We start from the raw sequence: 55151 nt of genomic DNA, 5'->3' as shown, positions 1-55151 counted from the left end.
CACACTGCACCAGCAGTTTCCGGTCGCTGTCCCGGGGGTCCATCGGCTCGATGTCCGTCTGGTGCCGGTAGACGAGCTCGGGATCGACGTAGTAGTTCGCGACGTATTTGATGTCCCCCACCGCCGTCTCAGTGCCGTCGGCGTCCGTCGTGAACATGACCTGGACGTTGCTCGATGCCACGTACCCGTCCCCCGCCTCGGAGCCTTCGAACCCGCCCTGTATCTCGACGTCGACACTCGTACTCACCAACTCGTCGATGGCTCGGTTCCGTCCGAACGTCGTTTCGAACTCGGAGAGGTACGTAGCCACGGAATCGGCTGAGAGCGTGCCCGGTTTCTTCGGATATTCGCTCGGCTCCGGGTCCGTCCCTTCCGGCGGAGACGGTCGGAAGACGGCCCCCGGTTCACAGGTCGCCCCTGACGACGAGGACGTGACCCGTGAGGCCTCGTCCGTGGAGGACACGGTCGACGGCGCTCCGACGTCCGAACAGCCGGGGAGGGCGAGGACGCCGACCATCGCCAGGAGACGTCGTCGGTTCATGCAACGAATCGAGATATCCCGACGATAGGTTTTGTGGCACTCCACGAACACGGTGGCTCGGTTACGCTCGCGTTCGGGGAGCGTTTCACACCACGCGCAGGGGTACAGTCGAAGCGTGCACCCCCGGTCGGGGAACGAATCCGAAACCTGCACCTACTCCGAATCCACCACGCGGATCGTATCGTCGCCGTTCGGGACGACGCAGATGAACGACGCCTCCTCGCCGGAGTCGTTCTCGTACCAGTGGTGGATTCCCGCCGGGATGAGCATCGAGTCGCCTGCGGACACTTCGTACGTCTCGTCCTCCAGACCCACCGTGTATCGACCGGACAGCACGTACTGCTCGTGTTCGACCTCGTTCGTGTGCTCGGGCACCGACGCGCCCGCGTCGAGGACGAACCGGCGCATCGCGAAGTGGGGGGCGCCGTCCGACTCGTCGACGAGGACGCCCTTGGACATCCCCTCCCCCGCGTCGACCGCCGCGTACTCTATCTCCGATCCCCGCTTCACGACCGGTTCGGGTGTGGGCTTCGAATCCGCCATACGCGCCCTTGGCGCCGCCCCCACATCAACGCCCGGCTTTATACGCGGTCGACTGCTACGATTTCGCATGCGAGGAATCACGTTGGGCCGGGTCGCGGGCATCCCCATCCAGTTGAACTGGACGTTCCTGCTCGTCCTCCCGCTGTTCGCGTGGCTCATCGGGACCCAGGTCGGGGAGTTCGTCGAGCTCATCAACGGGGTCCTGAACGCGTCGCTCGACGCCGCGGCGCTGACCGGCGGGCAGCTCCCCTACGTCCTCGGAACCGCCGCGGCCGTGGGCCTGTTCGTCTCGGTGTTGCTCCACGAGTTCGGCCACTCACTGACCGCGATGCGGTTCGGCTACGAGATCGACTCCATCACCCTCTGGCTGTTCGGCGGCGTCGCGAGCTTCAAGGAGATGCCGGAGGACTGGAAGCAGGAGCTGCTGATCGCCGTCGCGGGACCCGTCGTGAGCGTCCTCATCGGCGTCGTCTCATGGATCGCCTTCCAGAACCTGGCGCTCCCGCCCGAGGTCGCGTTCGTCGTGGGCTACCTCGCGCTGATGAACGTCGTGCTCGCGGCGTTCAACATGCTCCCGGGGTTCCCGATGGACGGCGGACGCGTCCTGCGGGCGCTGCTGGCGCGGAACCGACCCCACGCACAGGCGACCAAGATCGCCGCCGAGGTCGGCAAGGTGTTCGCGTTCCTGCTCGGCCTCTGGGGGCTGTTCAACGGCAACCTCATCACCGTCGGGCTGGCGTTCTTCATCTACATCGCCGGCGCGGGCGAGGCCCAGCAGACGGTGCTCCGGGCCGCCTTCGAGAACGTCGTTGTCGACGACATCATGACCCCCCGCGAGGAGCTGAAGACGGTGACGCCGCACACCTCCGTCGCCGAACTGCTCGAACGGATGTTCTCCGAGCGACACACCGGCTACCCGGTGCTGAAGAACGGCCGCCTCGCCGGGATGGTGACCCTCGAGGACGCCCAGAGCGTCCGGGAGGTCGAGCGCGACGCCTACACCGTGGAGGACGTGATGGAGACCGACATCGCGAGCGTCACGCCGGACGCGGACGCGCTCGACGCGCTCGACGAGATGCAGGAGCGCGGCGTCGGCCGGCTGGCCGTCATCGACGTGAACGGCGACCTCGTCGGGCTCATCTCGCGGACCGACCTGATGACCGCGTTCAACGTCATCCAGTCGGGCGGCAGCGCGCTCACGGGCGGCCTCCGCGGCAGCGGGAACCTCCCAGACGTGGGCGGCCCCCGGGTCTGAGTCGGCGCCGGGGCTCGAATCGACCCCGAACGGTCGCCCGGATCGCCGTCCAACCCGTCCACCGTCCGCCGGTCGCGGACTTCCGGGGCCGTCAGTCCGACACCGCCCCCTCCCGGAGCGCCACGCGGCGGACCTTGCCGTTGTAGGTCCGGGGCAGTCGCTCGACGAACCGAATCTCGCGGGGGTGTTTGTACGGCGCCACGTGCTCCAGGCAGTACGCCTTCAGTTCCCCCTCGGTCACCGTCGCGTCGTCCTCGACCACGACGTACGCCTCGATCGTCGTCGTCCGGCGCTCGTCCGGGACGCCGACGACGGCCGCGTCGACGACGGCGTCGTGCTCGTGGAGGACGTCCTCGACCTCCCGCGGGTAGACGGTGTAGCCGGCGGTGACGATGACGTCGGACTTCCGGTCGACGACCTCGTAGTAGTTGTCCGCATCCCGGCGGGCGACGTCGCCGGTTCGGAAGTAGCCGTCCTCGGTGAACGCCTCGGCGGTCTCGGCCGGCCGTTCGTGGTAGCCGGGGGTCACGTGCGGCCCGCGCACGAGGAGTTCGCCGGTCTCCCCGGGCGCGACCTCGCGGCCGACCTCGTCGACGATCTTGCAGTCCGTCGCGCGGAGGGGCTGTCCGATCGTGCCGGGACGTGGCCCGAACGTCGACCCGAAGCCGACGTGCGTCCCGCCGCCGGTCTCGGTGAGCCCGTACGCCTCGAACAGTTCGACGCCGGCGACCTCCTCGAACCGCTTCTGGACGGCGGTCGGCATCCTGTCGCCCCCCTCCATCACCTCGCGGAGGCTCGACAGGTCGTACTCGCCGAAGCGGTCGTGGTTGACGATGTCGACGTACATCGCCGTCACGGCCCCGAACTTCGTGATCCGCTCGGCCTCGATGGTCTCCATGGTGGTCACGGGGTCCCACTCGGTTGGGTCCCGGAGGAAGACGGTCCCGCCCCGAACCAGCGGCTGCCACGTCCGGTTGATGAACCCCGCGATGTGCGCGAGCGGTAGCACGGAGAGGAACCGCTCCTCCTCGGGGGGGAGCGCCGTCCGTTCGAACCCGATGAGCGACTGCGCGCGGACGTTCCGGTGGGTGAGGAGGACGCCCTTCGGCTCCCCCGTCGTCCCGCTCGTGTAGGGTTGCATCGCGACGTCGTCGTCCTCGCGCTCGACGAGCACCGGGTCCCCGTCGAGCGACTCGAAGGCGACCGTGTCCGGACGGCGGTCCACGAGGTCGTCGGATCGGTCCTCATCGACGAGGATGATCGTCGGGGTACCGTCGACCAGTTCGAGCGCGTCCGCGACGCGGTCCAGCAACGACGGCTCGGTGACGACGGCGGCGGCCCCGCTGTCGCCGACCTGGCCGGCGATCTCCCGCGGGGTGAACTGGGGGTTCATCGGTACGAACGGCGTCCCGGCCCTGAACGCGGCGAGCGCGACGAGGACGACCTCCGGCCGGTTGTGCAGGAAGATCGCGATCCTGTCGTCGAGACGAAGCCCGACGTCCCGGAGGCCGCCGGCGATGCGCGCGGACCGGTCCCGGAGCGCCGCGTGGCTGTACTCGTCGCCGTACATCTCGAGCGCGAGGGCGTCGCCACGGTTCTCGGCCGACTCGTCGTACAGACGGGCAACGTTACCGGCGGTCGCCTCGGCGGGGAACGACTGTCGCGTCATGTGGTACCATTCGTCCCGGGGCTGAAAGTTCGTCAGAGAGTATCGTTCGGAAAGCCGGTCTTTCAACGAGTTCGCTCAGGATACCCTCGAGGGCAGTCACGCGCTCGCACCAAGTAGGAGACCGCGCCGGCGAGTAATCCGCCGTTTGTCGGCGGTAAACCCGACCTTCCAGGTGGTTCCCCGGTGAACGATTACACCCACTTTTACGCCGCTTCCATGAACGTAGGAGGGAGTTCGAATGGTCACGACCGAAGACGGCCGGTCCGAATACGCCGTACGACAGTACGAGCCCAGCGACCGCGAGGAGGTGCTCTCGCTGTACGGGACGGTGTTCGGGCGGGACGACGAGTCCTGGTTCGACTGGCGATACGTCGACAACCCCTACCTGTCGGAGGTTCCCATCTGCGTCGCGGACCGCGACGGCGAGGTGGTCGGCGCGCGGCCGAGCCTTCCGTTCCCGCTGCGCGTCGGCGGCGAGCGCGTGCTCGCCATCGCGCAGGTCGACCCGATGGTCGCCCCCGAGCACCGCCGTCGCGGCCTGTTCTCCAGGATGGTGACCCACGTCTACGGGTACTACGCCGACCGGGAGCCGTCGGTGTCCATCGGGTTCCCGAACGAGGCGGTAATGGGGGCGCTCTCGAACCTCGACGAGGAACTCTCGCTCCACAGGGGCGTGACCCGGGAGTTCCCCGTCCACTATCGGCTTCAGGACCCCGGCGCGCTCCTGTCCTCGAAGGTGGACGACGGGGCGCTCGGGCGTCTCGTCGGCGGCCTGGCGGGGGCGGCCGGGCGGGGGGTCCTTTCGGTTCGAACCGGCTCGCCGGGCGGGTCGGCCACGGTGACGGTGACGCCGTACGACGGCGTCCCCGCGGCGGAACTGGCGAACCTCGCCGAGCGTTCCGTCACGCCGCGGGCGCACGCTTACCGCGACGAGACGTTCTACCGCTGGCGGTACGCTAACCCGCGGTTCGACTACGTGACCTACGTGGCGGACGTCGACGGGCGCCGCGAGGCCGCCCTCATGGTCGGACGCAAACGGGCGGGGGACGTCGACGTGGTTCACGTCTCCGACGTCGCTCCGCTCGGAGGCCGGGAGCCCTGGCGGACGGCGCTCGACCACCTGTTCTCCCGCGTCGTGGCCGACTTCGACGACGCGGACCTCCTCGCCGTCGCCGGCGAGGTCGTCCCAGCCGGGATCCTCGACAGGTATCGGTTCCGCCCAGCGACGGCGTTCCCGCTCTCGCGCCTGACGGCGACGACCTACCTCGTCGCCCGCCCGTTGACGAACCGCGACGTCGACGAGTGGCGAGTCGGGGGACAGGTACTCTCCGAGGACGACCGGTGGCGATTCACCTTTTGCGAGCGCGAGATCGGGTGAGTAGTCGTTCGCGGTCGAAGCGGTCGCTCGGAGTGGTTCCCGACCAGGGGTCGGGGCGCGGGGATCGAACCCGCGGCCGGTCGTTCGGCCAACGCCCCGTTGGCCGACACTCGGTCGACGGCCCGTCAGTCCGTCGACTCCTCCAGTTTCACGAGCCCCTGGTACCGTCCGGCGTCCGGGTTGTACGGCCTGGCCAAGTACATCGCGCCGCCCGCGAGCACCGGGGCGTGGCGGGGATCGATCCCCAACTGCCAGAGCCGTTCACCGTCCTCGACGTCGAGCGCGTTGAGGCCGGCCGGCGCCGCGCCGCTGAGTGACGTGTACACCGCGCCGTTGCCGACTGACGGTTCGGACCATCTGCTCGACGAGAGATCGCAATCCATGCCGCCGGGGATCGACTCCGGCCCGCACGACGCGGGTGCTTCCCTGCGCCACAGTTCCGTTCCAGTCTCGGGGTCGAGCGCCGCGACGATGGCGCCGTACGCCGGATCCATCGTCGTGCCTCCTTCCACGTTCGTGACGGCGTAAACCGCGTCTTCCGTGACCGCGGGCTGTTCGTGTACCCTGTCCCAACCGCGGTACTGCCACTGCTCCGTGCCATCGTCCGCGTCGAGCGCCAAGAGGATCCCCCTGTCCGTCAGCGCGTAGACGGTGCCGTCGGCGGCGATCGGTGAGTACTGCCAGTTGTCCCCGCCTTCCCGCTGGAGTTCCCACTCCGTCTCCCCGGTCGCCGCCGAGATCGCGCGGAGGAATCCAGTGTCGTCGACCCACCCGACGACGAAGACCTTCCCGTCGCTCACCGCCGGCGTCGACACCCTCGCGTCGTGCTCCTCGGTCCCCTCGATCGTCACCGTCCACGATCCACCACAACTGTCGAGGGGAATTGCGGCGACGACCGCGTTCCTCGACGGGTGGCTGCGCGAGGTCGGGGAGACGGCCGCGTAGAGGGTTCCTCCGACGATCCGCGGCGGAGCGGGGTTGTACCTGTCCCTGGTCGTCTCGCCGAACGGCGTGGTGGACCGGATCGACCCGTCGGCGGCGTCGAGCGCGTAGACGGTCGAGTCCCCGCCGACGACGTAGACGGCGTCCCCGACCGCCGCCGGGACGGAGAGGTTCGACGTGTCCTCCACCGCCGTCCGCCAGCGGACCGACGCGTCGGCGGAATCGAGTGCGACCACCTCGACGGTCGAATCCCCTTCCAGGGTGACGTAGACGGTCCCGTCGGCCACCACCGGGATGGTCATCGACGCGTCCGCGTCGTCGGGGTTCCACTCCCACGCCTCCTGCGCACCCGTGGTCGGACTCCCCGCTCCCGGGTTGGATGCCGTGCTCCCGGCCGCCGCCCTGTAGGCCGGCCAGTCCGTTCCTTCGGCCTCCGATTGCGTCGATGTCCGGTCGGAGGTAGTAGTCTCCCCACCCAACCGTGCGTTCTCGCCCGTCGCGAGACCCGCCGCGCCGATGATCCCGCCGACTGCCGCTCCGAACGTTCGCCTCGTGTAACGGTGGCTCACGTAGGTGGATTCCAGCGACGAGAGATTACTATCGTCCTGATAATGTCTGCAGGCGGTACTCTTCCATAGAAACGCTCGATCCGCCGGCACGCGTCGGGCGACGGACAGGCAGCCGCATCCACCGCGTTGAACAATCTCCCTGTTGCGGACGACGGCGCGACGTCGTCAAACGGTTTCCGTCACCGAAACGCTGGACTGGGACGGTTGCAACCGCGGGAAACGAAGCGGAAAAACGAGGTCCAGGTGCGAGAATCGAACCCGCGTCTCAGCCTCCACAAGGCTGAAGGATGGTCCACTACCCCAACCCGGACACGCACACGAACGTACTGCGCTCCGATTCAAATACGTTACGAACGCCGGCGGGTGGTGCGATGAACACCCACACGCCGGTCGAGGTGCGGGTTCTGATGGGAACGGAGGTGACGGACCGTCGGGCTTTTGGCCCGCTCGCGCCTTTCTCCGGGTAACAGTGGCCATCACGGACAAGATCTACCTCAAGAACCACCGGCAGATCGCCTCCCAGATCGGGACGAGCATCCCGAAGGGGGCGTTCAAGGGCGCCACGCTGGACATCGTGTTCACCGGCGACGGTCTCGCCGAGGTGGACGAGGCGACCCGCGACCGCCTGCTGGAGTTCGTCGAGGACTTCATGGACTGCGACTGCGACAACGCGCCGTACTGCGGGCACCCGGAGCGGAAGTTCATCCAGTACCTGCTGGAGCTCCGGGCGCAGGGGATGGGGCCGGACGCCATCGTCGACATCATGGGCGACGACTACATGCTGTACGCCTACCCGGGCGACGTGCTCTCCTTCCTCGACTCGGCGGTGCGGACGCTGGAGGCGGTGGAGTCGCTCGCCGAGGTCGAGGGCGACCGGGAGATGGAGGGCGAGGCGCGGGACGCGAAGCGAACGCTGGCGCGGTGAGCGGCCGGCGGCTCAGCCGAGTTTGTACGGCTCGTCGGACTCGAGGTCGAGGTCCGGCGCGCCGCGCTCCTCGTCGAGGTCCTCGAGGTTCACCACGTCCTCGCCGTCGTCGTCGTCGGACTCGAGGCGGTCGTGGAGGTACGTCGCGTACTGCTTGTACTCGTCGAGCTGTTCGCGCAGGTGCTCGGCCTCGAGTTCCAGTCGCTCGTGCTCGCGGACGAAGCTCCGCGGGACCGACACGGTCGGCGGGAACGGCGCGTCGTCGTCGCCGTTCGCCTCGTACTCGTGCTCCGGGACGACCTCGATCTGGCCGTCGTGGGCGACGAGCGCCTCGACGTAGTCGCGGAACACCGCCGACAGCGAGAGGTCCCGCTCGTCCGCGATCTCCCGGAGCGCGTCGAAGGCGTCCTCGTTGACGCGGAAGGAGACCGTCTTGTTCTTGTTACTCATTGGTCGTGTTTGGGGTGTTCGTTCACTTAACGGTTCGTCAGACGGTTGTATGCTATTTCCGGTGATCTTGGAGGTTCGTCGACGGTGAAGCCGTTTGGTTCGGTTGGTCAGTTGTGATGCTCATTGGAGTCGGCTGGCCGGAGAAGCGGACCACTACCCCTGAGCGTGATGAGAGCCACACCCTCCCCAACCGATTGCGCCCCTCGCTCCTGTCGGTCGCTTCGGTGCTCATCCCTCGCGCGCGTCCGGCGCGGACGGAGCCGCGCCGCCACGCGCCAACCGCAGCCGGCAGACGAGCGTCGCCACTCGCCGATCGGTTCTCGAAAAAGCCGCGTGGGGGAATGCGAATCGAGGGTCGCGCGACCCGGACGGGCCTACGCGGGCGCCTCGTTCTCCTCGAGTTCGTCGCCGTCGTCGAGCGATTCGAGCGCGGCGACGGCCGCGTCGGTGTACTCCTCCACCGGGAGGTCGTACTCCTCGCGGGCCATCAGCGCGTACTCGTTGCCCTCGTCGTCGAACCGGTCGACGCGTTCGAGGGTCCGCCGGGCCGTCTCGACGACCCAGCGGTCGCGCGTGGCGGCGTCGACCGAGGTGATGGACTCGGGGCGGACCGAGACGTTGACGGTTCCGTCGTCGGTCTCGTAGGTCCGCGGCTTGCCGACCACCGCGACGTAGGCGGGCGGCTCCAGTTCGCGGAGCGCGCTCGCGGCCTCGGGCTGGTACTGTCCGGCGTACGCGAAGAACGTGCCCGTCGGGTCGACGATGCGGCCGCGCCAGTACTCGCTGTCCTCGCCGACGTCCTCCTTCTCGGTGAGGGTGCCGACGAGGAACACGCGGTTCGCGCGCTCCCCGGTGGGGAGCAGCAGGTAGAGCGGCGCCCGCTCGTCCTCGGACTCCTTGAACGTGTAGCTGGCGTCGTTGTACTCGCGGGCGAACACCCGCCGGGCGACCTCTCGGGTCGGGACGTTTCCACTCATTTACATCGACCTCGCTTTGATCAGCACGTCCTCGGCATCCGCCGGCCCGGACAGCTCCTCGAACTCGTCGACGAGCACGTACCGGCCGAACGTCGGCCCGCGGACGCGGTAGTAGTGCCCGACGATCCCGTCGGCCATCTCCTCGCCGACCACCGTGGTGTCGAGCGCGTCCTGTGCCATGCTCTTGGCGTCCTCGAGGGAGATGCCCGTCAGTTCGGTGGTCGCCTCCTCGTTGAAGATGACCTCCTGGACGGTCTCGCCGTCGTCGAGGACGGCCTTGATCCGCAGGTCGAACTCGCCGTCGACCTGGCCGTGCTCGTTACAGCGACCGTTCTGCAGCACTCGGGTGCAGCCCTCCTCGGGGCAGCGCTTGATGAGCCCGGAACCGGACTGGATGTCCACCAGCGCGCCCTCGACCTCCGAGGAGTCGTCGCCGACCTCCACGTCCTCGTCGAGTTCCTCGATGGTGGTCGTCCGGTTGAGCTTCACCGAGTAGCTGCCCTGGTACTCGTCGGTGACGACATTGCCCAGCGCGTAGCTCGCGCCCTCCTCCAGTTCCGGGAGGTCGCTGGTGTCGAAGGCGACGAACTTGATGGTACCCGACTCGTCGCCGAGCAGGCCAACCTGCGCGATGGACTCGTGTCCGGGGTCCCAGAGGTCGGCCACCTTCACCCGCAGGTCGACCCACTGCTCGTCCTGCTCGATGTCACCGACGAGCGCCTGCTCGGCGCCGCCGGGCGCGAGTTCGTCACGGTCCATCCCCGCCTCGTCGAGGTAGGAGTTGACGACGCTCCGCCGCGCCTCGTCGACCGGGACGCTGTACTCGGTGACGAGCGCGTCGAGCTTCTCCTCGACGTCGTCGACCGTGAGGTCTAGATGGTCTGAAAACTGCTCGTGTATCTCTTCCGCGTGGGTTCGCAAATCTGCCATGGTTCTCCTGCCTCCGCTCAGTTTTCCGGTGGGAGGCATACGTCGGTTGGTGCCTCATCGTATTTAAGTCTCCGGTGCCGGGGTGGAAGTGAAAACTGCCCGGAGGGAGCCCGAGAAGCGCGGATTCCGAACCGGGTTCGCTCCGTCTCGCGGTCCCCGTGGCAACGGACCTATGTCGCTGCCGGTCGCAGGGTCGTGCATGACGCTGACCGACCGCTTCCGTCGCGTCCTGCGCCAGCAGGCGCGAAAGGCCGGCCGGGAGTACACCCGGAGCAGGGACGCGTACCGCGAGGGACGGATGGAGGGAGCCGACCCCGGGCGGGACGAACCGACCGACCCGGCGACGTTCGACCTCCCGGACGACGGCGACGGGAGCGCCAGGATCGTCTGCCGACGGTACGCGGAGAAGCGGGCCGTCGTCGTCGACCGCGGCGGCCGGCCGGAGTGCTTCACGGCCGACCACGTGGACTGCGAGGGCTGCGCCGAGGACGTCCGCGAGGGTCGGGTCCAGACGTGGTGAGCGGCTCACCCGCGGATGAGCGTCGACCAGTTAGCGAGTCGACGCTCGACCGGCCAGTCGTCGCCGTCGTCCTCGCCGGCGGCGTCGGGTCGCGGCTCTACCCCGCCTCTCGGGGCGACCGGCCAAAGCAGTTCCTCCCCCTGGGCACGGACTCCGACGAGAGCCTCCTCTCCCGAACCGTCGCGAGGCTCGACTTCGCCGACGAGGTGCTCGTCTCGACGCGCCCGGCGTTCGCCGACGAGGTCCCCGAGCACGCCCCCGACACCGAGGTCGTCGTCGAACCGGCCGGCAAGGACACCGGGCCGGCGCTCCTGTACGCGACGTGGGAGGCCCGGAGGCGGGTCACGGGCGACGCCGATACCGCCGCGGACCCGGTCGTCGTGTGCCTGCCGTCGGACCACCACGTGCCCGACGCCGAGGCGTTCGCGGCGGCGATGAGCCGCGGCGCCCGCGTCGCCGCCGACACCGGCGCGCTGGTCGCCTTCGGGGTCGAACCGACGCGACCCGACACCGGGTACGGGTACATCGAACCCGGCGCGCAACACGGGGGCTATGCCGACCTCGCCGCCTTCCACGAGAAGCCTGACGCCGAGACCGCCCGGGAGTACCTGGCGGCGGGATACCGCTGGAACGCCGGTATCTTCGCGTGGACGCCGGCGGCGCTGTTCGCGGCCGCCCACGACACCCCGCTCGCGCCGCTCGCCGACGCGCTCGAGGCGGGGGAACCGAAGCGGGGGTTCGACGCCGTGGAGCCGATAAGCATCGACTACGCGGTGATGGAACGGGCCGACGAGGCGGCGGTCGTGCCCGTCGACTTCGTCTGGGACGACCTCGGGTCGTGGGACGCGCTCGAACGCGTGCTCGGGGGCGACGCGCACGGCAACACCCTCGACTCTGACGCGCTCGCACTCGACGCCTCGGGGAACGTCGTCGTCAGCGACGACAAGCACGTCTCGGTCGTCGGCGTCGACGACCTCTGCGTGGTCGCCTACGACGACCGCGTGCTGGTGGTGCCGAAGGCGGAGGCACAGCGGGTGCGCGAGGTCGTCGCGCGGCTGAAAGGTGACGGATCGTTCTGAGGACGCGAATCACCGATTACCGGACGACGCGACCGCATCAAGCCCACGAGAGAACGGAGCGACGCGGGTCGAACGTGACGGGATAGGACCGGATTTCGGGGGTCGGCCCGATTCATAACGAAGGTTTCCGGAAGCGTTTGCCGCCACCACCCGTCGGCGGTGACGGGACGAACATCATGACGACATCCGAAGAAAACGAGGAAGTGGTACGGCGGCTCACCGAGGAGGTCTGGGGGAACGAGAACTTCGACGTCATCGACGAACTCGTCGACGAGGACTACGTCCTCCACGACTCGTCCATGCCCGAGGAGATCCGCGGCCCCGACGGCTACCGCGAGATGGCCGAGATGGGGGCAGGCATCGTCGACGGGTCGATCTCGATCGACCAGATGATCTCGACGGACGACATGGTCGTGTCACGGTGGACGCAGCAGGGAACCCACACCGGGGAGATAGCGGGGGTCGAGCCGACGAACGAGGAGGTCACGATCACGGGGATCGACATCAGCCGAATCGAGGACGGTAAACTCGCCGAGTCGTGGCAGGAGGTCAACATGCTGAACATGCTGATGACGATCGGCGCGGTCCCGGAGGACCTCTTCTCGGAGGAGATGCCGGCGAGCGACTGAGGAGGGCCCGACAGGCCAAGAGGGGCTACTCCGATCGTCGAACGCGGACGGCGCCGGCGCTGGTGACGCCGACGAGGATGGGCGCGACGACCTTCCGGCCCTGTACGGCGTCGCCGGCCTCGTCGCTCACGAGTTTCATCAGGTCGGGGGCGGTGTGGTTCACCTTCACACCCGCCGCGTCGCAGGCGTCGTAGACTCGCTGCGGGACGTCGTAGAGGTCCTCGCCGGCCTCCACCTCGACCTGGACGGGGGCGGCGAGCGCCTCGGCGAACGCGACCGTCTCGCGCGCCTTGGCGATGTTCTCGCGGGCGCTCGCCTCGACGCTGGAGACGTTCGCCCGGGAGGTGCCGAGCAGCGCCGCGATGTCGGCCTGGCGGGTGCCGCGCTCGCGGAGGGCGAGCACCTCGGCCTGACGGCGGGTGAGCACGCTCGCTTCGGGGTCGAATCCGACGCCATCGAGCAACTCCTCGACGTCGACCTCGACGGCGCCGGCGTCCCCGTCCGGATCTGCCATACCGGTTCTCCGGCCGCCTGCCACAAAAAGGAATAGTTCGGACTGTCCGTGCGCGGCTTCCGGGGTGATCGTGCCCTACGAGCCCCAGAAGTTGTCGCGCGAGCCGAGCCGCTGGGCCTCCTTCTCCCTGCTCGTCTTCTCGCCGTCGCTCGCGGGGTCGGCCTCGTCGAGGTCGGAGTCACCCTCCTCTCCCTCTTCGCCCTCCATCGGCAATTTCTCGACGATCTCCTTGGCCGTCGCGTGGTTCTGCTTCACGCGGTCGATGCGGACGCGGACCCGTGACGGCGGGAGCGCCCCGTCGATCATGACGATGAAGCCGTCCTCCGTGCGCCCGACGCCGGCGCCGCTCTCGTGGATGTCCTCCACGTCGAGGACGACCTCCTCGCCGGGTTTGACGGGCTGCTGTTTGAGGTCCGAGATCGGCATGTCGTAGCTGTTGCACCACTCCGCGCCGCCGCGGTCGCCGTAGTGCTGACAGCCCATCCCGTTGATGCGTTCGGAGAACCGTGGGCATTCGTCCGCCAGTGGACAGTCCGGCATACTGCAGGGTAGCCGGCGGGCCGTCTAAACGCTTCCGTCTGGCCCACTCGTGGCCTCCGAACGGCTCTCGTCCCCACGAGACGACCACCGGGGATTCTTCTCTCCCCACCGCGTACGGCGGTCGTGAACCGTCGCGCCCCCGAACTCGCGCTGCTCGCCGGCCTGGTGCTCGCGCTCTCCATCGGCGGGTTCGCGCTCTGGGCCACGGGCGATCTCACCCCGTCGCTGCTCACCGGTGCGGCGCTCCTCTACCCCTTCGCCTGCTACGCGGTCGTCCACGACGACGACCCGACGACGGTGCTCCCGGCCCACGCCGTCGGTCTGCTCGGCGCACTCGCCGGCGCACTGCTCGTGCTCGACGCGCTCGTGGCCGGGCCGTCCTCGGCGACGAACCCCGTGGCCGCCCTCCTCCGCGGCCTGTTCCTCGGGTCGCTGGTCGCGCTGCCGCCCGCGGCCTACGCGGTCGCCTACGGCGACTCCGAGCCCCGGGTTCCCCCTCGGCGGGCGTTCGCCGCGGCGCTCGCGCTCGGCCTCCTGCTCGTAGTGGCAGGTACCCTCGCCGGGACCGCCTTCGGCGCCGCCGCGGGTGGGCTACTCGCGCTCGCCGGCGGGTTGTACGCGCGGGAATGGGGGTATCGACCGGGTCACGACGCGAGGCTGGCCGGCGTCGGCGGGGGCGTGCTCGTCGGGACCGCGCTAGTGGTGCTCGGCCTGGCACGCGACGAGGCGATACTGCCCTCGGTCCTCGCCGCCGTCGGCGTCGTGCTGGCCCCCGGTATCTACTACGCGCTCACCGTGGAGTCGGCGTCGTTCGAGTGAGTTCGACGCGTCCCGGGCGCCCCCGGGTCCAGTTTTCCCCCTCCGCGCCGTACCTCGGGTATGGAAACCGAGCGCGAACAGGTCTCGAGCACCGTCGAGCGCCTCGTCAACGAGGTCGGGGGCTGGCCCCACGTCACGACCGGAGAGCATCGGTTCGGCGGGACCGAGTTCCGCGTCGGCCCCCGCGAGATCGGGCACGTCCACGCCTGGGGGATGCTGGACGTCTCCTACCTCCGGAAGCTCCGCGACGTCCTGATCGACGAAGGGCACACCGGCGCCCACCACCTCCTCGTCGAGTCCGGCTGGACCACCTACCACGTCGAGTCGGCCGACGACTACGACCACGCCCGGTGGCTGCTCCGCCTGTCGTACCTCTACCACGTCGCAGTCCTGCGGAAGACGCCCGCCGGCGCGGAGGAACTGCCGACGTCGACGTCGAGTCGGAACTCGCCGAGCTGGACCCGAGCCCGGCCGTCCGCGAGGCGTTCGAACGGCGGTGAGTCCACGGGGGCCGGAAGCAGCGCAGCCTCGACGTTCCGAACGCCGACCCTGTGAAAACTGCGACCGCGTCATCGACCAGGTCCGACGCATCCAGTGTGTTCGTCGCTCCCGTGTCCGGGGTAGGCGGACTGAGTCGATAGGGAACCGGCCCAAGAGGGTGGGTTTCCCTGCGGCCAGCGTTCACAGGAACTCGCGGACGTCCGAGTACCACATGTCGTGGTGGTCCACCCGATCGAGTCGCTCCGCCACGTCCACCGCGAGCGCGTGCCAGCAGCGCTCGTCGGGGTCCTCGGCGTCGAGGTTGTACGCCGCGTCCTCGCAGTCGCAGTTGCCCTCCTCGACGACGTGCTCCTGCCGGTGGCCGACGACGACCGTGAAGTCGCGGTACTGCTTCACGCGCTCCTCGGAGACGGCCTCGATGGCCCGCCGGCCGCGGGTGCCGTGGGTCCCGATGATCGCCTCGACGATCACGGGTCTGAGTTCGCCCGCCGCCTCCAGCGCCGTGCGCCAGTCCTCGGCGACGAGGTCGGCGAGTTCCTCGTCCGAGGGGCCGTCGCTCCTCGCGTCGGCGTCCAGGCCGGCGTCGGCGTTCCCCTCGGTCATGCCCGACGCTAGGTGACCCCGGGGCAAAACCGCTTCGGAGGCCCGAGCGCGGCGTCGACGGCCGCGAAATCGGAAATCGCGGGTGGTCGAGCCGCACCGGTCGCGGCGCGCAGTCGGGTCGCTTATCCTCGCCAGCGCCACACGTACCGATACAGATGCAGATCGAGGAGGGCGGCGTCACGGTCGAGGTCCAGGGCGCCCGCGACGGCGCCAGCGAGGGGCGCAACGAGGACGTGTTCTACAACCCCGAGATGGAGCTGAACCGCGACGTCACCGTCGCCGTCCTGCGCGCGTACGCCGACCGGGAGCCGCGCGCGAACACCTACCTCGACGCGATGGCCGCCTCGGGCGTCCGGGGGACCCGTGCGGCCGCCGAGGGCTGGAACGTGACCTGCGCCGACGTGGACGAGGAGGCCGTCTCCCTCGCGAACCGGAACCTCGCCGAGTACGACGGGAGCGAGGCCGTCGAGGCTGACGCGAACGCCCTGCTCCACACCGACTTCTTCGACGTGGTCGATATCGACCCGTACGGCTCGCCGATGCCGTTCGTCGACGCGGCGGTCGCCGGCACGCGGAACCTGCTCTGCGTCACCGCGACCGACACGGCGCCGCTGTGCGGCGCGCACTTCGACGCCGGCGTCCGGCGGTACTCCACGGTCCCGCGGAACACCGACTACCACCCCGAGATGGGCCTGCGCGTCCTGCTCTCCGCGCTCGTCCGCCGCGCCGCGAGCCGGGACAAGGCGGCCAGACCCGTCCTCTCGCACGTCTCGCGCCACTACGCCCGGACGTACCTCGAACTCGACGCGTCGGCCTCGGCCGCGAACGACTGCGTCGTCGAACTCGGCCACGTCCACCACTGTCAGGACTGCCTGGAGCGCGAGCACGAGTACGGCCTCGTCGCGAACCCCCCCGAGACGTGCCCGCACTGCGACTCGAACCGGCTCGTCACCGCCGGCCCGCTCTGGCTCGGCCGGGTCGCCGACGCCGACTTCGCTGAGTCCGTCCGCGGGGCGGTGACCGACGACATGGGGACGGCAAAGCGCGCCCGGAAGCTCCTCGACACCCTCTCGGGCGAACTCGACACGCCGACCCACTACGACCAGCACCGGCTCTGCGAGCTCTGGAACCGCCCCGCGCCGGGGATGGACGACTTCATCGAGGCGCTCCGGGACGCCGGCTTCGAGGCGACGCGCGCCCACTACGCCGGCACGGCGCTCAAGACCGACGCCTCCATCGAGGAGATGCGCGACCCGACCGCCCACCTCGGGTAGGCCGACTGTACCACCGAGCGCCCGCCCGCCGACTCCCCGACGCACTACGGACGGTAATCGAGGGCTCGTTGGAACGGGGTACCCCACGGCTCACGCTCGGCCACACTGCGGTGGGCTGGACTGAAACGGGGCTGCACTCGGCGGAACCTGCCATTGACGCCCGAGCTTTCTTGACGCTTTCACGCGAATTATCGCCCGTGTCAACGGAGTCCCGGGCCCGCGTGTGGCGGACAGTCGATCTCCTCCGGCGGGTCGCGCGGACGACCACCGACCTGGAGGTAACCTTCCTCGCGGCGGGCGTCGCCTACTACGCCTTCGCCTCGCTCCTCCCCACGGTCATCCTCGTCTTCCTGATCGCGGCCGCGGTCGGCCAGGAACAGCTCGTCACTATCGTCGTCTCCTCGAGCTCCGGGCTGCTGACCGACGCCGGCCAGCAGTTCGTGGTCCAGGCCATCGAGAGCGGGGCCGGCAGGGGCGGGGCGACGGTGTTCAGCGCCCTGCTCGCCATCTGGGGCACCCTGAAGGTGTTCCGCGGCATCGACACCGCCTTCGAGAACATCTACGGCGCGGTCGGGAAGAGCTCGTTCGTCGACAGGCTCAGGGACTCGGTCGTCGTCGCCGTCAGCATCGGCGCGAGCTTCCTCCTGATGCTGGTGCTCGGGAGCGTGCTCGTCGCGCTCGACCTCGGGTTCGGCCTCGGCATCCTGAGCGTCCTCGTGCTCCCGGTGGTGCTGACGGCCGCGTTCCTCCCGATGTACTACTTCTTCCCCGAGCCCCGGGTGAGCGTCCGCGAGGTGCTCCCGGGCGCGGTGTTCGCCGGAGTCGGCTGGACGCTCCTCCAGGCCGGGTTCCAGGCCTACATCGGGCTCCAGGGCGCGAGCGGGAGCGGCCCGCAGGTGTACGGCGCCATCGGCGCGGTGCTGCTGCTCGTGACGTGGCTCTACCTCGGCAGCCTGGTCGTCCTGGTCGGCGTCGTCGTGAACGTGACGCTGGCCGAGGGCCGCCGCCCGGGCTTCGACCCCGGCGCCAAACCGCAAGCAGACGTCGGGGCGAAACGGCCGATCGGCGACGGGAACGGACGCGGTGAGGCGCGGGCGCGACACGCGAGGGACCGGGACGGCCGAGACCGGCACGGTAAAGGGGGCGCCGGACATGCCCGAGCACACATGAGCGGGGAAGCGAACGACGAGCCCGCGCCCGACATCGCGGAGCTGGATCGCCGGGTCGCGGAACTCCGCGCCGAACTCGACGACATCGACGAGCGGACCGTCGAGAAGCCGGCCCTGGAGTCCGAGCTGAAGCGATACGTCCGGTCGCGGATGCGCCGCGGCCACGCCCGCGGGTGGGGGCCGTACCTGGTGCTGCTGTACGGCGTCGTCCTCACCCTTGGGGCGTTCTACTGGCTCGACGGCTGGTTCGCCATCGGGGCGATGCTCGTCCTCTTCCTCTCCACCCTCGGACTGTACACCCTGTTCCTCGTGGTTGGAGTGGGGTTGAACCTCCTCGACGTCCCCGGGAAGGCCATCGACGCCGTCCGGGACCGGCGGTGACGGATGCGAGGCGTCGGCCTCGTCGAGGCGTTCTCGGCGCTGCCGGAGTCCGTCGTCGCGGTCGCCGCGCTGCTCACACAGCTGGGTGACGTCTGGTTCCTCTACCTCGGCCTGGCGCTGCTGTACTGGTTTGGCGACGACCGCCTCGCCGCGAACCCGCGTCGGGTCGGCGCCACGCTGATCGCCGTGGGGCTCACGGCACTTGCGGTGTCGACCGCGCTGAAGAGTCTCTTCCTGCTCCCCCGGCCGCCGGGCGCCGCGACGGCGACGTTCCCGATGTGGCTGCCCGAGCTGCTCCGGCCCGCCTACGCGAACGCGGCGACCGGCGAGCACTTCGGCTTCCCGTCGGGGCACGCCGTCGGGGCGACGATGGTTTACGGCGGCCTCGCGGCGTTCCTCGACGTGTGGGATCGCCGGACGCGCCGGCTCGTCGCGGGCGGGATCGTCGCGGTCGTCTCGCTCACGCGCGTCGTGCTCGGCGTCCACTACCTCGTCGACGTGGTCGTCGGGGTCGCCGTCGGGCTGGTCGCGCTCTTCGTCCTCCAGCGCGTCGCCCGCTCCGGGTTCAGACCGCGGCCCGACCGCGTGTTCTTCGCGGCGACGGTCGCCGGTGTCGCCGCCGCGGTCGTGGCGCTCGCGACCGGGCTCGACAACGAGGTGCTCGACGCGGCCATCGCCGCCGGCGGGGCGTTCGGCGGCTACCTCGTCTGGCGGCTCCGCGGGACCGAGACGGCGCCCGTCGACCCGGTTGCCGCGGTGCTCGGAACCGCCCTCGTCGGCGCGCTGTTCGTGGGCGCATACGGCGTCACGGTCGTGGGGCTGCCGTACGTGTTCGGCGTCGTCCCCGACACTACCCGGTTCCGGCTGCTGGCGGTGCTCCCGCTGTCGTTCCTCGCGGTCGCGCTCGTCGTGGCCTGGCCGACCGTCGTCGCCCACCTTCGCCGTCCTGCGCTCGCCGAATCCGACACCGCGGGCGAGGGGTAAGGGTAGACGGTCGGTTCGCGACCGGACGGTTCAAGAACGAACCGCGGAGGAGTTGAGCACCAGGTGGACGAAAACCGAATAAATCGTCGACGCTCGGGCTAGAACGTCTCGAGGTACTTCTCCCGCTCCCAATCGGAGACCTCCGCGCGGTACTCGTCGTACTCCTCCGTCTTCGCCTCGATGAACTTTTCCGTAACGTGCTCGCCGAGCGCAGCCGTCACGACCTCGTTGTCCTCGAGTGCCTCGAGCGCCTCGCCTAGGTTCGAGGGGAGCGTGTCGATGTCGTACTCGGCGCGCTTGTCCTCATCGAATTCGTATATGTTCTCCCGAACCGGGTCTGGACAACTGACCTCGTTCTCGATGCCGTCGAGACCGGCGTGAATCATCGTCGCGAGCGCGAGGTAGGGGTTACACGACGGGTCCGGCGAGCGGAGTTCGATGCGGGAGGCCGGCGGTGAGCGCGCGGCCGGCTTGCGGATGAGTGCCGAGCGGTTCACGTCGGACCATGCCACGTACACGGGGGCCTCGTACCCCGGCACCAGGCGCTTGAAGCTGTTCACCGTGGGGTTGGCGACGGCCGTGATGGCCGGGGCGTTCTTCAGGATGCCGCCGACGAACCTGTGGGCCACCTCGCTGAGGTTGAACTCGTCGGATTCGTCGTGGAAGGCGTTCTCGCCGTCCTCGGTGAACAGCGAGAGGTGAACGTGCATGCCCGAGCCGTTGATGCGGGCGATGGGCTTGGGCATGAACGTCGCGTGGAGGTCGTGCTCGGCCGCGATAGCGCGCACGACCGCCCGGAACGTCGCGATGTTGTCCGCCGTCGAGAGCGCGTCGTCGTACTTGAAGGCGATCTCGTGTTGACCCTCCGCGACCTCGTGGTGGCTCGACTCCACCTCGAAACCCATCTCCTCGAGTCCGAAGATGATGTCCCGCCGGATGTCGGTTGCGAGGTCCTTGGGCGCGAGGTCGAAGTAGCCGCCCGCGTCGTTCGTCCGCGTCGTCGCGTTACCGTCCTCGTCCTCCTCGAAGAGGAAGAACTCGGGTTCGGGGCCGGCGTTGACGGTGTACCCCAGATCGGCCGCCCGGTCGATAGCCTGCTTGAGCACGTATCTAGGGTCACCCTCGAACGGTTCGCCGGTTGAGGTGTCGATGACGTCGCAAATGAGGCGTGCGGCGCCCGCGGAGCCGTCGTTGCTGGTCCGCCACGGGAGCACCGCGAACGTCGCGGGGTCCGGTTTGAGCCGCATATCCGACTCCTGGATCCGCACGAAGCCGTCGATCGAGGAGCCGTCGAAGTAGATCCCCTCGCTGAACGCCTTCTCGGCCTGCGAGGCCGGGATGGAGACGTTCTTCACCGTGCCGAGGATGTCCGTGAACTGGAGCCGGAGGAAGTCGATTCCCTCCTCCTCGATCCGATCGATTACCTGTTGTTCGTCCGCGCTCAGCCCGCCGTCCGGAGCTACGTTTTCGTCCGTCATGTACTCAGACGTATAGCCGGTCGACACCCAGTATAAAATCCTTGTCGGTCAGTGCAACCTTCCCTCTCTCAGCGGTAGTAGTGGACATTCGTAAAATTCTAAACCCCCCAGGCCGTGGTCGGGTGTAATGACGTACGAAAACCTCGACGCCCAGCTCGTCAACTCGCTCATCGGAAACGGTCGCGCCAGCCTCCGCAGTCTCGGCGAGGAGCTCGACGTGTCGGTGACGACCGTCTCGAACCACCTCCGCGACCTGGAGGAGGAGGGGGTCATCGAGGGGTACACGCCGCGAGTGAACTACGACAGGCTCGGCTACGACGTGACCGCCATCGTCCAGCTGAAGGTCGAGGGCGAGGCGCTCCCGGACATCGTCGACCGGTTACAGGAGCAGAAACAGATGATCTCGGTGTACGAGGTGACCGGCGACTACGACGTCATCGCCATCGGGAAGTTCCGCGACACCGACCAGATGAACGAGGGCATCAAGGGCCTCCTCGCGGACGCGGACATCCGCGAGACGAACACGTCGGTCGTCCTGAACGCCGTCGTCGAGAACGGTCAGTTCGACCTCGACGTCGAGTAGCCCCCCGGCGCCGCTCTTCCGCGCCCACACGAACCGCCAGCGAGCCGCCGCTACACCAGGTGCTCGGTCACGTCGTCCATGTCCGTCCGGCAGAACGGGCAACGGTAGCGCGTCGAGAAGCCACCCGACTTGGCCGTCGTCTTGGCTTCCAGTTCGTGCATCCCGATCTGGCGCCCGCAGTCGGGGCAGTTGACTTTCGGCACGGGCGTGTCACACGATTCCACGGTCATAAATCCCGTGACACGCTTTCGGACGCTGGCGTCCCGGACCGAATCCGAAGAGAGAAGTCCCTTTCTGCCACGTCACGACGTGTGCTGGTTTCGGCTGGTTGGTCGCGGACATCGTCACCCCATCCGAGCGACCCGTCACCGCGCTGCCTGTACTCCGGGACGGCCTCGCGGATCAGTACTGCCCGCCCGTTCCGAACGGCGGACTCCCGGTCCGTGGGCCGGCGGCCTCAGCAGAAGTTCTGAACTGCGAGCACCCTGTCGTCCTCCGCCCGCGCGATCCCGATCGCCTCGGTGTTCCACGGCGGGCGGAGGAGGTTCTCGCGGTGTCCGGGGGAGTTCATCCATCCGGTCACAATCCCCTCCGCGAGGCCCTCCGGCGTCTCGTGGACGACGACGTCGTCCCCCGTGTCGACCCGCCGGCGCCACCACGTCTGTGCGAGGTTCTCGCCGCCGGTCAGGTAGCCCTCGTCCGTCCGCACTCGGCACGAGACGCCGGCCGCCCGATAGCGCGACTGGAAGTCGTTCCCCGACGGGTCCGTGTGCGAGAAGAACCCCTCCTCGGCCATCCGGATCGCGTAGTCGCGAGCGACGGCGTGGAGGTCGTCGTTCCACGCCAGCGCGTCGAGCCCCTCGTCCTCGCGGTGGCCGTTCACGAGGTCGTGGACGGCCCTCCGGGTCGCCTCGTAGTCCCACCCGTCGTCGTACGTCGGTCTCTCCCGCGACTCCGACGTCGACGGCCGGTCGGTCGCCTCGCCTGGCGGGGAGTCGGCGGGTTCGGCTTCGCCCGGACGCCCACCCGTCTCCACCACCTCGTCGACCGCGGGAACCTCCCGGGGAAGGACGACGCTCACCGACGGTTCGTCCGTATCGACCGAGACGTACCTCGTCCGCGTGAGGAGCGCCGCGGTTCCGGCAGTGCCCGCCAGTCCCAGGAACGCCCGTCTCGATGGCATCGGTTCGTCTACCGGAACGACGGGGAAGAACCTGTCGTGGGAGGGGATCGGGGTGACAGGTCGGCAGGGGAGAGGGTCGGGAGGCTGGACATCGCCGCGTCCTCCGAGGCGTTTCGCCTCACCTCGTTCGGCTCACGCCTCGCGCTCCTCGCGGTTTCCCCCGGTCACCGCTCGCTCTCCGAGGCCTCGTTCGCTTCGCTCACTCGGCCTCGCGCTCCTCGAACGTGAACGTCCCGTCCCGCTGGACGACCTCGCCGTCGAGTTCGATGACCGAGTCCTCGCTCATGTCGACGATCATGTCCACGTGCTCGGCGGACTCGTTCACCTCGTTCCCTTCCCCCACGGTCTCCGGGTACGCGCTGCCGACGGCCATGTGGACGGTGTCGCCCATCTTCTCGTCGAACAGCATGTTGTAGGTGAACCGGTCGATGGCGCGGTTCATCCCGATGCCGAGTTCACCGAGGTAGCGGGCGGCCTCGTCGGTGTCGAACACGCCCTCTAGGACGTCCTCGTTGCGTTCGGCGGAGAACGACTCGACGCGGCCGTCCTCGAACCGGAGGCGGACGTCCTCGATCTCGCGGCCCTGCCGGTACAGCGGCATATCGAAGTGGACCTCGCCGTTTACGGAGTCCTTCACCGGCGCGGTGAACACCTCGCCGCCCGGGAGGTTCTTCTTCCCGACGTCGTTGATGGCGGTGTTGCCAGCGATGAACATCGTGAGGTCCGTCCCCTCGCCGGACCGGATGCGGACCTCGTCGGCGTCGTTCAGCAGGTCGACCATCTCCGCCTGGAACTCGCCCTGCTCCTCCCAGTCGAGCGAGACGGCGTCCCAGACGAAGTTCTCGTACGCGTCGGTGCTCATCCCGGCGAGCTGGGCGTGTCCGCGGGTCGGGTACTGGGTGAGACACCAGCGCTTCGAGAGCCGCTCCCGCTGGACCGGCCGGAACGCGCGGTTGTACGCCGCGGTGGTCTCGGGGTCCACGTCGGACTTCTCGGCGACGTTGCCGCCCGCCCGCGCGATGACGAACGCGTCGGCCTCCTCGAACAGCGCGAGCTGGTGCTCGGGCGTCTCGAAGTCGTCCCCGCGGGCGCGCATGAACGCCCGCTGGGCCCGGTCGTCGTTGTTCAGGAACACCGGGTTCGCGCCGCGGTCACCCGCGAGTTCGTGGATCGCGGCGGCGAGGTCGGCCGCCTCGGTCGGCATCTGGACGACGAGGTCGTCGCCGGCCTCGAGCTCGATCGAGTGGTCGACGATGGTCTCTGCGTGTTCGCGGATTCGGGGGTCCATTGCCTTGAGGTTCGGACGGCGGGAGTTACCGGTTTCGGATGGCGACCCCTCGCCGACTCCGACCCCGTCTCAGCCCCCGTCCTCGACCCGTTCGAGGACGATCCCCTCGGCGAATCCGCCGCGCTCGGCGACCTTCTCCTCCCGGAGTCGACGCACCCGGTCGCGGTCGCCGCGGTCGAGCAGCGTCTCCATGACCTCCAGCACGTCCGCGAGTTCCGCGTCCGGGTCCTCCCCGTCCGTCGCCCGTGCGTCGCGGAACTCGCGCGCCTCCTCGACGAGTTTCTCCGCCAGGTAGTCGCCGTACTCCTCGCCCTCGACCCGGCGGGTGACGGGCGTCTCGCCGTTCGTCTCGACGAGTTCGGGGATGCGGTCGCGGACCAGTTTGTCGTACTCTGTGGGCACTGCATCGGGGTGGTCGCGGAGGGCGGAAAAATCGGCGGCTTCCCGACTTGAGATAGTCCCGATCAGGGGGCCGTCTCGTTGCCGACTCCCGCGTTCTCGGGCGGCTGTTCAAGGTAGGGGTCGAAGTGGACGCCCTCGGAGACGGGCATGCCGCTCCCGTTCGCGGGTTCGCCCGTCACGGGGTCCGTGACGTTCTCCCCGTCGGGACTGGAGGGACCGTCGCTCGCGCCCCAGTAGTTGTTCGTGGCGTTCACCATGTCGTCGTCGTGGTTCAGGATACCGTAGTGGATCTCCCCCTGGTAGCTCGGCGGCATGGGATCGAAGACGTCCCGTGCGCCGTGACGACCACGCCGGGGTCGGGGCAGAGCTTCGATTCGGCGACCACGATGTGCCGGAACCCATTCATCGAGTTGTTCTCGATCGAGATCGGTCCAGTCGCACTGGCGACGTAGACGCCGTTGAATCCGTTCAGGGAGTTGTTCTCGATTACATGCTCCTCGCCGCTGATACGGAGCGCGCCGCCCGACGCTCCCTCGGGCTCACCGCCGCTGAGACTATTGTTCCGGAACGTGTGGTTGACCCCTTCGGCGGTGGCGGCCCATCCGGTCATCCGATCCACGTGGTTGTCCGAGATGGTGTGATTAGACCCCGAGACGACGATCCCGTCGTGACCGAGCGTGATCGTGTTCCCGATTACCCCGTTGTCGCGGCCGCCGACCACGATGGCCTCGTCAGTGCGACCCTGGATCGTGTTGTTGGAGATTACGTTGCTGGTCCCGCTAGCGAGGTTGATCGCCGTGGACGTGCCGCCCAACGTGTTGCCGCGTATCACGGACCAGTTCATCCCCGACGCTACAATCGTGAAGTATCCATCGTTGAACGTGTTGTTCGCGACGCTCAGGTTCCCCGAGTTGCTGATTGAGAGCCCATTCCCCACGAATGACCCCTCGATGCGGCTGTCGCTGATTTCGACGCGATCCGACCCACGGACGACGACGCTAGTGGATTCCGGAGCCAGAGTCGAGACGTTCGTGATCCGTCCCTCGGTCACGGCCTCGAACCGAATGTTGTCCGCGCTGTCTCGAACGGTGATGTTTGTGACGGTTACGTTGTCGACGGGGTTGGCGGCGCTCGTCGCGACTCCATGCCGATCGGTCCCCTGGTCGGTAGTGTTTCCGTCAAGGGTGTGACCGTCACCATCGAGCGTGACGTCACTCGCCTAGATACTGATACACGGGCCCTCGTCCGTTCGAACGATGTCCTGGGCCAGGACGTAGTGACCCGGCGAATCGATCGTCGTACAGTCGGTGATCTCCGTCGGTGCTATGGTCTCCGTTTGCTGTGCCGTTCCTGATATCGCCACTGCGCTCATTGCGAACAGTGATACGACCATGATCGCGCTCAACGCGATCGCGTTCACTCTGCGTGCCATCGACTCTCGAATCGACCGACTGACACTTCCTCATACATACGATAAATGGTCAACTGACGGGTCTCGAATGGTCTTACCGAGAAGGCCGCTTCCCTCCCGTAGGTGCAGTTTGACGTGCTATGGACGACTGGCGGAGACCGATACAGCCACGAGACGTGTCCCTTCGAATCGACGGTTGTGAAGCTCGTGACTAGATTTTCCGTCGCATTTTTCGGATCGTCATGTACGCCGGCGCCGGCGCCCTGAGTATCGCCCCGGAGAGGAACCGATCTAGCTGGTCGGCACCCTTGAAACGAGATTCCTTGTGTGGATTGATAGGTGCGCTCAGGCAGTCGGGCCACAACTCCTCGATGACCCGATAGAAGAGTTCGTCGCTCCGGCGGCGCTCGTACGGCACCGACAGCATCTTCTTCAGCAGGTGTCGGTTGTTGAACAGCGAGACCTCCTCCTGGGCGATGCTCGTCTCCAGGAACCACAGGGAGAGCCAGCAGCCGATCCGGCACTCCCAGTAGAACATGTCGTAGATATCGTAGTTGTAGAGGTTCTCTCCCGAGAAGTCGGTCGTGTCGATGAACTCCCGGTACTTCCCCTGCACGTAGTCGGACTGGGCCTCGTACGCGTACAGCTTCGCGAACGTCTCGGCGCGCACCTCGTCGGGCAGGAACGTGAACCGATCGCGGTAGAACGTCCGGGCGATCTCCGAGACGTTCGATCTGATCTCGACCGCATCCTCGGCGGGCTTGTCCCGATGATAGAGGTTGTAGGCGTTTCGGGCGCGGTTCCACCGCGACATCCCGGAGGTGTTCCGCGTGAACACCTCCAGGAACTCGTCATCGGGGCCTTCGGAGAGGTCCGTGATCGCACAGTCGATGCCCAGGTTCTCGCAGAGTTCCATGACCGTCCCCATCTCCTTGTCGGCCTCACCGGTCGCCCACGTGTTGTAGAACACGTCGTCCGAGACGTTCCGGGTTGCGGCCAGACTCAACCTGCTGTCGAGGCCGGCGGACAGCGAGAGCGACAGATCCGCCTCCCGGTGGAGGAGTTCCACCGAGGTCTCGAAGATGTCGGCGACCTCACGGACCAGTTCGTCCGTCAGTGGGTTCGAGGGGAGCGGCCCGCGTGGGAAGAACCTCATGACCTCGGAGTCGGGGAGCGTGAGTAACGTGTTCGGGGTCAACAGTTTGACCTCGGCGTACGAGGTGGCGGCGCCCGGGAACCACGGCGCCTCGGCGTCCAGAATCGTCTCCGCGCCGTCCGTTCGCTCGTATCCGCCCATTTCGGTGAGCATCTCGGGGTGGGAGGCGAGCCGGCAGCCTCGGGAATCGGTGTCGTAGAAGAGGGCTTGGTTGCCGGTGGCATCCTGCAGCGCGAACGCGCGATCGTCCTCCTCCACGAGCAGGACGAACCGGCCGCTGAGGTGGTCCAGATAGTCGAAGAACCGGTTGTCAGATTCACCTAGCCGGTCGATCATGGTATTCAAGATGGTCTCCGGATCGGAGACGCCGTTGATCGGGTCGAACACCCGACCGAGGATCAGTACGTCGACGCCTCTCCTCTCGGCCCTGGAGTACCGGAGTTCAGGGTGCGTCCGGAGGAGAAACCGGTCGAGCGTCTCCGTGTCCCACTCGTCGATCGGAGCAGGCGGGTCGACGCCGCTCCCCCTTTCGAAGAGTAAGAACCCGCGCCTATAGAGTAGTCGTCCGTACATGTCATCCGGCATATTTGTACGGCTCGAACGCGAGTAACTTATTGTTTCTGTGAGGGTGCTGCTCACGTGCTCGACGGGCGGTCTCATCCGTGTTCGTTCCACGAAAGTCCCGCCTCAGCACGCCTCCGACTGATTCGTGATTTCAGGTCACTCTGTACCGCACTGCCCCTACGCCTGAATCGAAAACCGGCTGACAACGTGGAGCAGAGCGACCCCGAACCGGATCGCGGTCGACGGACCTTGCCGAGAACGAGGAGTCTCGAACTGAGACGGCGAAACGGTACCGCCTCAGGCGTTCAGGACCTGCCGGAGGACGTCCGGCGCCGCCTCCAGGGCGTCGTCGAGCGCGTCCACGTCCGGGCCGCCGCCCTGCGCGAAGTCCGGCGGGCCGCCGCCGCCGCCGCCGACGCGGCCGGCCAGTTCGCCGACGACCTCGCCGGCGTTCAGCCCCACCTCGTCGGGGACGCCGACGACGAACGTCGCGGCACCGTCCGCGCCCGAACCGAGCACGGCGATCGAGCCCTCGTCGACGAGCGCGTTCGCGGTCGCGCGGAGTTCGTCGGCGTCGGCGTCCATCCGCTCGACGATGACCGGCCTGCCGTCGATCTCGGTCGCCGGCTCGGCCGTCTCGATGCGCAGGGCCGCCAGCTCCTCCTTCAGGCGCTCGATGGTCTTGCCGCGCTCCTTCCACTCGGTGAAGAAGCGCTCGGCCGTCTCGGGGACGTCCTGCGGGTCGACGTCGAGCACGTCCGCCGCGTCGTACAGCGCGTTTTCCGTCCGGTGGGTCGCGTCGACGGCGGCCTCGCCGGCGGCGAAGACGATGCGCTCGACGCCGTCCTGCACCGGCTCGGTCTTGAGCACCTTGATGACGCCGATGTCGCCGGTCCGGGCGACGTGGGTGCCCCCGCAGGCCTGCACGTCGTCGCCGACGGTGATGACGCGGATCTGCTCGCCCGGCGGGATGCCGCCCTGGTAGAGGTCGAAGCCGTACTCCGACTGGGCGTCGTGGCGGTCGGGCCAGTCCTGCTTCACCGGGCGGTTCTCCCGGACGAGTTCGTTGGCGACGCGCTCGATCTCCTCCACGTCCTCCCGCGAGATGCGCTCGTAGTGGGAGACGTCGAGCCGCGAGGAGTCGAGCCCCTTCTGGGCGCCGGCCTGCCGGACGTGTGCGCCGAGCACCTCGCGCGCGGCCGCGCCGACGATGTGCGTCGCCGTGTGGTGGGCCATCAGCCGGCCACGGCGCTCGCCGTCGATCTGGCCACGGACGAACTCGCCCTTCCCGGGGTCCTCGTCGGTCCGGTGGAGGATGACCCCGCCCCGGATCTGCACGTCGCTCACCTCGGCGGTGGCGTCGTCGGTAGATAGCGTCCCGCGGTCGGCGGGCTGTCCGCCGCCCTCGGGGTAGAACATCGTCTGGTCGAGCACGACGTCGTAACCGTCCTCGCGGTCGAACACGTCGAGGACGACCGCCTCGAACTCCGTGCGGTCCTGGTCGTCGTAATAGAGCCGCTCCGTCTCCGGGAGGTCCGCGAGGCGCTCGTCGCCCCCGGTCCCCTCGCTCAGCGACTCGACGGTGTCGTGACGGGCGGCCACGAGGCTGTAGAAGTCGTCGGGGACCGTCACCGTGGCCCCGCGCTCGTCGGCGATCTCCCGGACCATGTCCGGCTGGATGCCGTGGGAGTCGTACAGCTCGATGAGCTCGTCGACCGGGATGGACTCGCCCGTGCCCGCGTACTCGTCGGCGAGCGCCTCGACCTTCCGGCCGCCGCGTTCGAGCGTCTCGCGGTACTTCTCGACCTCGGTGCGGACGATGTCGCGGATGGTGTCGCGGTTGCGGTAGCCGAGCCGGTCGGCCTGCATGTCCACGAGTTCGTCGAGCGGGGCGTCGACGCCGACGTTGTCGACGAGCCGCTTCGTCCGGCGGAGCACCATCCGGGCGAGGTAGCCCGTGCCGACGTTGCTCGGGACGATCTCGTCGCCGAACATGTACGCGAGCGTCCGGCAGTGGTCGGCGATCGCGTAGATGTCCTCCAGCGGGCGCAGGAGGTCGGTGAGGCGCTCGGTCTCCACGTCGAGCTTGTCGGCGATGTTGTCGCGGGCGGCCTCCACGTCCTCGGCCGCGTCGATGTCGAGGTGGCCGGAGAGCTTCGAGGCGCGGTGGACCAGCGTCTCCTCCTCGTCGGTGAGATCGATCCCAGCGTTCTCCTTCAGAAAGCCGATCATCTCGGGGTAGACGGCCTCGTACACCGTCGGCGTCCCCTGGCTCATCCACGTCCACCGCTCCAGCCCGTAGCCGGTGTCGACGATGTACGTGTCCATCTTCGAGTAGCGGTTGCCGTCCTTCAGCTCGTACTCGCCGTCCGGGTCCTGCTCCATCGACATGAAGACGAGCGTGGCGAGTTCGGCGCCCTTGTAGATGACCTCGATGGCGGGGCCGGCGTTGCCGCCGCCGACCCATGGGTCCTCGATGTAGGTGATCCCCTCAAGGTCGGCGCCCATCGACTCGAAGAAGCCGTCACAGTAGCGGACGGTCTCGTCCTTCCAGTACACCTCGCCGCTGTAGGCGTACTTGTCGCCCACCTCCTCGCGCGCGTTGAACGCGTGGTGGGCCATCATCTCGAACGCCATCGTGTGCCGGCCCGTCTTGCCGACGTTGTCGATGTCCTGCATCCGGATGCACGGCTGGCTGATGCACAGCGGGTTCGCCGGCGGCGGCGTCTGCCCGGAGGTGACGAGCGGCTGGAAGTCGTAGATGGACGCCTGCGTGAGCAGAACGTCGTCGCGCCACCGGTTCGCGGCGACGGGGTACGGCTCGATTCGCTCGTGGCCGTTGTCCTCGAAGTACGAGAGGAACGCCTCGCGCATCTCCTCGAGGGTGTACGCCTCGTCGAACCCGGGGTCGTCGATGAACGAGTAGTCCTCGCACGGCGGCTCGCCGCACAGCTCCCGGTCGGGGTCGCGGGTCCAGAAGTGGTCCCCGCACGACGTGCACTCCCGACGGGAGAACCCCTCCTCCTCGAAGTAGTCGAGGCGGTATTCCCCAGTGAGGTCGCTCATTACGCCTCACTACCCCCGTCACCGTGCAAAAGGGTTCCGGGCCGCGGACGGAATCCGGTTCCCTCACCGACATTCTTAAATTCCCGTTCGCCAAGTATGGGCCGTTATTCCGGTGAATCACATGACACGGTCGCTCTCGTTGTTCGTCGTCGGGGACGGGGCCGCCGCCGTGGTTTCCGGGCTCGCCGCGACCGACGACGGCTCGGCCGCGACCGTGACCGAGGCGACCCTCGTCGACCGCGTCGCCTCGGAGCAACCGGACGCGGTCGTGCTCGTGGGGGACGCCGACCTCGACGAGACGGCCGTCCACGACCTCGACACCGCCGGAATCCCCATCGTCGCCCTCGGCGAGGAACCGCCGCCGTACGCCGAGGGCTTCGTCCCGACCAACGAGTCGCCCGCGCAGTTGTTGCTCCGGGAGGTTCGCCTGGCCCTCGACGGCGAGACGCGACTCCAGTTGCGCGAGAGTCGGCGGCGCGTCACGCGGCTCCACGACGGCGCCGCCGACGTCGCCGCGGCTCGGAGCTTCGACGAACTGTACGACCGGGCGGCAGACGTCGCGGCGGACGTCCTCTCGTTCGACCACTGCTGGCTCGGAACCCGCGAGGCCGACCGGCTCGTCCCCCGATTCCAACTCGGCGACGTCGAACTGATGGCGGACGGGATCGGCGTCGACGAGGGGATCGCCGGGGAGACGATCCGGGGCGGCGAGTCGGTGTTCGTTCGCGAGGTGAGCGAGCGGCCGGAGGTGTCGAACCCCCGTGACTTCCGCTCGTTCGTCAGCGTGCCGGTCGGGGACTTCGGCGTGTACCAGGCCGCGTCGCTGACCCCGCACGGCTTCGACGAGGCGGACCTGGAACTGGCCGAACTGTTCGCGACCCACGTCTCGCAGGCCCACCAGCGGATCCGGGCCGAGAGCGACCTGCAGGATCGCCAGCGGAAGGTGACGGGGCTCCACCGGGCGGCCCCCCGACTCGTCGACGCCGACACCGAGGCGGAGCTGTTCGACCTGACCGTGGAGATCGCGGAGACGGTGCTGGAGTTCGACCGGTCGTACCTGCTGGTCGCGCTGCCCGACGGCGAGGGGTTCGAGACGGTCGCGACCACCGACCCGGAGGCACCCGAACGGGCACCGGAGAGCGGCATCCTGGGCCGGACGTTCGCGGAGGGGCGGACGTTCCACGTCGACGAGGTGGCGGCCCACCCCGACGCCCGACCGCACCACGAGGGGCCACAGAGCGCCATCAGCGTCCCCTTCGGCGACGACGCGGTGTTCCAGGTCATCGCCGAACGCGAGGGGGCGTTCGACGACACTGACCGCGAGCTGGCCGAGCTACTCGTCTCGCACGCGTCGGCCACGCGTGAGCGCGTGAGATCGGAGGCGGCGCTACGCGAGTCCCGCCGGACCATCGAACGGCTCCACGGCGCCGCCGCAGACATCGCGAAGGCGGAGACCGAGCGGGCGGTGCTCGACCGCGCCATCGCCGCGGCCGAGGGCGTGCTCTCGTTCGACAGGTGCACCATCGCCCTGCTCGACGAGACGGGCGAGTACCTCGTCCCCGCCGCCGAACCGGACGACGCCGACCCCGACGCCTCCAGGCCGATGCACGTCTCCGAGGGGGTGACCGGCCGGACGTACCGGACCGGCGAGTCCGTCCTCATCGAGGAGGTCGCCGAGAACGAGCACGCCGCCCCCGCGAAGCCGGAGTACCGGTCCGGGATCAGCGTCCCGGTCGGCGACCTCGGCACGTGCCAGGCCGTCTCGACCGAACCCGGCGCGTTCGACGACACCGACCTCGAACTGGCGGAGCTGTTGATGGCCCACGTCGCGGTCGCGCTCGAACGGGTCCGCGCCGAGGGCGACCTGCGCGACGAACGGGACCGCCTCTCGGCGCTGTTCGAGAACATCCCCGACGCCGCCGTCTCCTTCGAGATGGTGGACGGCGAACCCATCGCGCGGGCGGTGAACACCGCGTTCGAGGAGACGTTCGGCTACCCCGGGGACGACCTCATCGGCGAGAGCGTGGACGAGTTCATCGTCCCGGCGGACACCGATACGGAGGCGGACGAGCTCAACCGCCGCCTCCGTGCCGGCGAGAACGTCCGCCGGGAGTGTCGCCGGCTCACCGCCCACGGGGTCCGCGACTTCCTGATGTACGTGGTCCCCCTGGAGCTCCACGCAGCGAACGTCCGGGGGTACGCCATCTACTCGGACATCAGCGAGCGGAAGGAGCGGGAACGGGCGCTGGAACGCCAGAACGAGCGCCTGGAGGAGTTCGCCTCCGTCGTGAGCCACGACCTGCGGAACCCCCTCTCGGTGGCGGAGGGGTACCTCGAACTGGCCCGTGAGACCGGGAGCGACGAGCACCTCGAAACCGTCGAGAACGCCCTCGAACGGATGCGCGGGCTCATCGACGACCTGCTCATGCTCGCGCGCGAGGGCCGGGTCGTCGGCGAGACCGAACCCGTCGACCTGGCCGAGGTGGCCGACGTCGCCTGGCGCCACGTCGACACGGGCACGGCGACGCTCTCGGTCGACGAGGACTGCACGATCGACGCCGACCCCGACCGATTGGGCGAACTGCTGGAGAACCTGTTCCGGAACAGTATCGAGCACGGCGGGTCGGGCGTGGCCGTCCGGATCGAGTGCACCGACACCGGATTCGTCGTCGAGGACGACGGGAACGGAATCCCGGCCCCGGACCGGGAGGAGGTGTTCGAGCCCGGCGTCACGTCGACCGAGGACGGCACCGGCTTCGGGCTGGCCATCGTCCGCCGGGTGGCCGAGGCGCACGACTGGTCCGTCGAACTCGTCGAGGGCGAGTCGGGCGGCGCCCGGTTCGAGTTCAGGACGTGAGTTCGGCCGCGACGCGAGTCGCCGTTCCGGCAGCGACCCACCGTTAAGGTGGTTCGCGCCCTCCTTTCGGTCGTGTCGACTGCAACGAGCGGCGGGTCCGTTGACCGCCTGGGGTCCTGGGTCGGACTACTGGTGCTCGTCGTCGCCGTCAACGCCCTCGGCGCGGCGCCCGCGCTGCTCGCCGGACCGGACACCGCCTGGTTCGCCGCGCTCGCCAAACCCGCGATTTACCCGCCGCCGGTCGTCTTCGGCATCGTCTGGACGGGACTGTTCACGCTGCAGGGCGTCGCACTGTGGCTCGTGATCCGCCGGGGGAGGGGACGCCCTCGCCGGGTCGCCGTCGCCGCGTTCCTCGCGCAGTTCGCCGTGAACCTCGCGTGGACGCCGACGTTCTTCGGCCTCCAGCAACTGCTCGCGGGACTCGCGGTCATCGCGGTGCTGTTCGCGCTGGTTCTCCTCACTACCGCCGCGTTCGCGCGGGTGGACCGTCGGGCCGCGCTGTTGCTGGTCCCGTATCTCGTGTGGGTCGCGTTCGCGGCTGTGCTGAACTACCGTTTCTGGGCGCTGAACGCCTGAGCTGGGAACCGACCAGCAGAACCGTCGACCGGCCGGGAATTCTGGGAAAGAGTCAGGCGGACTCGACCACGTCCGCGATGCTGTCGAGCGCGGTCTCGACGTCGTCCTCGTCGACGTCGAGGTGGGTGCAGAGCCGGCAGGTGTACTCGCCGAACGCCGAGAACGAGACGTCCCGTTCCTTGCACGCCGTCGAGAGTTCCTTGCCGGTGATACCCGCGTCCTCGCTGTCCACCATCACGATGTTCGTGTCGGGTTCCGGCGCCGAGAGGCCCTCGATGTCGTTCAGGCCGTCAGCGAGTCGGGCCGCGTTCTCGTGGTCGTCGGCCAGCCGGTCGACGTTCTCCAGCGCGAGCAGGCCCGGGCCGGCGATCACGCCCGCCTGGCGCATCGCGCCGCCCAGGAGCTTGCGTGTCCGGCGCGCGCGGTCGACGAACTCCTCGTCGCCGGCGAGCACCGAGCCGACGGGCGCGCCCAGCCCCTTCGAGAGGCAGAACATCACCGAGTCGACGCGCTCGGTCATGGCCTCGGGGTCGACGTCGAGCGCCACGCAGGCGTTCAGGAACCGCGCGCCGTCGAGGTGGACCGGCACGTCCAGGTCGTGTGCGGCCTCGGCCGCGGCGTCGAGGTGCTCCTTCGGGACGGCGACGCCGCCGCGGGAGTTCTGGGTGTTCTCGAGGCAGAGGAGGCCCGTGCCGGGGCGGTGGAGGTCCTGCTCGACGTAGCCCTCGCGGACCTGCTCGGGCGTCGGGACGGAGCGCTCGCCGAAATCGAGGATGCGCGGCTGGACCTCCGAGAGCTGGGCGATGCCGCCGAGTTCCCACTTGTAGACGTGCGCCTGCTCGTCGCAGAGCAGTTCCTGGCCGCGGTCGGTGTGGACCCGGATGGCGATCTGGTTGCCCATCGTGCCGGAGGGGACGTAGAGGGCCGTCTCCTTCCCGACGAGGTCGGCCGCGCGGCGTTCGAGTTCGTTGACGGTCGGGTCGTCGCGGTAGACGTCGTCGCCGACGTCTGCCGTGGCCGCGGCCTCGCGCATCTCGTCGCTCGGCTTCGTGACGGTGTCCGAACGGAGGTCGATCATTGGATGTGTGGTCGGTCGCTCGGTCGGATATATCGCGCGGTCTCCGGGCGATGTTGCTCCTATGAGTGTGCGGGTAGCGGGGTGGTATCTTGATGGAGGATTGACCGATCGTCGAAGGGGATCAGAACGGCTCGAAAGCCCCCGGGCGCTCGAACCCTCCCCAGCCGACTGCGATGCTCGCTCGCTCCGCTCACTGTGCTTCTCGCCCCTCGCGCGCGTCTGGCGCGGACGGAGCCGCGCCGGCACGCGCCGATACCGGCCGACCACTCATCGATGCACGTTGTCAGCCGGAGGTGCGTCGCTTAGCCGAGACCCGCGAGGGCTTCCTGAGGCGTTTTGGTCCCGACGCCGTCGACGAACTCCGTCACAACTCCGAAAACCTCAGCAACGGATCACAGTCGTCGAATACTAACCCACACGCCGTCAACCACCGAGTAACAGTGCCGTACGCCACGAACAACTCGATACAGCTCTACTACGAGGTCGACGGCGAGGGCTACGCCGGGGACGCGGAAGGGACGAACTCCACGAACACCGTCACGTTCTGCGGCGAACTCGGCTTCGGCCCGTGGCAGTGGGGCTGGCAACACGCCGCCGTCGCCGGGCCGTACCGGGCGGTCATCCCTGCGACGCGGGGGACCGACGACTCCGACGCGCCGCCCGGGCCCTACACCGTCGCGGACCTCGTCGGAGACCTCGATGCGGTACTCTCGGACGCCGGCGTCCGCTCCACGCACCTCGTCGGCGTCGGCCTCGGGGGCGCGGTCGCGCTGACGGCCGCGCTCGGCTCCGACCGGGTTCGCAAGCTCGCGCTCGTCGGCACCGCCGCCTACGGCGAGGGTCTGAACCCCGACCCGCTCCGCCCCGACCCGGACGACCCCGAGACGCTGGCGTCATCCCTCGAGGCAGCCTTCTCCCGCGAGTTCGTCGGTTCTCAGCCCGACGTCCTCTCTCGTATCGCCGAGTGGCGCGCGGCCGAGGACGCCGACCCCGAGGCGTGGGAGTCGACCCGGGCCGCGCTCGACTCGTTCGACCTGACCGACCGGCTGTACGAGGTGACGAACGAGGCGCTCGTGCTCCACGGGAGCGAGGACGCGCTCTGCCCGCCCGGGAAGGGCGAGGAACTGGCCGAGGGGCTCCCCCGCGGCGAGTTCGAGGCCGTCGAGGGCGCAGGGCACCTCGCCCATATCGAACACTCGCGGACGGTGAACGACCGGCTCCTGGAGTTCCTCGGGAGCTGAGACTGCCGGCCGGGCGCGTCTCGGGCGGTCTCCCGCACGTCCCCGACCCCGGCCGAGCCTGCGGGCGACGCAAGGCACTTGGCCCCGGCGCGCCGAGACACGCCAATGACACGACTGCGGTTCGCCCTGCTCAATGCGGCCCACGAGGACGCGAACACGGCCCGGAACTTCCGCCGCGAGCTCGACGCCGACCTCGCCGAGTTCGACGTGAACGGCGGACACCTCCCCGACCACTTCGACTGGGACGGGGTCGTCGTCACCGGCTCGCGCTCGTCGGTGTACTGGGACGAGGAGTGGATCCCGCCGCTGGTCGAGTGGACCGCCGCGGCCGCCGAACGCGACCTCCCCATCCTCGGCGTCTGTTACGGCCACCAGGTGCTCGCCGAGGCGCTCGGCGGGCGCGTCTCCGGGATGGACGACTTCGAGATCGGCTACAACGGGATCGAACACCTCGGGGACGACGACCTGTTCGCCGGCATCGACGAGGAGTTCACCGCCTTCACGACCCACGGCGACGCCGTCGTGGAGCTCCCGCCGGACGCGACGCTGCTCGCCCGGAACGAGTTCGGCGTCCACGCCTTCCGGAAGGGGAACGCCTGGGGCGTGCAGTTCCACCCCGAGTACGACCAGGAGACGGCGCGGGAGGTCGCGGAGGGCAAGCGCGAGCGCATCGGCGACGGGAAGGTCGACGAGGTACTGGCGGACATCACCCCCGAGAACTACGACGCCGCCTGCGAGGCGAAGACGCTGTTCGAGAACTTCACCGCCCACGCGCGGCGGGTGCGCGAGGACTCCACGGGATCGGACGACACAGAGGTCGAGGCGTAACCAGCCGAACCCGGCCCGACGCGGCGCTGCCCGGCACGTCGAGCGCCTCGGCGCGGCGGGACAGTCCGTGGTAGCGATTCGCTTTTCACCCAGCGTTCCCGACTCCGAGACATGCTCGACTACGTCGGTCTGGAGGCGGACCTCTCTGCCGAGGAGAAGCTCATCCGCGACACGGCCCGTGAGTTCGTGGCGGAGGAGGTCCAGCCGGACATCGCCGACCACTACGAGAACGGTACCTTCCCGACGGAGCTCATCCCCGAGATGGGCGAACTCGGCTTCTACGCCCCGAACCTCGAGGGGTACGGCTCGCCGAACGTCTCCGAGCGGGCGTACGGCCTGCTGATGCAGGAACTGGAGGCGTGCGACTCCGGCCTGCGCTCGATGGCCTCCGTGCAGGGCGCGCTCGTGATGTACCCCATCCACGCCTTCGGCAGCGAGGCCCAGAAGGAAGAGTGGCTCCCCGCGCTCGGCGAGGGCGAGGCGGTCGGCTGCTTCGGGCTCACCGAACCGGAGCACGGCTCGAACCCCTCGGGGATGGAGACCCGCGCGGAGCGCGATGCCGACGGCTACGTCCTCAACGGCTCGAAGACGTGGATCACCAACTCCCCCATCGCCGACGTGGCGGTCGTCTGGGCCCGGGACGTCTCGGCCGGGGACGACCCCATCCGCGGCTTCCTCGTCGAGACGGACCGCGACGGCGTGTCGACGAACAAGATCGACGAGAAGCTCTCGATGCGCGCCTCCGTGACGGGCGAGATCGGCCTCTCGGACGTCAGAATCCCCGAGGAGAACGTCCTCCCCGACGTTGAGGGGATGAAGGGCCCGCTCTCGTGTCTCACGCAGGCGCGATACGGCATCGCCTGGGGCGTCGTCGGCGCCGCGCGCGACTGCTTCGAGACAGCCCGCGACTACCAGCTCGACCGCGACCAGTTCGGCGGCCCCATCGCTCGCTTCCAGATCCAACAGGGGAAGCTCGCGGAGATGGCGACCCAGATCACGCTCGCCCAGTTGCTCGCGTACCGCCTCGCCGACCTGAAGGAGGAGGGTCGCCTGCGCCCCCAGCAGGTGTCGATGGCGAAGCGGAACAACGTCCGGATGGCCCGGAACCAGGCGCGAGTCGCCCGCGAGATGCTCGGCGGCAACGGCATCACCACCGACTACTCGCCGATGCGCCACATGAGCAACCTCGAGACGGTGTACACCTACGAGGGGACCCACGACATCCACTCGCTCATCCTCGGGCAGGATCTGACCGGGATTCCAGCCTTCGAGTAGCTCCGGCTACTCGTCCCGTTGGAATCACGGTCAGCATGACCGGCATCGCCGCCTTCGAGTGACGACGAGCCTCCGCCATCCCGGTCGATACGTCGTCTGATCGTCAACGTGTCGTTCTACATGTGGAAGCCCGTTTCTGCCAGAGCGCACGTCACACAACAAGGGAAGTTCGATTGGCCGGGTGACACGTTTGCTGGGTCGGCCTCAGCACGCGCGTCGGCCCGTGATCCGTCGTCGGGCCGCGCGCCTCGGCGCATCAGTCCGAGGGAACGCCCCGCCGATACGAAAATCGAACAAAAAACCCCGTTTCGACCCGCTAATGTCATGCTAAAAACCGGTACGGACGCGGTAATTCGGGGGTAGGAACGTTGTAAAACCGTCCCATTTCGTGAAACGGGCTCAACGGTAGTCACAGCTAAAGTAGGTCTGAACTGAGTCGGCGACCGAGATGCCGACCCCAGTCCGAGACGGGACCACGCTGCTCGACGTCACCCGCGAGGAGGCGTGGGTAGTTCACTCCGCACTGATGGAACAGCTCAGGGCGGCCTCCGAACGCGACGAGAGCGCCGTCGAGGTCGACGCGCTCCACGCGCTGGAGCGCCCGCGCGGGTTCACCCGCGAGGAGATGCGGGCCATCCGCGAGGCGCTCGTGGAGTACCTCGTGGACGCCCCGCTCCGCGACCGCCCGCCGGGGAGGAAGGCGCTCCGCGCGGCCGACGCGGCGCTGAATTGATCCGCCCAACCCTCCGTCCGACCAGCACGACCGCCGCGCACCGGCCACGGATTTATCTCGACACCACGCCCACCACGGACTGTGTCCGCACCGCCCGCCCGCCCGCTCCTTCGGGCGATCGCGGTCGTCCTCCTGCTCGCTAGCAGCGCGGGCATCGCCGCGGCCCACCCGATCGTGGTCCTCGAGGACCGGTCCCCGAGCGTCGAATCGGGCGGACGCGTCGAGATCCCCCTCCGATTCCACGACACCGATCGGGCGACGCTGACGGTTGCCGGCGGGGACGGGGTCGAACTCGAGGCGACCGTCGTCGACGCCGACGGGGACGGGTCGATGACAGTCACCCTCGACACGGCTGCGGTGAGGTCCGGAAACACGACGGGAGCACTCTCCGCCCCAGGGGACGCGGTCCGGAACGTGACGATTCGGGGGGTGTCCGGTGACCGGCTGAATCAGGGCGAGTACGCTGTGACGGTGGAACCGCCGGGCGGCGGCCGCGACGAGGGGACGCTCACGATCACGCCGGGCGAGTCGACGGCGACGCCGTCCGGAGCCGGGGCACCCGGCGGAACCCCGGACGACGGGATCGGTACCGCGAAGACGTCCAACTCGTCGACAACGACGCCGGCGACGTCCCCCGGATACCGACTGCCCTGGCCGCCCGTCGTCCTCCTCGCGCTGTTCGGACCGGCCGTCCCGGTTGTCGCACTTGTCGTAGCTTCCCGTCGGACTTGACTCAAATCGGAGTTATCGTCTACGAAATAGCTAAAGGGGAGGGTTCCGGACCCCGAACGTGTCATCGAAACCTCATCTCATCGCGACAGCCCTCCTCGTCTCGCTGCTGGCCGCCGCGCCGGCCGTGTCAGCCGTGACCGGCGCCGCCGGCGGTGTCGAGACCGCGGAGCCGCAGTTCCCGGAGTCGACCGTCGAAGGCGAGCAGGGCGACACCGTATCGATCCCCGTCGCTCTCGACGCGAACGGAAGCACAACGATTCGAATCGGCGAGGAGGCGGCGGCGAACTTCGAGACCCGGGCGACCGTCGTCGACACCGACGGCGACGGCGAGGTGACCGTGACCCTCGATACGTCGATCGCCGGCCGGACGAGCGCCGAGCACTACCTCGAAGCGCGGGGCGGCGAGGTGCGCGAAGTCGAACAGCGAACCGAACTCCTCGAGTCCCGGCTCGACGCGGGCGAGTACCCCCTGGAGCTCGGTCCGGGCGGCGCGCCCTCCGACACCGCCATGCTCTCGCTCGCAGAGGGGCCGGAGCCGACGGGGACGCCGCGGGTCCCGCTGTGCCGAGCAACCCTCGCCGAGTCGACCGCTGACGTCGCGTCGGGCGGGACGGCGGAGCTTCCGATCCGGTTCGACGGGACCGACCGCGTCCGGGTTCGCATCGGTGCCGCCGACGCGGTCGGGTTCGAGGCGACGGCCACCGTCGTCGACACCGACGGCGACGGGCGAGCCACGGTCCTGTTCGACACCGAGATGGCCGGACGAGCCGACGCGTCGTCGTATCTCTCGGCCGAGGGCGGGGACGTCCGGAACGCCACGCAACACTCCCGGACGCTCGACTCCCGACTCGACAGCGGGAACTACGAAATCGCACTCGGGCCGGACGACGACGTCCGCGCCGTCGGGTCACTGTACGTGACTGAAGGGGCTACCACACCGACCGACTCGCCTACAGCGGCCACGACTACCGCCGGCGATTCACCCGAGGGAACGAACACGACCGGAGCTGGATTCGGATTCCCGGTGGCGGTACTGGCGCTGACCGGCGCCGCGCTGCTCGTCCGCCGCTGACCCCGCGCGTCTCGACCCCGCACCCCTTTTGTACGCGACCGCGCAACCGTCGGTGATGGGAATCGACCCGAACTTCGAGGAGAGCCGGGAGAAGGTCGGCGAGGAGAACGGCCTCGACGTGTGGGGACCGGTGGACGAGCCCGAGCAACTCGGCATCCACGGGAGCCACGTCGCCGTCGACTACGACATCTGCGTCGCCGACGGCGCCTGCCTGGAGAACTGCCCCGTCGACGTGTTCGACTGGGTCGACACGCCCGGCCACCCCGCGAGCGAGACGAAGGTCGAACCGACCCGCGAGGACCAGTGCATCGACTGCATGCTCTGTGTCGACATCTGCCCGGTCGACGCCATCGACGTCGACGCCTCCCGCTCCTGACGCCGGAGTTTTGACGGCTCGGCCCGCAGCGAGCGCCATGAGCGACGGCGACGGAAGCGATCCGGCCGACGGCGCGCCCGAGGGGTTCTCGGGGGACGACTACGACGGGGAGAACCCGGCGAGCCACGAGGCCCAGCGGGCGGTGAACCGCGACAACTGGGACGAACGGGCGCTGGTCCACCCGGACACCGACCACTACGACGTGGACGGGTTCCTCGACGGCGATTCGACGCTCCACTCGATCGAACGCGAGCGCGTCGACGCCGAGGGAACCTTGCTCTGCCACCTCATGTGCCACTTCGGGCTCGACACGCTCTCGTGGGCCCGCGAGGGCGCAGACCCGGTCGGCGTCGACTTCTCACCCGAGGCTATCGAGCGGGCCCGCACCCTGCGGGACGAGACGGGGCTGGACGCCGAGTTCGTCGAGGCGGACGTGTACGACGCACCCGCAACCCTGGACCGGCGGTTCGAGGCCGTCGTGGCCACATACGGCGTGTTCTGCTGGCTCCCCGACCTCCGGGGGTTCTTCGAGACCGTCGCGACACTGCTGGAACCGGGCGGCGAGGCGCTGTTCGTCGACGACCACCCGATCGGGCAGGCGTTCGACGGCAACCCGCCGACGTGGACCTACCCGTACCACGACCCGGTGGAGATGCGGATCGAGTCGGGCGAGACGTACGCGGACGACGACGTGGAACTCTCGAAGAACGTCACCTACCAGTACTATCGGCCGCTATCGGCCATCGTCACGGCGGCGGCCGACGCGGGGCTCCGAGTGTCGAGCCTGGAGGAGTTTCCGTTCGCGGAGTGGCCGTGTTTCGAGGGGCTGGAGCGCGAGGGCGAGTGGTACGTGCAGGAGTCGGAGCCGCGGGTTCCGCTGCTGTTCGCGTTGGAGGTCGAGAAGCCGGCGTAGAGTCGGGCTGAAACCGGAGGTGCCGCCCAGACGGGTTCCGCGGCGCGCTCTGTCAGTCGGCCGCCGTCGGCGACCTGTCGCCCGCCGCGTCCGCCGCGGCCGTCTCCTTCGCCTCCAGCGCCTCGCACAGCAGCTCCGCCACGTCGATCACCTCGATGTCGTCCTCGAAGTCGCCGGTCTTGCGGCCGTCCTCGTACATCGTCCCGCACATCGGGCAGGCGACGACGAACTTCTCCACCGCGGCGCCCGCGTCGGTGTCCTCGAGCGCCTCGCGGAGGCGCTCCTCGCTCGGTTTGGGGTCCTCGTCGAAGTCCATCCAGAGGCCGCCGCCGCCCCCGCCACAGCAGAAGGAGTCCGCGCGGTTTCGCGGCATCTCCGAGAGACGGACGCCCGTCGCGCGGATCAGTTCGCGCGGCGCCTCGTACACCTCGTTCATCCGGCCGAGGTGGCACGGGTCGTGGTACGTCGCCGCGTAGTCGAGTTCCGTCCCGTCGAGGCCGAGTCGACCCTGCCGCACGAGGTCCTCGACGACCTGCGTGTAGTGGAAGACGGGCGCGTCGAACTCGCTCATCTCGGGGTACTCGTTCCGGAAGGTGTTCATCGAGTGGGGGTCGGTCGTAACGACCTTCTCGAAGGTGCACGAGGCGAACGCCTCGGCGTTGTCCTCGACGAGCATCTCGAAGAGGCCCTCCTCGCCGACGCGCCGCACGTCGTTGCCGTCATGTCCCTCGTCCTCGTAGAGGATGCCGTAGGAGACGCCGGCGCGCTCGAACAGCGTGGCCAGCGAGCGGGCGACCCGGCGGTTCCGGTCGTCGTAGCTGGGGTACTCGCCGACGTACCAGAGGAACTCGACGTCCTCCTCGCGGGCGTCGGGCACCTCGAAGTCGAGGTCGTCGGTCCAGTCCGGGCGCTTCCGCGCCGGGTTGCCGAAGGTGTTCCCGTTCTGGAACACGTTCATCATCGCGTCCTGGACCCCCTCGTCCATCTGGCCCGTCTCTGTCAGGCGGCGGTTCATCTGCGTGAACTCCGCGACGTGCTCGATGTCGACCGGGCAGGCGTCCATGCACGCCATGCAGGACATGCACGACTCCATCGTCTCCGCGGCGACCACCGAGTCGCCGCCGTCCGCGACGATCTCGACCTCCTCGGTCCTGCCGGCGTCGAGGTCCTGGCGGTAGGACTTCAGATCGAGGATGACGTCGCGCGGGTCGAGCGGCCGGCCCGACGCCTTGGCGGGACAGACCGACGAACAGCGGCCGCACTTCGTGCAGGCGTCCTGGTCGAGGATGTGGCGCCAGGAGAAGTCGTCGATGGAGGCGTAGCCGATCTCTTCGGGGCCGGCGTCCTCGGGGACGCCCGGCAGGCGGACGCCGGCCTTCTCGTCCCGGGTGACGACGTTGGCGAAACTGGAGAGCATGTGGAACGGCTTCGCGTACGGGACGAGCGCGATGAACCCGAGCGCGAGCAGCGCGTGGCTCCACCAGCCCCAGTGGTACAGCGTCTCCGCGAAGCCGGGCCGGAGGCCGAGTTCGGCGAACACGCCCGCGAGGAAGAAGCCGACGAACGAGACGCGCTCGAATTCGATGAACTGCAGGCCGGCGGCGGTCGCCTCGGCGGTTCCGACGATGCGGAACGCCTCGAGCACGTAGCCGCCGACGCCGAGGAGGAACAGCGTCCAGATGAACGCGTCGTCCTCCAGCGAGGTGTGCTTGCCCCACAGGCGCCCCTCGCGCCGGCGGTAGCGGCGCCAGATGGCCATGCCGACGCCGACGACGAACAGCAGCCCCATGGCGTCCATCACGAACGAGTACGAGAGGTAGAAGTCGCCGACGAAGAACGACTCGCCGGTGACCGGCCGCCACAGGTCCATGTCGACCCCGAGGATGGCGGTGCCGATGAGCAGGGTCAGGAAGCCCCAGACGATGAACGCGTGCATGACGCCGGCGTACGCGTCGCGGTCGAACTGGCCGCGGTTCGAGGCGACCGTGGCGGCCGCGGTGAGCACCCGCGACGGGAAGTCGTCGAACCGGTCGAACCAGTCGTCGGCACCGGCCGCGTACCGCGCGAACCGCTGGTACGTCCCGTAGAGGAAGAGGGCGATCGCGACGGCGGAGAGGAAGTAGAAGGCGGCCTTCCCGACGGGGCCGACCGTCCAGAACGTCTCCCGCGTCACCTGGTCGGCTTGCATACGCACACGCCGGCGGGCGTCGTGGTTAAATCTTCTCACCCGACCCAATCCGGGGACAGCCCACCGTTCGTGCCGCCCGGGGACGTGTTCCGGAGCGGAGAGGTGTGCACCGACCACACCCGCCCGGACCTTCGACGGACGACGGCCACGTGGGCGACAGTCGTCGGGCGTGAAGCACCGGAATTCGGCTCTCTCGGGCCTGCTATGGCCCCCAGTAGGCTTTTGTATCGCCATCGCGTTCCCACCTATCCATGGACGAAAAGACGGCCGAGCTCCGGGACATCTTCATCGATGCGACCGGGTCGGACACCGTGACGGAGAGCCAGGAGGAGTCGCCCGGCACGCTGGCTGACGAATCGGCCGACGACGAGGCCCGCGTACGGGAACTCATCGCCACGATGCGCGAGCGGTACGAGTTCGCCTCCGACCTCGACGACGAGGACCTCGAGACGATCGTCCGGCTGTACCACGAGGACGCCGCCGACGAGCAGATCGCCGCCGAGCTCCAGGCCGACGAGGAGGAGATGTTCGACGCCCGGATGGATCTCCACCTGGTCCGGGAGTCGGACCGGGACGCCCCGTTCGGCATGGAGCTCCTGCGGTCGATGTACGTCGAGAACATCCCGCTCGAGGAGATCGCCGACCAGTTCGGTACCGACGAGGCGACGGTAGCCCACTACGTGGAGGTGGTCGAGGCGGACATGGAGTCGACGCGGGCGAACGACCGCTTCCGCGACGAGTTCGCCGAACTGCTCTCGGACGCCGACCTCGCGGGCGGGCTCACCGACGAGGCCCACGAGGACGGCCTCCGCGAGGCGACCGAGGACATGGAGACCGACGTTTCCTTCTAGAGAACCTCTTTCGACGGGGGGTGCTCCTCGCTCGGCCTTCGGAAGACTCACTTCGTTCGTCTTCCGTGCTCTCGTTCGCTCCCGTCGGTCGCTCACGAGAATTTCGGCCTCGTTCGTCGAACCCCGGCAAACCCGTTCGTGCTGTCAGAACGCGTGCGTTCTGACTGCTAATCAGAACCGCGGAGCGGTTCTGATGTTGCTGTGGATTCCCCGGAACCCCACTGCTGACGGGAAGTCGAAGGTTTCCCGTAATGCGGCGAGAAACCGTCGGTTTCTGGCAGCAAGACGATCTTCGCTCGTCAGTGCCAACATTCCGCGAGCAATGGTCGGCGTGGCTGCGCCACGCCTCCATCGCTTGCAGTTCGGTCGCCTGTGGCTACCGTCGGTGGGGCCTATCGCGACTCACTCACGGTGGCTGAGCTGATGACTCCTCGAGAGTCAGTCGAACGTCGCAGGAGGCGTGGTAGCCAACCGTGGTTTCCGTTTCGCCAGTAGTTCTGAACACCCCAATACCGGCTGCCGCATCGGTAGTGGTATCGAGCCACGGGTCGAGTCGACCCGTCGAGCTGGTTCGTCAATCCTTGTAGTTGACGATGGAGCGGAAGCCGCCGTAGGCCATGCGCTCCGGGTCGAAGGGCATCTCCTCCTCGGATCGATCCGGGTCCATCGCGGGGTCTTCCATCACCCTCGCGTTGACCTCGTCGCGGTGCTCGCGGGACTCGAACATGACGAACGCGAACACGGCCGTCTCGTCGTCCCCGGTTTCCGCGAGCTCGGGGAACGTCCGTACCGACATGCCGTCCATGTCCGGCTCCATGTCGTCCCCGACGCCTTCGAAGTACTCGAGAGCGCCGTGTTCGATCCAGAGCTTTCCCGCCTCGTCGGCCATTTCGCGGTACGCATCGAGGTTATCGCTCGGGACCGGGAGGACGAATCCATCGACGTATCGTTCCATTACCTCAGTACGGAGGGCGCGACAAGAATTGAACTTTGTTTCCGCCTACATACACTTCTCTTACCTGTAGATACTGCTCTGCTGGACGCGTCTTCTGCACCGGACGTCCGCGACATCGTTGCATCCGCGAGCGAAGCGAGCGAGGAGGACCCCGGCTAGAAGCGGTTCGGGTGAAAGTTCAAATACCGGAGCGGGACCACACCGCCCATGCCCGCCGCCGACCTCGTCGCGTTCTCTGACCTCGCCAGGGCCGCCTACTGCCCGCGACAGCTCTACTACGCCCGCCGCGACGACCGCGAACCGCCCCGGGAGGCGACGGACCGCATCGACCTCGCGTTCCGGTACCCCGAACTGCGCTCGGCCGACGACGAGACGCTTCGGGAGGCGCCAATCGACCGCCCGCCGGACGCCTATCGGTCCGCACTGGACCGACTCGCCGACCGCGAGGAGTGGTCCGGGTTGACCGACCCGGCGTCGACGCGGACGTTGCTGGAGGGAAAGGACTGCCGCGGCATCGCCCACAAGGTGCTCGATCCGGACGACGGGCCGCCGATTCCGACCATCGTCTCCCCGGGAGCGCCGCCCGAGCAGGGCGTCTGGGAGCCGCAGTCGGTTCGCGCTGTCGCGGCGGCGAAGGCGCTCGCGTGGGAACGGGAGACGGAGGTTCCGCGGGCGCTCGTCGAGTACCCCGCTCACGGCGTCGTTCGCGTGGCCAGACTCGGCGTCCGCAGGACCGCAGCCTACCGACGCGTGCTTCGGGTCGTCAGGACGCTCGACGGACCGCCGCCGCGGCTCCGCGGGAGCGACAAGTGCGAGAGCTGCGAGTACCGGCAGCGGTGCGGCGTCGAGACGAGGAGCCTCCGGTCGCGGCTCGGGCTCTGACTACGGCTCCGACGCGAGCCACTCGCGTACCGCGTCGGCCCGGAGTCCGGGACGGTGGATGATCCCGCGCTGGGGGTCGACGACGGTGCTCTCCCCGCCGGGCGTCTCGCCGGCGTCGAGGACGACCGCGACTAGGTCGCGGAAGCCGGGGGCCAGATCGGCGGCGTGCCGGACGCTCCCCTCCCCCGACCGATTCGCGCTCGTCGCCGTGATCGGCCCGGCTTCCCGGGCGAGTGACCGGGCGAGCGGGTGGTCAGGGACCCTGACCCCGACGCGCTCGCTCCCGGCGGTCAGCACGTCCGGGAGGTCGGGGCCGCGCTCCACGACCACGGTGACGGGACCGGGGAGGAACGCCCGGAGGAACCGCTCGGCGCGGTCGCTCGCCGCCGTCGCCGCCAGCGCCGCGTCCACGTCGGCGAACGCGACCGAGAGCGGTTCCTCGCGCGAGCGGCCCTTGGCCTCGAAGACGCGCTCGACGGCGTCCGGGTCGGTCGCGTCGGCGGCGAGGCCGTACACCGTCTCGGTGGGGTAGACGACGAGTTCCCCCGCGCGGATCGCCTCGACTGCCGACTGGATGTCGGCGCGGGCGTCGCCGCGGGAGTCCGAATCGGAGTCGGGGTCCGCCATCTACAGGCGGGCGATCTCCTCATCGATCTCGTCGTAGTCCGGGAAGTCGGGCCACTCGCTGGCGACCCACGCGTACTCGACCGTTCGGTCGCGGTCGAGCAGGAACACCGCGGGGCGGTGCTCGGTCACCCCCGCCATCCCGTCGAGGTCGTGCTCGATGCCGTACTCGGCCGCGGCGCCGGCGTCGGGGTCCGAGAACAGCCGATAGTCTATCCCTCGCTCGTCGATGAACGTCTCGTGCTCGTACGGCGAGGAGATGGAGACGCCGACGACCGTCGGGCCGTCGGCCGCGGCCTCCCCGCTCCCCCAGCCCCGGTCCCGGATCTCGTTCCAGACGTACGTCGCCGGGAACGCGCCGTCCATCGGGAAGAAGACGAGCACGACGGGACCCTCGTCGGTCAACTCCGAGAGCGAGGCGTCGGCCCAGTACTCGTCGTTCACGAGGGGCCGCGTGAAGTCGGGCGCCGTGTCACCCTCCTCCGGGTGGTCGGCCTCGGGGAGATCGACGACCTCGAAGTCGGGCATCAGGCGCCACCTCCGGCGGCATCGGTTCCCGTACCGTCGCCGGATTCGCCGGCCCCGTACGTGTGCTCGATGTACTCGACGATGTTCGCGGACTCGGACATCGTGACGCCGGTGTCCTCGTCGACGATCGCCGGCACGGAGCGCTTGTTCGTCAGTCGCGCGACGACGTCCCGGTCCGAGTGCATCGGCTCGACGAACCTGGACTCGTAGTCGAGGTCGTGCTCCTTCAGCGAACGGACGACCCGCTCGCAGTACGGGCACGCCTGGAGGCGGTACAGGGTGATCGACGGATCGTCTGGCATGGGCGGGGCTAGGAACGGCGCGGGCCTAACGTCTTCGCTCGGAGCACGCCCATCCGGTGAGCCCGGGCCGGGTCGTCCCGGCCGAACGGCCGCGAGGACAACGCTTAATTCAGGGCACGGACAAATCCCCCTATCGTATGGGTTTGTCGACGGCATACACATCTCTAGTGGCTCGCGCGCTCCTGCAGGGAGGCGGGATCGTCGATTCGTTTCCGATCAACGATACGACGATCACCATCGCCGGTGCCGTCGCCGTGGTCGTCCTCATCGCGCTCTCGGGGTTCTTCTCGTCCTCGGAGATCGCGATGTTCTCGCTCGCGAACCACCGCGTCGAGTTCCTCGTCGAGGAGGGCCGGCGTGGCGCACGGACCGTCCAGAAGCTGAAGGACGACCCCCACCGGCTGCTCGTCACCATCCTCGTCGGGAACAACATCGTCAACATCGCGATGTCCTCCATCTCGACGGCCATCGTCAGCATCTACTTCGACCCCGGGCCGGCCGTCCTCATCTCCACGTTCGGCATCACCTCGCTGGTGCTCCTGTTCGGCGAGTCCGCCCCGAAGAGCTACGCCGTCGAGAACACCGAGTCCTGGTCGCTCCGCATCGCGCGGCCGCTGAAGTACTCCGAGTACGTCCTGCTCCCGCTCGTCGTCACGTTCGACTACCTCACCCGCGTGGTCAACAAGGTGACCGGCGGGCGCTCGGCCATCGAGACGTCGTACGTCACCCGCGACGAGATCCAGAACATGATCCAGACCGGGGAGCGCGAGGGCGTCATCGAGGAGGACGAGCGCGAGATGCTCGACCGCATCTTCCGGTTCAACCGCACCATCGCCAAGGAGGTGATGACCCCGCGGCTCGACATCAACGCCGTCCCGAAGGACGCGAGCCTCGACGAGGCGATCGAGACCTGCGTCCAGGCCGACCACGAGCGCGTCCCGGTCTACGAGGGGAACCTCGACAACATCGTCGGCGTCGTGAACGTCCGTGATCTCGTCCGGGCGCGCTACTACGGCGAGGGGCACCAGGACCTCGCGTCGGTCGTCCAGCCCACCCTGCACGTCCCCGAGTCGAAGAACGCCGACGAGCTGCTCGAGGAGATGCAGGAGTCGCGGATGCAGATGGTGGTCGTCATCGACGAGTTCGGCACCACCGAGGGCATCCTCACGCTCGAGGACATGGTCGAGGAGATCGTCGGCGACATCCTCGAGGGCGACGAGAAGGAGCCGTTCGAGTTCGTCGACGACCAGACGGTACTGGTGCGCGGCGAGGTGAACATCGACGAGGTGAACGAGGTGCTCGGCATCGACCTTCCGGAGGGCGAGGAGTTCGAGACGCTCGCCGGCTTCGTGTTCAACCGCGCCGGTCGCCTGGTCGAGGAGGGCGAGGAGATCGAGTTCGACAACGTCGCCATCCGCATCGAGCAGGTGGACAACACCCGCATCATGCGCGCCCGGGTCACCATCACCGAGGAGCAGGAGGAGACCGAGGTCGACGAGGAGTCCGAGCCGGAAGTCGAGAACTGAGCACGGACGGCGCAGTTCGATGGCGGATGTCTCCCCCCGCGACGGTTCTCACAGTACCGAGTCGACGACGACGAACGCGCCGTAGCCGACGCCGAGCGCGAGCGCGAGCGAGCCGATCCACGCGAGCACCGTGAACACCATCTTCCGGGTGCTCACGCCGGCACCGCCCGCGGCGTACCCCGAGCCGATGATGGCGCTGACGATGATCTCGTTGAACGAGACGGGGATGCCGAACGCGACGGCGGTCTGGGCGATGGCGAAACTCGGGATGAGCGCCGCGATGGAGCGCCGCGGGCCGAGGCTGGAGTAGTCCTGGGCGAGCGCCTTGATCATCCGCGGGGCGCCGGTCCAGGAGCCGGCGAGCAGTCCGAGTCCGCCGCCGACGAGCACCGCCATCAGGGGCACGGACAGTTCGCCGTCGAGCAGCGGGACGAGCGGGCCGATGGCGAGCCCCACCTGCGAGCCGCCAGCCGAGAAGGCGACGAGGCCGCCGAGCACGAGCAGGAAGTGTCGTTGACCCGCCTCGGCGTCGCGGCCGGTGTCGTAGTGGAGCGCCGCGGCCCCGAGGGTCGCGAGCGCGAGCGTGACGAGCACGAGACTCGCGTCGACGCCGGCGACCGGTGGAAGGGGGAGTCCCCTTGCGAGCACACCGGCGATGGAGCCCTGCTGGCCCTCCGGGCCGAGCGCGGAGAAGCCGATGTTGGCGACGAGCGCCCCCACGACGCCCGCCAGCGCGGAGGTGAGCGGGCGCTCGGGGATCGACTCCGACCGGAGCAGCCGCGCGGTGACGTACGCCGCCCCGCCGCCGATGAAGGGCGTGGCGACCCACAGCGCGGCGATCTCGCGGTACTTCGCCCACGCCGGGTCGCCGCCGAGCGCGAGGCCCACACCGACCACCGCGCCCGTGACCGTGAACGCCGTGGCGATGGGGTAGCCCGCGAACACGCCGATCGCGACGAGGATGGCCGCGGTGAGCAGCCCGACGATGGCGGCGCTCGCGGTGATGGAGACGCCGACGACGAGGTCGTTCCCGACCGCCTCGGTGACGTTCGCGCCCTGGAGAACCGCGCCGAGCAGGCCGAGGACGCCGACGATGAAGCCGGCCCGCATGACCGAGATCGCGTTGGCGCCGACCGCGGGCGCGAACGGCGTCGATCCGGACGAGCCGGCGCCGATGGCCCACGCCATGAAGAGGGATGCGAAGCCGGCGACGCAGAGCGTCGCCAGCGTCGCGAGGTCGACCATACCCGGGCGTGGCGGGCCGCCTACAAGTGGTTGTCCCCTGCGGGGTGTCTCGCCGGTGGGCGGTTACCGCTCGCTCTGACCGGCCCGGTAGCCCTCCTTCGCGCTGACGAGGATGCGCCGGACGAAGAGGTAGGCCCCGAGCAGCAGCGCGATCATGACGACGAGGATGGCCGTGAGCACGGGGTTCGCGGCGACCGCCTCGCCGAGGAGGTCGAGTACCATGCCTGCGGGTGGGTCGGACCGCCGGAAATGCGTTTCGGGTGCGATTCGGCGTTCGTCGGGGTGCTGGTGGCGGTACTGGGGCCGGTAGTGGGGTCGTGGTCGTCGCCAGTGCGATCACGCTACCCGAAACGACGCCGTCGTATCGACTGCCGAGCGGTCACACCTCGGGTTCGATGTAGACGATCCGGACCCGGTTGTCCCGCTTCCGCAGTTTCGACTCGATCTGGTGGATGTCCTCTTCGATGTCGCCGGTCACGAGGTCGGGATCGAAGCTCACGTCGGCCGTGACGAGCGCCTCGCCCGGGCCGATGAACATCGTCCGGAAGCCGTCGACGCCGGTGACGCCGTCGTGGCCGCTGATCTCGCCTCGCAGCCCCGACTCCACGTCCGCGGGCAGCGACTCGCCGAGCAGCAGGCGCTTGTTCTCCAGGGCCAGCGCGACCGCGAACCCCATCAGGAGGACGCCGATGACCACCGCGGAGGCGGCGTCGTACGCCTCGACGCCGGTGATCCGCGTGGCGGTGATGCCGACCAGCGCGATGACGGCGCCCCCGAGCGCGACCGCGTCCTCGGTGAAGGCGGTGAGCGTCGTCACGTCGCTCGTCTTCCGGAACGCCTCGCGGAAGCCCGACCAGCCGTACAGGTCGGTCTGCCGGCGCAGTTCGGCGTACGCCATGGCGAACGCGTACGTCTCGAAGGCGATGGCGCCGAGGAGGACGACGACGTTCACCCAGAACGCCTCGACGGGGAGGAGGTTCGTGAGGTTCACGCCGCCGATGATTACGTCCGCCTGTTCCGCGCCGTGTCCGCCGTGTGTGAGGGCGTTCCAGCCGTGCTTCAGCGACTCCCAACCCGCGATACCGAACAGCAGCACCGAGACGAGGAACGCGTAGAAGAACTGCGCCTTGCCGTAGCCGTACGGGTGCGCGCGGCTCGCCTTCTGCCCGGAGTACCGGATGCCGAACAGGAGGAACACCTGGTTCCCCGTGTCCGAGATGGAGTGGTACGTCTCCGAGAGCATCGACGGGCTCCCCGTGAGCAGGTAGCCGACGAACTTCATCACGGCGATGGCGCCGTTCGCGATGAGCGCGGCGATGACGACGGATTTGCTCCCGGCCATTGCCGGAATGTCGTCCGCCCTGCCCTTATGTATGCATGAACCGCCCGGTGGGTCGCCGGGGGACGCTGGACCGAACCGTTCAGGTGACGGGGGACGTACTACCGGGCCGTGCTCACCGTCGTCTCGGACACCCACGGAACCGACGGCCACCGCCTCCGCGGGCGGACGCTGGAGGCGGTGCGCGCGGCCGACCGCGTGATCCACGCCGGCGACTTCTACCGCGAGCCGGTGCTCGACGCCTTCCTCGCGGAGAACGAGTCGCTGTTCGGCGTCGTCGGCAACAACGACGACGCGGCAATCCGGAAGCGGCTCCCCCGCGAGCGCATCGTCGCCTACGAGGGGGTCACGTTCGCCGTTCGACACCGGAGCCGGAGCGGCGCGACCGGGCTGGTGATGTTCGGCCGCGAGCGCGACGCCGACGTCGTCGTGTTCGGCCACAGCCACCGGCCCGAGTTCGACGACTCGGCCGACCTCCCGCTGCTGAACCCGGGGAGCCACGCGCAACCGCGAGGGAACCGTGCCGCGCACGCCGAACTGGAGCCCGACCCCGACGGGGTGGGGCTCGTCGGCCGGCTGGTCACGACGGACGGCGAGGTGTTCCGACGCTTTACGGTCGATCCGCGCGACGATTGAGAGGGAGAAACGGCGACGGGGTCCAAGCGTCGTGTATAGGTGAGACTACAGCGGAACGCAAGTATAGCGAGAGGGAGGGAGGGCTTCGGACGGGAACCGGCGGGGACGGTCCTCGGGGGTTCGTCGTGGAGGGCGGTCCGATGGGGGCCGGTGGAGGGCCGAAGCGTCCCGGGGACCGTACTACCACGTAGGAGCGCTCGGACCATATACCCGCGGTAATGTCAAAAGACGTTTTTAGTTACCGGCTCCGTCGCCAGTAGACGTATCCTACCGCCAGCGAGAGCGCCACGACTCCCCCGAGGAAGAACAGCGCGCCGGGGGAGGCCACGACCTGCTCCCACAGCGTCGGTTCGGCGACCGCTTGCTCCGCCGCGTCCGCGGCCATCACGCTCACCTCGCCGCCGCCCTGGCCGGTAGCGGCGCCGCCGTCCGCGCCGCCGGACGCCATCGTTCCGAACGGGAGCGTCGGCGCGAACGGCCCGTCGAGCCACGTCTCGATGAACACGGAGACGAGCGCGACGACGCCGACGCCGCCGAGCAGGCGCTTCAGCGTGCCTTTCAGCCCGCGCGTGTCCTCCTCGCGGCCGGCGACGAGCACGAGCGCGCGGTCGGCCGGCGCGTACACGTCCATCTCGCGACCCTTCTCGGAGTAGGCGGTGCCGCCGACCTCGACGAGGCCGGCTTCCCGGAGCCGCTTCAGGTGGTACTGGGCGTTCTGGAGGCTCGTGTCCACGCGGTCGGCGACGTCGCTCGCGGGGCCGGGCTCGCGGTGGAGCGCGGCGAGGACCGACCGGGCGGTGTCCGAGGAGAGCGCGGAGAGCACGTCCTCGGCGTCGTCCGCGTCGACGCCGAGCACCCGTGGTTCGCGGTCCTCGGGGCTGCCGAGGTCGGGGGTGGAGGGCAGGATGTCGGCCATCAGTGCGCCGTATCCAGCGAGCGAACGTAAGCCTTCCCGTGACGCTAACGCCGGGTTTACTCTTCGCATCGGGGGTCGTGTGGGGGGAGAATCAGCCCGAGAGTCCCACTCGGAGGCAGGTTCGCCACGGCGACGCGACCCCGACGACCGCACGTTTCACCGTCGGCATTCCACCGTCTCGTTCGACGGCGACCGAGCCGGGTTACTGGGAGTCCAGCGCGAGGGACGCGAGGAGGGCCTCCAACTGCACCTGCTCGTTCGCGCCCTCCGTGATGCGGTAGTCGGCCTCGCCGATGCGCTCCATCAGGCGAACCGCCTCCCGGTCGGTGAGCCCGAAGTCCCACACCGAGCGGTGGAGCTGGTCGATGATGTCGCCGCCGGCCATCCCCGTCTCCGTCAGCAGGGTGTCGAGCGTCGCGCGTGACTTCGAGAAGTCGCCGTCGAGCGCGTCCTCGACCATCGCCTCGATCTCCTCCGGGCGCGCGGTCGCGGTGATCTGGTACACCGCCTCCTCGTCGACGACCTCGCCCGTCGTCGCGGCGGCCTGGAGTGAGTTGATCGCTCGACGCATGTCGCCGTTCGCCGCGTAGACGAGCGCGTCGAGGCCGTCCTCGGTGAGTTCGATGTCCTCGGTGTCGGCGATCTCCCGGATCTGCTCGGCGACGGCCTCGTCGGAGAGGGGCGAGAAGCGGAAGACGGCACACCGGGACTGGATCGGGTCGATGATCTTCGAGGAGTAGTTACACGAGAGGACGAAGCGCGTGTTGTCCGAGAACTGCTCCATCGTCCGGCGGAGCGCCGACTGGGCGTCGTCGGTCAGCGAGTCGGCCTCGTCGAGGAAGATGACCCGGTAGTCGTAGCCGCCGAACGACGAGCGCGCGAAGTTCTTGATCCGGTCGCGCACGACGTCGATACCGCGCTGGTCGGAGGCGTTCAGCTCGAGGAAGTTCGTCCGCCAGTCGTCGCCGTAGATCTCCCGGGCGATGGCGACCGCGCAGGTCGTCTTCCCGACGCCCGCCGGGCCCGCGAAGAGGAGATGCGGCAGGTCGTTCCGCTCGATGTAGCTCTCCAGGCGCGAGACGATGTCCTCGTGCCCGCTCACGTCCGCGAGCCGCTGGGGTCGGTACTTCTCGATCCAGACCTCCCGACCCGCCG

56 protein-coding genes, 1 tRNA gene and 1 pseudogene (2 of these 58 only partly in view) are annotated in these 55151 nt (G+C 68.8%); 26 read left to right on the top strand and 32 right to left on the bottom strand.

What is annotated here, in order from left to right:
• Positions 1–541, bottom strand: the 5' portion of a protein-coding gene (locus HUG10_RS13720) for a hypothetical protein (RefSeq protein WP_179170115.1). 14 nt of this gene lie to the left of the window's left edge; only the first 541 of its 555 coding nucleotides appear in the window; it begins with the start codon at positions 539–541; the stop codon falls past the left edge of the window.
• Between the two features lie 153 nt (positions 542–694).
• On the bottom strand, positions 695–1084 hold the full coding sequence (locus tag HUG10_RS13715; protein WP_179170114.1) for a cupin domain-containing protein: 390 nt from the start codon (positions 1082–1084) through the stop codon (positions 695–697).
• Between the two features lie 67 nt (positions 1085–1151).
• On the opposite strand from HUG10_RS13715, the gene HUG10_RS13710 reads away from it, so the two are divergent.
• The gene (locus HUG10_RS13710) at positions 1152–2339 is read left to right on the top strand and encodes a M50 family metallopeptidase (protein ID WP_179170113.1); all 1188 of its coding nucleotides are present in this window, start codon (positions 1152–1154) and stop codon (positions 2337–2339) included.
• A gap of 91 nt (positions 2340–2430) precedes the next feature.
• Here HUG10_RS13710 and HUG10_RS13705 read toward each other — a convergent pair whose 3' ends face one another.
• Positions 2431–4008 (bottom strand): class I adenylate-forming enzyme family protein, encoded by a 1578-nt coding sequence (locus tag HUG10_RS13705; protein ID WP_179170112.1) that lies wholly within the window; start codon positions 4006–4008, stop codon positions 2431–2433.
• Between the two features lie 238 nt (positions 4009–4246).
• On the opposite strand from HUG10_RS13705, the gene HUG10_RS13700 reads away from it, so the two are divergent.
• Positions 4247–5386: a GNAT family N-acetyltransferase gene (locus tag HUG10_RS13700; RefSeq protein WP_179170111.1), complete on the top strand. Its 1140-nt coding sequence runs from the start codon at positions 4247–4249 to the stop codon at positions 5384–5386.
• A gap of 125 nt (positions 5387–5511) precedes the next feature.
• Here the strand turns inward: HUG10_RS13700 and HUG10_RS13695 are convergent, their stop codons facing one another.
• Entirely contained in the window at positions 5512–6897 is a 1386-nt protein-coding gene (locus HUG10_RS13695; RefSeq protein ID WP_179170110.1) for an outer membrane protein assembly factor BamB family protein, read from the bottom strand.
• Between the two features lie 237 nt (positions 6898–7134).
• Positions 7135–7207, bottom strand: a tRNA-His gene (locus HUG10_RS13690).
• Positions 7208–7366: 159 nt separating this feature from the next.
• On the opposite strand from HUG10_RS13690, the gene HUG10_RS13685 reads away from it, so the two are divergent.
• On the top strand, positions 7367–7822 hold the full coding sequence (locus HUG10_RS13685; protein WP_179170109.1) for a DUF5814 domain-containing protein: 456 nt from the start codon (positions 7367–7369) through the stop codon (positions 7820–7822).
• A gap of 12 nt (positions 7823–7834) precedes the next feature.
• Here the strand turns inward: HUG10_RS13685 and HUG10_RS13680 are convergent, their stop codons facing one another.
• The 3 genes from HUG10_RS13680 to HUG10_RS13670 form a co-directional block, all read right to left on the bottom strand.
• Positions 7835–8272, bottom strand: coding sequence for a ribbon-helix-helix protein, CopG family (locus HUG10_RS13680; protein ID WP_179170108.1), 438 nt, complete (start codon positions 8270–8272; stop codon positions 7835–7837).
• A gap of 374 nt (positions 8273–8646) precedes the next feature.
• Positions 8647–9249 (bottom strand): RPA family protein, encoded by a 603-nt coding sequence (locus tag HUG10_RS13675; protein ID WP_179170107.1) that lies wholly within the window; start codon positions 9247–9249, stop codon positions 8647–8649.
• On the bottom strand, positions 9250–10179 hold the full coding sequence (locus tag HUG10_RS13670) for a replication factor A (protein WP_179170106.1): 930 nt from the start codon (positions 10177–10179) through the stop codon (positions 9250–9252). It lies immediately after the preceding gene.
• Between the two features lie 199 nt (positions 10180–10378).
• On the opposite strand from HUG10_RS13670, the gene HUG10_RS13665 reads away from it, so the two are divergent.
• The 3 genes from HUG10_RS13665 (at position 10379) to HUG10_RS13655 (ending at position 12407) form a co-directional block, all read left to right on the top strand.
• Positions 10379–10699 carry a DUF7091 family protein gene (locus HUG10_RS13665; protein WP_394354966.1) on the top strand — a complete coding sequence of 107 codons (321 nt, stop codon included), beginning with the start codon at positions 10379–10381 and terminating at the stop codon, positions 10697–10699.
• The gene (locus tag HUG10_RS13660; RefSeq protein WP_179170105.1) at positions 10696–11778 is read left to right on the top strand and encodes a mannose-1-phosphate guanylyltransferase; all 1083 of its coding nucleotides are present in this window, start codon (positions 10696–10698) and stop codon (positions 11776–11778) included. The genes HUG10_RS13665 and HUG10_RS13660 overlap by 4 nt, the downstream gene beginning before the upstream one ends.
• A gap of 176 nt (positions 11779–11954) precedes the next feature.
• Positions 11955–12407 carry an ester cyclase gene (locus HUG10_RS13655; protein ID WP_179170104.1) on the top strand — a complete coding sequence of 151 codons (453 nt, stop codon included), beginning with the start codon at positions 11955–11957 and terminating at the stop codon, positions 12405–12407.
• A gap of 25 nt (positions 12408–12432) precedes the next feature.
• Here HUG10_RS13655 and HUG10_RS13650 read toward each other — a convergent pair whose 3' ends face one another.
• Both HUG10_RS13650 and HUG10_RS13645 read right to left on the bottom strand, forming a co-directional pair.
• Positions 12433–12921, bottom strand: coding sequence for a Tfx family DNA-binding protein (locus HUG10_RS13650; RefSeq protein ID WP_179170103.1), 489 nt, complete (start codon positions 12919–12921; stop codon positions 12433–12435).
• Between the two features lie 75 nt (positions 12922–12996).
• Entirely contained in the window at positions 12997–13461 is a 465-nt protein-coding gene (locus HUG10_RS13645; protein ID WP_179170102.1) for a TRAM domain-containing protein, read from the bottom strand.
• A gap of 123 nt (positions 13462–13584) precedes the next feature.
• Here HUG10_RS13645 and HUG10_RS13640 point away from each other — a divergent pair, with 123 nt between their 5' ends.
• Both HUG10_RS13640 and HUG10_RS13635 read left to right on the top strand, forming a co-directional pair.
• A complete protein-coding gene (locus HUG10_RS13640; protein ID WP_179170101.1) occupies positions 13585–14280 on the top strand; it encodes a hypothetical protein in 696 nt (231 codons plus the stop codon).
• A 60-nt stretch (positions 14281–14340) separates the two neighbouring features.
• Positions 14341–14835, top strand: coding sequence for a luciferase domain-containing protein (locus HUG10_RS13635; protein WP_218780595.1), 495 nt, complete (start codon positions 14341–14343; stop codon positions 14833–14835).
• A 126-nt stretch (positions 14836–14961) separates the two neighbouring features.
• Here the strand turns inward: HUG10_RS13635 and HUG10_RS13630 are convergent, their stop codons facing one another.
• Complete coding sequence (locus HUG10_RS13630) at positions 14962–15384, bottom strand: hypothetical protein (RefSeq protein WP_246310141.1); 423 nt, start codon at positions 15382–15384, stop codon at positions 14962–14964.
• A gap of 155 nt (positions 15385–15539) precedes the next feature.
• Between HUG10_RS13630 and HUG10_RS13625 the strand changes: the two genes are divergently transcribed.
• The 3 genes from HUG10_RS13625 (at position 15540) to HUG10_RS13615 (ending at position 19192) form a co-directional block, all read left to right on the top strand.
• Positions 15540–16658 carry a tRNA (guanine(26)-N(2))-dimethyltransferase gene (locus HUG10_RS13625; RefSeq protein ID WP_179170100.1) on the top strand — a complete coding sequence of 373 codons (1119 nt, stop codon included), beginning with the start codon at positions 15540–15542 and terminating at the stop codon, positions 16656–16658.
• 197 nt (positions 16659–16855) lie between these two features.
• Positions 16856–18208: a YihY/virulence factor BrkB family protein gene (locus tag HUG10_RS13620; RefSeq protein ID WP_246310140.1), complete on the top strand. Its 1353-nt coding sequence runs from the start codon at positions 16856–16858 to the stop codon at positions 18206–18208.
• A gap of 3 nt (positions 18209–18211) precedes the next feature.
• A complete protein-coding gene (locus HUG10_RS13615; RefSeq protein ID WP_179170099.1) occupies positions 18212–19192 on the top strand; it encodes a phosphatase PAP2 family protein in 981 nt (326 codons plus the stop codon).
• A gap of 98 nt (positions 19193–19290) precedes the next feature.
• Here the strand turns inward: HUG10_RS13615 and glnA are convergent, their stop codons facing one another.
• Complete coding sequence (gene glnA, locus HUG10_RS13610) at positions 19291–20670, bottom strand: type I glutamate--ammonia ligase (RefSeq protein WP_179170098.1); 1380 nt, start codon at positions 20668–20670, stop codon at positions 19291–19293.
• Positions 20671–20797: 127 nt separating this feature from the next.
• Here glnA and lrp point away from each other — a divergent pair, with 127 nt between their 5' ends.
• Positions 20798–21253 carry an HTH-type transcriptional regulator Lrp gene (gene lrp, locus HUG10_RS13605; RefSeq protein WP_179170097.1) on the top strand — a complete coding sequence of 152 codons (456 nt, stop codon included), beginning with the start codon at positions 20798–20800 and terminating at the stop codon, positions 21251–21253.
• 50 nt (positions 21254–21303) lie between these two features.
• Here lrp and HUG10_RS13600 read toward each other — a convergent pair whose 3' ends face one another.
• The 9 genes and pseudogenes from HUG10_RS13600 to alaS all read right to left on the bottom strand — a co-directional run bounded on the left by HUG10_RS13600 (position 21304) and on the right by alaS (position 30323).
• Positions 21304–21456, bottom strand: coding sequence for a hypothetical protein (locus tag HUG10_RS13600; protein WP_179167596.1), 153 nt, complete (start codon positions 21454–21456; stop codon positions 21304–21306).
• Positions 21457–21710: 254 nt separating this feature from the next.
• Positions 21711–22436, bottom strand: a complete 726-nt coding sequence (locus tag HUG10_RS13595) for a CAP domain-containing protein (protein WP_179170096.1) — start codon at positions 22434–22436, stop codon at positions 21711–21713.
• 199 nt (positions 22437–22635) lie between these two features.
• Entirely contained in the window at positions 22636–23724 is a 1089-nt protein-coding gene (locus HUG10_RS13590; RefSeq protein ID WP_179170095.1) for an aminopeptidase, read from the bottom strand.
• A gap of 69 nt (positions 23725–23793) precedes the next feature.
• Complete coding sequence (locus tag HUG10_RS13585; protein WP_179170094.1) at positions 23794–24126, bottom strand: nucleoside triphosphate pyrophosphohydrolase; 333 nt, start codon at positions 24124–24126, stop codon at positions 23794–23796.
• Between the two features lie 62 nt (positions 24127–24188).
• On the bottom strand, positions 24189–24440 hold the full coding sequence (locus tag HUG10_RS13580) for a hypothetical protein (protein ID WP_179170093.1): 252 nt from the start codon (positions 24438–24440) through the stop codon (positions 24189–24191).
• Positions 24398–25315: pseudogene (locus HUG10_RS22190) on the bottom strand (right-handed parallel beta-helix repeat-containing protein); the annotation flags it as partial. The pseudogene HUG10_RS22190 and the gene HUG10_RS13580, both read right to left, overlap by 43 nt.
• 30 nt (positions 25316–25345) lie before the next feature.
• Positions 25346–25558, bottom strand: a complete 213-nt coding sequence (locus HUG10_RS22185; RefSeq protein WP_179170092.1) for a surface glycoprotein — start codon at positions 25556–25558, stop codon at positions 25346–25348.
• A 190-nt stretch (positions 25559–25748) separates the two neighbouring features.
• A complete protein-coding gene (locus tag HUG10_RS13565) occupies positions 25749–27278 on the bottom strand; it encodes a hypothetical protein (protein ID WP_179170091.1) in 1530 nt (509 codons plus the stop codon).
• A 276-nt stretch (positions 27279–27554) separates the two neighbouring features.
• Positions 27555–30323 carry an alanine--tRNA ligase gene (gene alaS, locus HUG10_RS13560; protein ID WP_179170090.1) on the bottom strand — a complete coding sequence of 923 codons (2769 nt, stop codon included), beginning with the start codon at positions 30321–30323 and terminating at the stop codon, positions 27555–27557.
• Between the two features lie 121 nt (positions 30324–30444).
• Here alaS and HUG10_RS13555 point away from each other — a divergent pair, with 121 nt between their 5' ends.
• Together HUG10_RS13555 and HUG10_RS13550 are read left to right on the top strand one after the other, a co-directional pair.
• Complete coding sequence (locus HUG10_RS13555) at positions 30445–33180, top strand: GAF domain-containing protein (RefSeq protein WP_179170089.1); 2736 nt, start codon at positions 30445–30447, stop codon at positions 33178–33180.
• Positions 33181–33252: 72 nt separating this feature from the next.
• Positions 33253–33756 (top strand): TspO/MBR family protein, encoded by a 504-nt coding sequence (locus HUG10_RS13550; protein ID WP_179170088.1) that lies wholly within the window; start codon positions 33253–33255, stop codon positions 33754–33756.
• A 52-nt stretch (positions 33757–33808) separates the two neighbouring features.
• Here HUG10_RS13550 and HUG10_RS13545 read toward each other — a convergent pair whose 3' ends face one another.
• The gene (locus tag HUG10_RS13545) at positions 33809–34834 is read right to left on the bottom strand and encodes a threonine aldolase family protein (RefSeq protein ID WP_179170087.1); all 1026 of its coding nucleotides are present in this window, start codon (positions 34832–34834) and stop codon (positions 33809–33811) included.
• A gap of 440 nt (positions 34835–35274) precedes the next feature.
• Between HUG10_RS13545 and HUG10_RS13540 the strand changes: the two genes are divergently transcribed.
• From HUG10_RS13540 to HUG10_RS13505, 8 genes are all read left to right on the top strand, one after another.
• Positions 35275–36075: an alpha/beta fold hydrolase gene (locus HUG10_RS13540; RefSeq protein ID WP_179170086.1), complete on the top strand. Its 801-nt coding sequence runs from the start codon at positions 35275–35277 to the stop codon at positions 36073–36075.
• 105 nt (positions 36076–36180) lie between these two features.
• Complete coding sequence (locus tag HUG10_RS13535; RefSeq protein ID WP_179170085.1) at positions 36181–36903, top strand: type 1 glutamine amidotransferase; 723 nt, start codon at positions 36181–36183, stop codon at positions 36901–36903.
• Between the two features lie 111 nt (positions 36904–37014).
• The gene (locus tag HUG10_RS13530; protein WP_179170084.1) at positions 37015–38178 is read left to right on the top strand and encodes an acyl-CoA dehydrogenase family protein; all 1164 of its coding nucleotides are present in this window, start codon (positions 37015–37017) and stop codon (positions 38176–38178) included.
• A 448-nt stretch (positions 38179–38626) separates the two neighbouring features.
• Positions 38627–38911, top strand: coding sequence for a DUF7853 family protein (locus tag HUG10_RS13525; RefSeq protein ID WP_179170083.1), 285 nt, complete (start codon positions 38627–38629; stop codon positions 38909–38911).
• 81 nt (positions 38912–38992) lie between these two features.
• Positions 38993–39643, top strand: coding sequence for a DUF7827 domain-containing protein (locus HUG10_RS13520; RefSeq protein ID WP_179170082.1), 651 nt, complete (start codon positions 38993–38995; stop codon positions 39641–39643).
• Positions 39644–39701: 58 nt separating this feature from the next.
• A complete protein-coding gene (locus HUG10_RS13515; protein ID WP_179170081.1) occupies positions 39702–40715 on the top strand; it encodes a DUF7827 domain-containing protein in 1014 nt (337 codons plus the stop codon).
• Between the two features lie 55 nt (positions 40716–40770).
• On the top strand, positions 40771–41091 hold the full coding sequence (locus tag HUG10_RS13510) for a 4Fe-4S dicluster domain-containing protein (RefSeq protein ID WP_179170080.1): 321 nt from the start codon (positions 40771–40773) through the stop codon (positions 41089–41091).
• 37 nt (positions 41092–41128) lie between these two features.
• Positions 41129–42004 (top strand): class I SAM-dependent methyltransferase, encoded by an 876-nt coding sequence (locus HUG10_RS13505; protein ID WP_179170079.1) that lies wholly within the window; start codon positions 41129–41131, stop codon positions 42002–42004.
• Between the two features lie 52 nt (positions 42005–42056).
• Here HUG10_RS13505 and HUG10_RS13500 read toward each other — a convergent pair whose 3' ends face one another.
• Positions 42057–44192 (bottom strand): (Fe-S)-binding protein, encoded by a 2136-nt coding sequence (locus HUG10_RS13500; protein WP_179170078.1) that lies wholly within the window; start codon positions 44190–44192, stop codon positions 42057–42059.
• A gap of 251 nt (positions 44193–44443) precedes the next feature.
• Between HUG10_RS13500 and HUG10_RS13495 the strand changes: the two genes are divergently transcribed.
• The gene (locus tag HUG10_RS13495; RefSeq protein ID WP_179170077.1) at positions 44444–45043 is read left to right on the top strand and encodes a conditioned medium-induced protein 4; all 600 of its coding nucleotides are present in this window, start codon (positions 44444–44446) and stop codon (positions 45041–45043) included.
• Between the two features lie 574 nt (positions 45044–45617).
• Here HUG10_RS13495 and HUG10_RS13490 read toward each other — a convergent pair.
• Positions 45618–45998, bottom strand: a complete 381-nt coding sequence (locus tag HUG10_RS13490; protein ID WP_179170076.1) for a DUF1428 domain-containing protein — start codon at positions 45996–45998, stop codon at positions 45618–45620.
• Between the two features lie 207 nt (positions 45999–46205).
• Here HUG10_RS13490 and HUG10_RS13485 point away from each other — a divergent pair, with 207 nt between their 5' ends.
• Entirely contained in the window at positions 46206–46880 is a 675-nt protein-coding gene (locus HUG10_RS13485; RefSeq protein ID WP_179170075.1) for a CRISPR-associated protein Cas4, read from the top strand.
• On the opposite strand, the gene HUG10_RS13480 is transcribed toward HUG10_RS13485, so the two are convergent.
• The 3 genes from HUG10_RS13480 to HUG10_RS13470 are packed head-to-tail and all read right to left on the bottom strand — an operon-like array spanning position 46881 to position 48334.
• Complete coding sequence (locus tag HUG10_RS13480; RefSeq protein ID WP_179170074.1) at positions 46881–47507, bottom strand: L-threonylcarbamoyladenylate synthase; 627 nt, start codon at positions 47505–47507, stop codon at positions 46881–46883. It abuts the gene before it with no gap.
• A complete protein-coding gene (locus HUG10_RS13475; RefSeq protein ID WP_179170073.1) occupies positions 47508–48032 on the bottom strand; it encodes a redoxin domain-containing protein in 525 nt (174 codons plus the stop codon).
• On the bottom strand, positions 48032–48334 hold the full coding sequence (locus HUG10_RS13470) for a glutaredoxin family protein (RefSeq protein WP_179170072.1): 303 nt from the start codon (positions 48332–48334) through the stop codon (positions 48032–48034). Before HUG10_RS13470 ends, HUG10_RS13475 begins: the two co-directional genes overlap by 1 nt.
• Positions 48335–48471: 137 nt before the next feature.
• Between HUG10_RS13470 and HUG10_RS13465 the strand changes: the two genes are divergently transcribed.
• Complete coding sequence (locus HUG10_RS13465; RefSeq protein ID WP_179170071.1) at positions 48472–49860, top strand: hemolysin family protein; 1389 nt, start codon at positions 48472–48474, stop codon at positions 49858–49860.
• Between the two features lie 48 nt (positions 49861–49908).
• Here HUG10_RS13465 and HUG10_RS13460 read toward each other — a convergent pair whose 3' ends face one another.
• From HUG10_RS13460 to HUG10_RS13450, 3 genes are all read right to left on the bottom strand, one after another.
• The gene (locus HUG10_RS13460; protein ID WP_179170070.1) at positions 49909–51105 is read right to left on the bottom strand and encodes an inorganic phosphate transporter; all 1197 of its coding nucleotides are present in this window, start codon (positions 51103–51105) and stop codon (positions 49909–49911) included.
• Positions 51106–51168: 63 nt separating this feature from the next.
• Complete coding sequence (locus HUG10_RS13455; protein ID WP_179170069.1) at positions 51169–51327, bottom strand: DUF7859 family protein; 159 nt, start codon at positions 51325–51327, stop codon at positions 51169–51171.
• A 157-nt stretch (positions 51328–51484) separates the two neighbouring features.
• Complete coding sequence (locus tag HUG10_RS13450) at positions 51485–52447, bottom strand: cation diffusion facilitator family transporter (protein WP_179170068.1); 963 nt, start codon at positions 52445–52447, stop codon at positions 51485–51487.
• Between the two features lie 108 nt (positions 52448–52555).
• On the opposite strand from HUG10_RS13450, the gene HUG10_RS13445 reads away from it, so the two are divergent.
• Positions 52556–53080: a metallophosphoesterase gene (locus HUG10_RS13445; RefSeq protein WP_179170067.1), complete on the top strand. Its 525-nt coding sequence runs from the start codon at positions 52556–52558 to the stop codon at positions 53078–53080.
• Between the two features lie 238 nt (positions 53081–53318).
• On the opposite strand, the gene HUG10_RS13440 is transcribed toward HUG10_RS13445, so the two are convergent.
• Together HUG10_RS13440 and HUG10_RS13435 are read right to left on the bottom strand one after the other, a co-directional pair.
• Positions 53319–53996: an ArsR/SmtB family transcription factor gene (locus HUG10_RS13440; RefSeq protein WP_179170066.1), complete on the bottom strand. Its 678-nt coding sequence runs from the start codon at positions 53994–53996 to the stop codon at positions 53319–53321.
• 202 nt (positions 53997–54198) lie between these two features.
• On the bottom strand, positions 54199–55151 hold the 3' portion of the coding sequence (locus tag HUG10_RS13435; RefSeq protein ID WP_179170065.1) for a replication factor C small subunit. 34 nt of this gene lie beyond the right edge of the window; 953 of the gene's 987 nt are visible here — the last part of the coding sequence; its start codon lies beyond the right edge, outside the window — the gene reads right to left on this strand; the stop codon is at positions 54199–54201.

Source organism: Halorarum halophilum (assembly GCF_013401515.1).
Classification (GTDB): domain Archaea; phylum Halobacteriota; class Halobacteria; order Halobacteriales; family Haloferacaceae; genus Halorarum; species Halorarum halophilum.
This window is presented reverse-complemented; position numbering and strand designations above follow the sequence as displayed.

Coding starts and splice junctions, on each gene's coding strand:
- HUG10_RS13715 (WP_179170114.1), bottom strand. CDS start 1,084: ATGGCGGATTCGAAGCCCACACCCGAACCGGTCGTGAAGCGGGGATCG.
- HUG10_RS13710 (WP_179170113.1), top strand. CDS start 1,152: ATGCGAGGAATCACGTTGGGCCGGGTCGCGGGCATCCCCATCCAGTTG.
- HUG10_RS13705 (WP_179170112.1), bottom strand. CDS start 4,008: ATGACGCGACAGTCGTTCCCCGCCGAGGCGACCGCCGGTAACGTTGCC.
- HUG10_RS13700 (WP_179170111.1), top strand. CDS start 4,247: ATGGTCACGACCGAAGACGGCCGGTCCGAATACGCCGTACGACAGTAC.
- HUG10_RS13680 (WP_179170108.1), bottom strand. CDS start 8,272: ATGAGTAACAAGAACAAGACGGTCTCCTTCCGCGTCAACGAGGACGCC.
- HUG10_RS13675 (WP_179170107.1), bottom strand. CDS start 9,249: ATGAGTGGAAACGTCCCGACCCGAGAGGTCGCCCGGCGGGTGTTCGCC.
- HUG10_RS13670 (WP_179170106.1), bottom strand. CDS start 10,179: ATGGCAGATTTGCGAACCCACGCGGAAGAGATACACGAGCAGTTTTCA.
- HUG10_RS13665 (WP_394354966.1), top strand. CDS start 10,379: ATGACGCTGACCGACCGCTTCCGTCGCGTCCTGCGCCAGCAGGCGCGA.
- HUG10_RS13655 (WP_179170104.1), top strand. CDS start 11,955: ATGACGACATCCGAAGAAAACGAGGAAGTGGTACGGCGGCTCACCGAG.
- HUG10_RS13650 (WP_179170103.1), bottom strand. CDS start 12,921: ATGGCAGATCCGGACGGGGACGCCGGCGCCGTCGAGGTCGACGTCGAG.
- HUG10_RS13645 (WP_179170102.1), bottom strand. CDS start 13,461: ATGCCGGACTGTCCACTGGCGGACGAATGCCCACGGTTCTCCGAACGC.
- HUG10_RS13635 (WP_218780595.1), top strand. CDS start 14,341: ATGGAAACCGAGCGCGAACAGGTCTCGAGCACCGTCGAGCGCCTCGTC.
- HUG10_RS13630 (WP_246310141.1), bottom strand. CDS start 15,384: ATGACCGAGGGGAACGCCGACGCCGGCCTGGACGCCGACGCGAGGAGC.
- HUG10_RS13625 (WP_179170100.1), top strand. CDS start 15,540: ATGCAGATCGAGGAGGGCGGCGTCACGGTCGAGGTCCAGGGCGCCCGC.
- HUG10_RS13615 (WP_179170099.1), top strand. CDS start 18,212: ATGCGAGGCGTCGGCCTCGTCGAGGCGTTCTCGGCGCTGCCGGAGTCC.
- glnA (WP_179170098.1), bottom strand. CDS start 20,670: ATGACGGACGAAAACGTAGCTCCGGACGGCGGGCTGAGCGCGGACGAA.
- lrp (WP_179170097.1), top strand. CDS start 20,798: ATGACGTACGAAAACCTCGACGCCCAGCTCGTCAACTCGCTCATCGGA.
- HUG10_RS13595 (WP_179170096.1), bottom strand. CDS start 22,436: ATGCCATCGAGACGGGCGTTCCTGGGACTGGCGGGCACTGCCGGAACC.
- HUG10_RS13590 (WP_179170095.1), bottom strand. CDS start 23,724: ATGGACCCCCGAATCCGCGAACACGCAGAGACCATCGTCGACCACTCG.
- HUG10_RS13580 (WP_179170093.1), bottom strand. CDS start 24,440: ATGCCGCCGAGCTACCAGGGGGAGATCCACTACGGTATCCTGAACCAC.
- HUG10_RS22185 (WP_179170092.1), bottom strand. CDS start 25,558: ATGGCACGCAGAGTGAACGCGATCGCGTTGAGCGCGATCATGGTCGTA.
- HUG10_RS13565 (WP_179170091.1), bottom strand. CDS start 27,278: ATGCCGGATGACATGTACGGACGACTACTCTATAGGCGCGGGTTCTTA.
- alaS (WP_179170090.1), bottom strand. CDS start 30,323: ATGAGCGACCTCACTGGGGAATACCGCCTCGACTACTTCGAGGAGGAG.
- HUG10_RS13555 (WP_179170089.1), top strand. CDS start 30,445: ATGACACGGTCGCTCTCGTTGTTCGTCGTCGGGGACGGGGCCGCCGCC.
- HUG10_RS13545 (WP_179170087.1), bottom strand. CDS start 34,834: ATGATCGACCTCCGTTCGGACACCGTCACGAAGCCGAGCGACGAGATG.
- HUG10_RS13535 (WP_179170085.1), top strand. CDS start 36,181: ATGACACGACTGCGGTTCGCCCTGCTCAATGCGGCCCACGAGGACGCG.
- HUG10_RS13530 (WP_179170084.1), top strand. CDS start 37,015: ATGCTCGACTACGTCGGTCTGGAGGCGGACCTCTCTGCCGAGGAGAAG.
- HUG10_RS13525 (WP_179170083.1), top strand. CDS start 38,627: ATGCCGACCCCAGTCCGAGACGGGACCACGCTGCTCGACGTCACCCGC.
- HUG10_RS13510 (WP_179170080.1), top strand. CDS start 40,771: ATGGGAATCGACCCGAACTTCGAGGAGAGCCGGGAGAAGGTCGGCGAG.
- HUG10_RS13505 (WP_179170079.1), top strand. CDS start 41,129: ATGAGCGACGGCGACGGAAGCGATCCGGCCGACGGCGCGCCCGAGGGG.
- HUG10_RS13500 (WP_179170078.1), bottom strand. CDS start 44,192: ATGCAAGCCGACCAGGTGACGCGGGAGACGTTCTGGACGGTCGGCCCC.
- HUG10_RS13495 (WP_179170077.1), top strand. CDS start 44,444: ATGGACGAAAAGACGGCCGAGCTCCGGGACATCTTCATCGATGCGACC.
- HUG10_RS13490 (WP_179170076.1), bottom strand. CDS start 45,998: ATGGAACGATACGTCGATGGATTCGTCCTCCCGGTCCCGAGCGATAAC.
- HUG10_RS13485 (WP_179170075.1), top strand. CDS start 46,206: ATGCCCGCCGCCGACCTCGTCGCGTTCTCTGACCTCGCCAGGGCCGCC.
- HUG10_RS13480 (WP_179170074.1), bottom strand. CDS start 47,507: ATGGCGGACCCCGACTCCGATTCGGACTCCCGCGGCGACGCCCGCGCC.
- HUG10_RS13475 (WP_179170073.1), bottom strand. CDS start 48,032: ATGCCCGACTTCGAGGTCGTCGATCTCCCCGAGGCCGACCACCCGGAG.
- HUG10_RS13470 (WP_179170072.1), bottom strand. CDS start 48,334: ATGCCAGACGATCCGTCGATCACCCTGTACCGCCTCCAGGCGTGCCCG.
- HUG10_RS13465 (WP_179170071.1), top strand. CDS start 48,472: ATGGGTTTGTCGACGGCATACACATCTCTAGTGGCTCGCGCGCTCCTG.
- HUG10_RS13460 (WP_179170070.1), bottom strand. CDS start 51,105: ATGGTCGACCTCGCGACGCTGGCGACGCTCTGCGTCGCCGGCTTCGCA.
- HUG10_RS13455 (WP_179170069.1), bottom strand. CDS start 51,327: ATGGTACTCGACCTCCTCGGCGAGGCGGTCGCCGCGAACCCCGTGCTC.
- HUG10_RS13450 (WP_179170068.1), bottom strand. CDS start 52,447: ATGGCCGGGAGCAAATCCGTCGTCATCGCCGCGCTCATCGCGAACGGC.
- HUG10_RS13440 (WP_179170066.1), bottom strand. CDS start 53,996: ATGGCCGACATCCTGCCCTCCACCCCCGACCTCGGCAGCCCCGAGGAC.